The 57,671-nt window shown below is 39.9% G+C and carries 50 protein-coding genes, 4 tRNA genes and 1 pseudogene (1 of these 55 running past the window's edge); 40 read left to right on the top strand and 15 right to left on the bottom strand.

The features are described from left to right. The 6 genes from VB083_RS10915 to VB083_RS10890 all read left to right on the top strand — a co-directional run. On the top strand, positions 1 to 1,037 hold the 3' portion of the coding sequence (locus VB083_RS10915) for an efflux RND transporter periplasmic adaptor subunit (RefSeq protein WP_213691909.1). It extends 271 nt beyond the left edge of the window; only the last 1,037 of its 1,308 coding nucleotides appear in the window; the start codon falls outside the window, past its left edge; its stop codon occupies positions 1,035 to 1,037. An 11-nt stretch (positions 1,038 to 1,048) separates the two neighbouring features. Beyond that, positions 1,049 to 4,081 carry an efflux RND transporter permease subunit gene (locus VB083_RS10910; RefSeq protein WP_307879512.1) on the top strand — a complete coding sequence of 1,011 codons (3,033 nt, stop codon included), beginning with the start codon at positions 1,049 to 1,051 and terminating at the stop codon, positions 4,079 to 4,081. 145 nt (positions 4,082 to 4,226) lie between these two features. Further along, a complete protein-coding gene (locus VB083_RS10905) occupies positions 4,227 to 6,074 on the top strand; it encodes a diguanylate cyclase domain-containing protein (RefSeq protein WP_213691907.1) in 1,848 nt (615 codons plus the stop codon). Between the two features lie 25 nt (positions 6,075 to 6,099). Next, complete coding sequence (gene modA, locus VB083_RS10900; protein WP_213691906.1) at positions 6,100 to 6,888, top strand: molybdate ABC transporter substrate-binding protein; 789 nt, start codon at positions 6,100 to 6,102, stop codon at positions 6,886 to 6,888. Beyond that, positions 6,888 to 7,661 carry an ABC transporter permease gene (locus tag VB083_RS10895; RefSeq protein ID WP_213691905.1) on the top strand — a complete coding sequence of 258 codons (774 nt, stop codon included), beginning with the start codon at positions 6,888 to 6,890 and terminating at the stop codon, positions 7,659 to 7,661. The genes modA and VB083_RS10895 overlap by 1 nt, the downstream gene beginning before the upstream one ends. After that, positions 7,658 to 8,734 carry an ATP-binding cassette domain-containing protein gene (locus VB083_RS10890; protein WP_213691904.1) on the top strand — a complete coding sequence of 359 codons (1,077 nt, stop codon included), beginning with the start codon at positions 7,658 to 7,660 and terminating at the stop codon, positions 8,732 to 8,734. The genes VB083_RS10895 and VB083_RS10890 overlap by 4 nt, the downstream gene beginning before the upstream one ends. On the opposite strand, the gene VB083_RS10885 is transcribed toward VB083_RS10890, so the two are convergent. Further along, positions 8,729 to 9,823 (bottom strand): class I SAM-dependent RNA methyltransferase, encoded by a 1,095-nt coding sequence (locus VB083_RS10885; protein ID WP_213699710.1) that lies wholly within the window; start codon positions 9,821 to 9,823, stop codon positions 8,729 to 8,731. The two genes, VB083_RS10890 and VB083_RS10885, sit on opposite strands and share 6 nt — an antisense overlap. A 236-nt stretch (positions 9,824 to 10,059) precedes the next feature. On the opposite strand from VB083_RS10885, the gene VB083_RS10880 reads away from it, so the two are divergent. Together VB083_RS10880 and VB083_RS10875 are read left to right on the top strand one after the other, a co-directional pair. Further along, positions 10,060 to 11,430, top strand: a complete 1,371-nt coding sequence (locus VB083_RS10880; protein WP_213695818.1) for an HD domain-containing phosphohydrolase — start codon at positions 10,060 to 10,062, stop codon at positions 11,428 to 11,430. 92 nt (positions 11,431 to 11,522) lie between these two features. Continuing rightward, positions 11,523 to 11,990, top strand: coding sequence for a hypothetical protein (locus VB083_RS10875; protein WP_213690335.1), 468 nt, complete (start codon positions 11,523 to 11,525; stop codon positions 11,988 to 11,990). Here VB083_RS10875 and VB083_RS10870 read toward each other — a convergent pair whose 3' ends face one another. Beyond that, positions 11,991 to 14,612 carry an ABC transporter substrate binding protein gene (locus tag VB083_RS10870; RefSeq protein ID WP_213701133.1) on the bottom strand — a complete coding sequence of 874 codons (2,622 nt, stop codon included), beginning with the start codon at positions 14,610 to 14,612 and terminating at the stop codon, positions 11,991 to 11,993. 27 nt (positions 14,613 to 14,639) lie between these two features. Beyond that, the gene (locus tag VB083_RS10865; protein ID WP_213690333.1) at positions 14,640 to 16,796 is read right to left on the bottom strand and encodes a Tex family protein; all 2,157 of its coding nucleotides are present in this window, start codon (positions 16,794 to 16,796) and stop codon (positions 14,640 to 14,642) included. 111 nt (positions 16,797 to 16,907) lie between these two features. Here VB083_RS10865 and VB083_RS10860 point away from each other — a divergent pair, with 111 nt between their 5' ends. The 5 genes from VB083_RS10860 (at position 16,908) to VB083_RS10840 (ending at position 22,050) form a co-directional block, all read left to right on the top strand. Next, positions 16,908 to 17,522, top strand: coding sequence for a metallophosphoesterase (locus VB083_RS10860; RefSeq protein ID WP_213699319.1), 615 nt, complete (start codon positions 16,908 to 16,910; stop codon positions 17,520 to 17,522). Positions 17,523 to 17,693: 171 nt separating this feature from the next. After that, positions 17,694 to 17,954, top strand: a complete 261-nt coding sequence (locus VB083_RS10855) for a stage V sporulation protein S (RefSeq protein ID WP_213690331.1) — start codon at positions 17,694 to 17,696, stop codon at positions 17,952 to 17,954. A 205-nt stretch (positions 17,955 to 18,159) separates the two neighbouring features. Then, the gene (hisS, locus tag VB083_RS10850) at positions 18,160 to 19,422 is read left to right on the top strand and encodes a histidine--tRNA ligase (protein ID WP_213690330.1); all 1,263 of its coding nucleotides are present in this window, start codon (positions 18,160 to 18,162) and stop codon (positions 19,420 to 19,422) included. A 51-nt stretch (positions 19,423 to 19,473) separates the two neighbouring features. After that, the gene (gene aspS / locus VB083_RS10845) at positions 19,474 to 21,282 is read left to right on the top strand and encodes an aspartate--tRNA ligase (RefSeq protein WP_213699320.1); all 1,809 of its coding nucleotides are present in this window, start codon (positions 19,474 to 19,476) and stop codon (positions 21,280 to 21,282) included. 75 nt (positions 21,283 to 21,357) lie between these two features. Further along, positions 21,358 to 22,050 (top strand): metal-dependent hydrolase, encoded by a 693-nt coding sequence (locus VB083_RS10840; protein WP_213701132.1) that lies wholly within the window; start codon positions 21,358 to 21,360, stop codon positions 22,048 to 22,050. A gap of 9 nt (positions 22,051 to 22,059) precedes the next feature. On the opposite strand, the gene VB083_RS10835 is transcribed toward VB083_RS10840, so the two are convergent. The 3 genes from VB083_RS10835 to VB083_RS10825 all read right to left on the bottom strand — a co-directional run bounded on the left by VB083_RS10835 (position 22,060) and on the right by VB083_RS10825 (position 24,346). Then, positions 22,060 to 22,926, bottom strand: coding sequence for a MurR/RpiR family transcriptional regulator (locus VB083_RS10835; RefSeq protein WP_213690327.1), 867 nt, complete (start codon positions 22,924 to 22,926; stop codon positions 22,060 to 22,062). Between the two features lie 94 nt (positions 22,927 to 23,020). Continuing rightward, the gene (locus VB083_RS10830) at positions 23,021 to 23,941 is read right to left on the bottom strand and encodes a radical SAM protein (protein WP_213699322.1); all 921 of its coding nucleotides are present in this window, start codon (positions 23,939 to 23,941) and stop codon (positions 23,021 to 23,023) included. Between the two features lie 36 nt (positions 23,942 to 23,977). Then, a complete protein-coding gene (locus VB083_RS10825) occupies positions 23,978 to 24,346 on the bottom strand; it encodes a helix-turn-helix domain-containing protein (RefSeq protein ID WP_213690325.1) in 369 nt (122 codons plus the stop codon). A gap of 194 nt (positions 24,347 to 24,540) precedes the next feature. Between VB083_RS10825 and VB083_RS10820 the strand changes: the two genes are divergently transcribed. Then, positions 24,541 to 25,425: a LysR substrate-binding domain-containing protein gene (locus VB083_RS10820; RefSeq protein WP_213690324.1), complete on the top strand. Its 885-nt coding sequence runs from the start codon at positions 24,541 to 24,543 to the stop codon at positions 25,423 to 25,425. Between the two features lie 3 nt (positions 25,426 to 25,428). Beyond that, a complete protein-coding gene (locus VB083_RS10815; protein ID WP_213690323.1) occupies positions 25,429 to 25,917 on the top strand; it encodes a YbaK/EbsC family protein in 489 nt (162 codons plus the stop codon). Here VB083_RS10815 and VB083_RS10810 read toward each other — a convergent pair. Next, the gene (locus VB083_RS10810; protein ID WP_213690322.1) at positions 25,912 to 26,337 is read right to left on the bottom strand and encodes a PPC domain-containing DNA-binding protein; all 426 of its coding nucleotides are present in this window, start codon (positions 26,335 to 26,337) and stop codon (positions 25,912 to 25,914) included. The two genes, VB083_RS10815 and VB083_RS10810, sit on opposite strands and share 6 nt — an antisense overlap. Before the next feature lie 100 nt (positions 26,338 to 26,437). Here VB083_RS10810 and VB083_RS10805 point away from each other — a divergent pair, with 100 nt between their 5' ends. Continuing rightward, complete coding sequence (locus VB083_RS10805) at positions 26,438 to 27,193, top strand: sulfite exporter TauE/SafE family protein (RefSeq protein ID WP_213690321.1); 756 nt, start codon at positions 26,438 to 26,440, stop codon at positions 27,191 to 27,193. Positions 27,194 to 27,241: 48 nt separating this feature from the next. On the opposite strand, the gene VB083_RS10800 is transcribed toward VB083_RS10805, so the two are convergent. Both VB083_RS10800 and VB083_RS10795 read right to left on the bottom strand, forming a co-directional pair. Next, on the bottom strand, positions 27,242 to 28,231 hold the full coding sequence (locus VB083_RS10800; RefSeq protein ID WP_213690320.1) for an asparaginase: 990 nt from the start codon (positions 28,229 to 28,231) through the stop codon (positions 27,242 to 27,244). A 63-nt stretch (positions 28,232 to 28,294) separates the two neighbouring features. Beyond that, a complete protein-coding gene (locus VB083_RS10795) occupies positions 28,295 to 28,957 on the bottom strand; it encodes a lactate utilization protein (protein ID WP_213690319.1) in 663 nt (220 codons plus the stop codon). Between the two features lie 161 nt (positions 28,958 to 29,118). Between VB083_RS10795 and ylxM the strand changes: the two genes are divergently transcribed. The 8 genes from ylxM to VB083_RS10755 all read left to right on the top strand — a co-directional run bounded on the left by ylxM (position 29,119) and on the right by VB083_RS10755 (position 33,716). After that, complete coding sequence (gene ylxM, locus VB083_RS10790; protein ID WP_213690318.1) at positions 29,119 to 29,403, top strand: YlxM family DNA-binding protein; 285 nt, start codon at positions 29,119 to 29,121, stop codon at positions 29,401 to 29,403. Positions 29,404 to 29,441: 38 nt separating this feature from the next. Continuing rightward, the gene (gene ffh / locus VB083_RS10785) at positions 29,442 to 30,791 is read left to right on the top strand and encodes a signal recognition particle protein (RefSeq protein ID WP_213690317.1); all 1,350 of its coding nucleotides are present in this window, start codon (positions 29,442 to 29,444) and stop codon (positions 30,789 to 30,791) included. 66 nt (positions 30,792 to 30,857) lie between these two features. Then, complete coding sequence (gene rpsP / locus VB083_RS10780; protein WP_213690316.1) at positions 30,858 to 31,133, top strand: 30S ribosomal protein S16; 276 nt, start codon at positions 30,858 to 30,860, stop codon at positions 31,131 to 31,133. Continuing rightward, entirely contained in the window at positions 31,133 to 31,381 is a 249-nt protein-coding gene (locus VB083_RS10775) for a KH domain-containing protein (protein ID WP_323402049.1), read from the top strand. Before rpsP ends, VB083_RS10775 begins: the two co-directional genes overlap by 1 nt. A 10-nt stretch (positions 31,382 to 31,391) precedes the next feature. Next, positions 31,392 to 31,922, top strand: coding sequence for a ribosome maturation factor RimM (rimM, locus tag VB083_RS10770; RefSeq protein WP_213690315.1), 531 nt, complete (start codon positions 31,392 to 31,394; stop codon positions 31,920 to 31,922). Beyond that, a complete protein-coding gene (trmD, locus tag VB083_RS10765; protein WP_213690314.1) occupies positions 31,922 to 33,181 on the top strand; it encodes a tRNA (guanosine(37)-N1)-methyltransferase TrmD in 1,260 nt (419 codons plus the stop codon). Before rimM ends, trmD begins: the two co-directional genes overlap by 1 nt. Positions 33,182 to 33,214: 33 nt before the next feature. Then, entirely contained in the window at positions 33,215 to 33,568 is a 354-nt protein-coding gene (gene rplS / locus VB083_RS10760) for a 50S ribosomal protein L19 (RefSeq protein ID WP_213690313.1), read from the top strand. 61 nt (positions 33,569 to 33,629) lie between these two features. Then, a tRNA-Leu gene (locus VB083_RS10755) sits at positions 33,630 to 33,716 on the top strand. 67 nt (positions 33,717 to 33,783) lie between these two features. On the opposite strand, the gene VB083_RS10750 is transcribed toward VB083_RS10755, so the two are convergent. Then, the gene (locus VB083_RS10750; protein WP_213690312.1) at positions 33,784 to 34,572 is read right to left on the bottom strand and encodes a hypothetical protein; all 789 of its coding nucleotides are present in this window, start codon (positions 34,570 to 34,572) and stop codon (positions 33,784 to 33,786) included. Between the two features lie 5 nt (positions 34,573 to 34,577). Beyond that, the gene (locus tag VB083_RS10745; RefSeq protein WP_323402048.1) at positions 34,578 to 35,879 is read right to left on the bottom strand and encodes an alkaline phosphatase family protein; all 1,302 of its coding nucleotides are present in this window, start codon (positions 35,877 to 35,879) and stop codon (positions 34,578 to 34,580) included. A gap of 60 nt (positions 35,880 to 35,939) precedes the next feature. On the opposite strand from VB083_RS10745, the gene VB083_RS10740 reads away from it, so the two are divergent. From VB083_RS10740 to VB083_RS10690, 11 genes are all read left to right on the top strand, one after another. Continuing rightward, positions 35,940 to 36,755 (top strand): Mut7-C RNAse domain-containing protein, encoded by an 816-nt coding sequence (locus tag VB083_RS10740; protein WP_307879505.1) that lies wholly within the window; start codon positions 35,940 to 35,942, stop codon positions 36,753 to 36,755. A 24-nt stretch (positions 36,756 to 36,779) separates the two neighbouring features. Beyond that, complete coding sequence (locus VB083_RS10735) at positions 36,780 to 38,684, top strand: tetratricopeptide repeat protein (protein ID WP_213690310.1); 1,905 nt, start codon at positions 36,780 to 36,782, stop codon at positions 38,682 to 38,684. A gap of 151 nt (positions 38,685 to 38,835) precedes the next feature. Further along, the gene (locus VB083_RS10730; protein WP_213690309.1) at positions 38,836 to 39,930 is read left to right on the top strand and encodes a RelA/SpoT domain-containing protein; all 1,095 of its coding nucleotides are present in this window, start codon (positions 38,836 to 38,838) and stop codon (positions 39,928 to 39,930) included. A gap of 88 nt (positions 39,931 to 40,018) precedes the next feature. Then, on the top strand, positions 40,019 to 42,073 hold the full coding sequence (locus tag VB083_RS10725) for an acetate--CoA ligase family protein (protein WP_213701128.1): 2,055 nt from the start codon (positions 40,019 to 40,021) through the stop codon (positions 42,071 to 42,073). Between the two features lie 2 nt (positions 42,074 to 42,075). Next, positions 42,076 to 42,678, top strand: coding sequence for a glycerol-3-phosphate 1-O-acyltransferase PlsY (plsY, locus tag VB083_RS10720; RefSeq protein ID WP_213701127.1), 603 nt, complete (start codon positions 42,076 to 42,078; stop codon positions 42,676 to 42,678). A 92-nt stretch (positions 42,679 to 42,770) separates the two neighbouring features. After that, the gene (locus tag VB083_RS10715; RefSeq protein WP_213690306.1) at positions 42,771 to 43,253 is read left to right on the top strand and encodes a CtsR family transcriptional regulator; all 483 of its coding nucleotides are present in this window, start codon (positions 42,771 to 42,773) and stop codon (positions 43,251 to 43,253) included. A 29-nt stretch (positions 43,254 to 43,282) separates the two neighbouring features. Further along, positions 43,283 to 45,778, top strand: a complete 2,496-nt coding sequence (locus VB083_RS10710) for an ATP-dependent Clp protease ATP-binding subunit (RefSeq protein WP_323402047.1) — start codon at positions 43,283 to 43,285, stop codon at positions 45,776 to 45,778. An 87-nt stretch (positions 45,779 to 45,865) separates the two neighbouring features. Then, positions 45,866 to 46,711, top strand: coding sequence for an SDH family Clp fold serine proteinase (locus VB083_RS10705; protein WP_213690300.1), 846 nt, complete (start codon positions 45,866 to 45,868; stop codon positions 46,709 to 46,711). A gap of 15 nt (positions 46,712 to 46,726) precedes the next feature. Beyond that, positions 46,727 to 47,590, top strand: a complete 864-nt coding sequence (locus VB083_RS10700; RefSeq protein WP_213690299.1) for a peptidylprolyl isomerase — start codon at positions 46,727 to 46,729, stop codon at positions 47,588 to 47,590. 12 nt (positions 47,591 to 47,602) lie between these two features. Further along, positions 47,603 to 48,049, top strand: coding sequence for a hypothetical protein (locus VB083_RS10695; protein WP_213690298.1), 447 nt, complete (start codon positions 47,603 to 47,605; stop codon positions 48,047 to 48,049). 32 nt (positions 48,050 to 48,081) lie between these two features. Next, a complete protein-coding gene (locus VB083_RS10690; protein ID WP_213690297.1) occupies positions 48,082 to 48,951 on the top strand; it encodes a mechanosensitive ion channel family protein in 870 nt (289 codons plus the stop codon). Here the strand turns inward: VB083_RS10690 and VB083_RS10685 are convergent. Then, positions 48,915 to 50,669: a phosphodiester glycosidase family protein gene (locus VB083_RS10685; protein WP_213690296.1), complete on the bottom strand. Its 1,755-nt coding sequence runs from the start codon at positions 50,667 to 50,669 to the stop codon at positions 48,915 to 48,917. The genes VB083_RS10690 and VB083_RS10685 overlap by 37 nt on opposite strands. A gap of 182 nt (positions 50,670 to 50,851) precedes the next feature. Here VB083_RS10685 and VB083_RS10680 point away from each other — a divergent pair. After that, positions 50,852 to 50,927: transfer RNA gene (locus VB083_RS10680), tRNA-Ala, on the top strand. A 71-nt stretch (positions 50,928 to 50,998) separates the two neighbouring features. On the opposite strand, the gene VB083_RS10675 is transcribed toward VB083_RS10680, so the two are convergent. Next, a complete protein-coding gene (locus VB083_RS10675) occupies positions 50,999 to 52,153 on the bottom strand; it encodes a DUF1624 domain-containing protein (RefSeq protein ID WP_323402046.1) in 1,155 nt (384 codons plus the stop codon). Positions 52,154 to 52,377: 224 nt separating this feature from the next. Here VB083_RS10675 and speD point away from each other — a divergent pair, with 224 nt between their 5' ends. After that, positions 52,378 to 52,794: an adenosylmethionine decarboxylase gene (speD, locus tag VB083_RS10670; RefSeq protein ID WP_213690294.1), complete on the top strand. Its 417-nt coding sequence runs from the start codon at positions 52,378 to 52,380 to the stop codon at positions 52,792 to 52,794. Positions 52,795 to 52,872: 78 nt separating this feature from the next. Here the strand turns inward: speD and VB083_RS10665 are convergent. Together VB083_RS10665 and VB083_RS10660 are read right to left on the bottom strand one after the other, a co-directional pair. Then, a tRNA-Glu gene (locus tag VB083_RS10665) sits at positions 52,873 to 52,948 on the bottom strand. Positions 52,949 to 52,956: 8 nt separating this feature from the next. Next, positions 52,957 to 53,030: transfer RNA gene (locus VB083_RS10660), tRNA-Gln, on the bottom strand. Between the two features lie 469 nt (positions 53,031 to 53,499). Here VB083_RS10660 and VB083_RS10655 point away from each other — a divergent pair. From VB083_RS10655 to VB083_RS10645, 3 genes and pseudogenes are all read left to right on the top strand, one after another. Next, entirely contained in the window at positions 53,500 to 54,840 is a 1,341-nt protein-coding gene (locus VB083_RS10655) for a sodium-dependent transporter (protein ID WP_213690293.1), read from the top strand. 259 nt (positions 54,841 to 55,099) lie between these two features. Then, positions 55,100 to 56,046 (top strand): annotated as a pseudogene (locus tag VB083_RS10650) (ABC transporter substrate-binding protein); the annotation flags it as partial. A 221-nt stretch (positions 56,047 to 56,267) separates the two neighbouring features. Then, complete coding sequence (locus VB083_RS10645; RefSeq protein WP_323402044.1) at positions 56,268 to 57,524, top strand: class II fructose-bisphosphate aldolase; 1,257 nt, start codon at positions 56,268 to 56,270, stop codon at positions 57,522 to 57,524. Positions 57,525 to 57,671: the final 147 nt, after the last annotated feature.

The following is a 57,671-nucleotide window of genomic DNA, read 5'->3' as shown; positions in this document are numbered from 1 at the left end:
TGAAAAAAGGGGCATCAATTCAGCAAGGAAGTCTTATTGCTAGAATAGACCCACGTGATTTTAGAATTCAGTTAACTAATGCTCAAAGTGCACTCAGTAATGCTAGCGCGCAGTTGGATGCTATGAAAGCTGGTGCGAGAAAAGAAGAGATTTCAGCCTTATCATCAAAGGTTTCCTCGGCTAAAGCACGACTTTCGGAAGCAGAGACAGATTATCAAAGAATGAATCGACTCTTTGATGAAGGTGTTGTGGCGCAAGTTGACTTAGAAAGAGCTAAAACGACTTATGAAGTGGCAAAAGGTGAATTGAATACTGCAAGTCAGCAGTTACAGGAGGCACGAAGTGGCGCACGTGTTGAGGATATTAAAGCTATGGAGGCTACTATTCAGGGATTGAAAGCTCAAGTAGAAGCGGCTCAAAGTGCACTTAAGGATACGGAACTTAGAGCCCCTTTTAATGGAATTGTCGCAGAACGTTATGTAGATAACTACCAAAGCGTACAAAAAAACCAAACCATTATAAGTTTACAAAATCTTGAAAGGATAGAAATTATCATTTCTGTTCCAGAACAAGATATTATGCGAATTAAAACTTACAGAAGTCCTTCTTTTTTTGCGTCTTTCGAAGCTTCGCCTGGCAAAAAATATCCGTTAGAATTTAAAGAAATTACCACTAAAGCAGATCCTCAGACTCAAACATATGCTGCAACTTTTTCAATGCCTTATCCTGAAGATTTTATAGCTTTACCGGGAATGACAACGCAAATAGAAATAGTAGGTGAAGGGGAAACCAAAGGAACTGGTGATTTTCTTGTTCCTTCCATAGCTGTTGTTCCTGGAGAAGATACGAAACATTTTGTATGGATTGTAGACGAAAAAACAATGACTGTTCATAAGGCTGAAGTTTCTTTGCTTTCTTATAAAGATGATATGGCCATTATACGTGGGGGCGTTAACACTGGAAGCCGAATTGTTATTGCTGGTGTAAATTACTTGGTAGAAGGTGATTCTGTAACATTTTTTAACTCTGAGGAATAGAGAGGCTTATCATGAATATAGCGGAGTACTCCATACGGAAAAAGAATGTTACATGGTTTATTGTTGTGATAGTGGTCATTTTTGGCATTTTTGCCTATGGTAAATTAGGCAAACTTGAAGATCCTGCTTTCACAATCAAAACGGCTGTTGTGACAACTACGTATCCTGGAGCGACGCCACGTGAAGTTGAGGAGGAAGTTACGGAAGTTATAGAGAGAGCTGCTCAACAGATGGGGCAGATCGACAAAGTTCGTTCTCTTTCTCAAGAAGGGGTATCAATAGTATATGTTGACATCAAAGATATCTACACAGCTAAAGATTTGCCTCAAATATGGGATGAATTACGACGCAAGATAAATGATATACAAAGGCAATTGCCTCCGGGTGCTGGTCCTTCTCTTATAAACGATGATTATGGAGATGTGTATGGCGTTTATTTTGCTTTGACTGGGGAAGGATATACATATAAAGAGTTAGAAGATTTTGCTGATTTTTTAAAAAAAGAATTGCTGCTTGTTCCTGGAGTTGCGAGTGTGGAAATTCATGGTACCCAGCAGGAGGCTATTTATGTTGAGATTTCTCGTCCTAAACTGACACAGCTTGGGATTTCTACCCAGGAAATTTTCCAAGCACTTCAAGCTCAGAATATTGTGGTTTCATCTGGAAAAGTTCAAGCGGGATCGGAGTATATTCGTATAACTCCAACAGGAGAGTTCTCTTCCGTCGCTCAAATAGGGGCTCTGATTTTTCCCTCTTCTTCAGGTACATTGATACGTTTGGCGGATGTAGCAACCATTACACGAGAATATGTAGCTCCTCCTCGTGCAATAGTACGATTTAACGGGACTCCAGCTATAGGTATTGGAATATCGAATATTGAAGGCGGCAACGTTATTACTATGGGGGAAGCCATTAAGAAAAAACTGAAAGAGCTTGAGCCCATGACTCCTGTTGGTATGGATTTAGGGTTGATTTATTATCAATCTGATACAGTGCGAGATGCGATTAATAACTTTTTAATGAATCTTTTGGAAGCTTTGATTATTGTTATCGCTATTTTACTGATTTTTATGGGCATTAGAAGTGGAATGCTTATTGGTGGAGTTTTATTGCTTACTATTTTGGCTACATTTATAGCGATGAAAATGGCGAAAATAGACCTTCATAGCATATCTTTAGGTGCTCTTATCGTTGCTCTTGGCATGCTTGTCGATAATGCTATCGTAGTTGCCGACGGTATTTTAGTTCGAATCCAGACGGGGAAAGAAAGAGTATCTTCGGCAATTGAAGTTGTAACCCAAACACAATGGCCATTGTTAGGTGCTACTTTTATAGCTGTTATAGCTTTTGCTCCAATTGGTTTGTCCCCTGATAGTACGGGGGAGTTTTGTAGAAGTCTCTTTCAAGTTGTAGGGATTTCTTTGCTTTTGAGTTGGATATTAGCTGTTACGGTCACACCTGTTGCAGGTGTACATTTTTTAAAAACGTCAGTCACTCAAGAAGGAAAGGATCCCTACGATACGAAATTATATAGAATGTATAGAACTTTCCTTGAAGTATGTCTCAGAAAGAGAAAAAGAACAGTAATTGTTTTAGTACTTTTGTTGGGATGTGCGCTTTTTGGTTTTACTTTTGTTGATCGATCCTTTTTCCCGAACTCTACGAGTCCAATGTTTACAATTGATTTCTGGCGTCCAAAAGGTGCGTATATAGACGAAACGTTAAAAGATGTTAAGAATGTGGAGTCTTTTCTTCTGAAACAACCTGAAACAAAATCTGTGGCAAGCTATGCTGGGCAGGGCGCACTTCGTTTTATTTTGACATATACTCCCAGCGATCCTTCAGATAGTTACGGCCATTTGATTGTTGAAAGTAGGAATTCTAAATCATCATCAATATTAAGCAATAAGGTTACTACCTTTATGACCGCAGAGATGCCAGATGTTGATCCTCGTGTTCGGTCATTTAGTAAAGGAACTGGAAGTGGCGCCAAAATTCAGGCTCGATTTATGGGAGAAGACCCCAAAGTTCTTAGAAATCTTGGGGATCAGGCCCTTTTAATCTTTAGAGGTGACTCAGATTCTATAAACATTAGAAGCGATTGGGGAGAGAAAGTCAAAATTATTCGACCTACTCTTGATGAAGTTCGAACTCGTCAGGCAGGGCTTTCCAGAACAGATATTGCAGCAGCGCTAGAGATGTCTTTTACAGGCTCAAAGGCAGGACTATATAGGGAAAATGACAAGTTACTACCTATCATAGTTGCATTGCCTAAAGCAGACAGAGCGAAACCGGGAACTTTACAAGATGTTCAGATTTGGAGTCCTCTCATGAAAAAATATATAACTTTGGGGCAGATAACAAAAAGTATTGATATTGTTGCAGAGGATCCCATTATTTATAGACGAAACAGAATGAGGACGTTGACTGTTGAATGTGACTCTCGTTCTGGTAATGCTGCCCTCCTTTTTTCTCGAGTCCGGCCTGATATAGAAGCGATAAAGCTTCCTATAGGGTATAAACTTGATTGGGGAGGTGAATATGAGAGTTCTCAAACGGCTCAAGGTGGCCTTATGGGAATGATCCCTATAGCGTTTATTGCTATTATCGTCATACTGGTAATTCTGTTTAACGGATTTAAGCAGCCAATAATTATTATGCTATGCCTTCCTCTTTCTATTATTGGAGTGACTGCGGGGTTGCTTCTTTTCAATAAATCTTTTGATTTTATGGCTTTGCTAGGATTTTTGAGTCTTACTGGAATGCTTATTAAAAACGCCATTGTATTGATTGACCAGATTGATTTGGAAATCAGAGAGGGAAAACATGGATTCGATGCTATTGTCGATTCAGCGGTAAGCCGAGCTCGGCCTGTATCTATGGCAGCTATGACTACCGTTTTAGGCATGATACCTCTTCTTTTCGACGTTCTTTTTTCAGCCTTAGCTGTTACCATTATGTTTGGTCTTGCTTTCGCAACGATTTTGACGCTCGTTGTCGTTCCTGTTTTTTATTCAATGTTTTTTAAAATAGGAGAAAAATAGGCAATGTTGTAACTTCATTTAAGAATGGAGCGAAGCCCCTTTTATGATTGTCGCCACAAAAGGGGCTTTTTATATCTTGATTTTATAATTCCTTTATGTAATATTAAAAATCATAATAGAGCTATTTAATTAGGATGTGGTGTTTATGTTAACTAATACGAATTACCAGATAGCTCTTCTTTCTCTTCTTGCTTCTTTAGGGGTAGAACTTATGAATGTTTCTTGGGACCGATCAGATGATGTTTTGGAGAAAGGTCTATCTCTTTTTGGTCAACTTCTTAATGTAGACCGCAGTTACATTTTTTTGTTTGAGGGGGATATTTCCAGGCAAATTGCAAGCAATACTCATGAATGGTGCGCTGAAGGTGTAACCTCTTTTAAAAATGAATTACAATCTCTTCCTACTAATAAATTTAGATGGTGGAGTCGTAAAATAAAAAATGATGAAATTATAGATTTACCTTCCCTTTCCGATATCCCTGACGATGCTACTCAAGAAAAAATGATTCTTGGTTTTCAAGGAATAATATCATTGTTGGTTGTTCCGATGACTTATAGGGGGCATTCTATAGGTTTTATCGGCTTTGATTCAGTGCGAGAACGTCGTTTTTGGACAGATGAAGAAATCTCTACGTTACGGCTTTTGGCAGGGATTTTTTCAAGTGCCTTAATTCGTTGGCAAAACGAGAAAAATGTTGCAGAACTTACGGAAAAATTAGAAAGTCAATTTCAGCAGACATCAAAAGATCTAAAACTTGTTCTTGAAAGTATTGGTGAAGGGTTTATTGAAATAAACAGTCAAGGTAATTTCCTTCACGTGAATAGTTCGTATTGCCAGATGATAGGGTATAACAGAGAAGACCTTCTTTCTATGACTTTGGCAGATGTGTGTCCTGAATTTCAAAAAAACCGGGCTTTTTTTAATACACTAAAAGAAAAACAAGGAACGCTGTCTTATTTTCATCACACTCATAAAGATGGTCATGTTTTAGAACTTACAGGTAACGGTTGTCATGTCCCTTATGATAATGGCCGTTTTTTTATTTTTGTATGGGACGTAACTCAAAAGCGTCAAATGGAGCGAGATTTGCGTGACGCCTTAGCACGATATGACCGTTTAATTGAAAACGCTGGAGAAATTATTGCTCGTTTTGCCGTCGATAATCTACAAGTTGATATGCTTAATCCGGTAGGAGAAAAATTGTCGGGCTACTCTCTTGAGGATTTTCAAAAAGATCCAGGTCTTACATATCGTTTAATGGATCCTGATTCTATGGAGACTTTTCAAAGAACATTAGAAATTCTCACAAAGAAAAAACAGAAAATAGACTCCATTGTTTTGACGTGGACCGTAAAGGGAGGACGTCGTATTGATCTTGAGCATACCCTTATCCCATTAAAAGATGAGCAAGGTGTAGTCAGATATGTGGAAAGTATTGCACGTAATGTAACAGAACGGCTTCGTATGGAAGAACTTATTCGCTACCAAGCAACACATGACGCCCTTACGGGACTTCCGAACAGATTGCTTTTTATTGATCGCCTGAATCAGGCAATAAAGCACGCCCTTCGCAGTGGGACCCTTGTAGCTGTGGCTTTTATGGATCTTGATAATTTTAAGAATGTCAATGATACCTGGGGGCATACTATGGGTGATAAGTTACTTGTTCAGGTTGCACGAAGACTCGAAACGATTTTACGAGATGTTGATACAGTTGCTCGAACAGGAGGAGATGAATTTCTCTTTGTGTTTACGGATGTTTTTAGTACAGAACAGGTTCTTTCAATTGCAAAGAGAATGCACATGACTCTTTCTTCTCCTTTCCATATAGACGAAATTGAAATTGCTATAACTCCTAGCATAGGAGTGAGCCTTTTCCCTGATCATGGGACTGACATTAATACATTACTGAAAAAAGCTGATTCTGCAATGTATTGTGTAAAACGCCGAGGAAGGAACGGAATAAAAATGTGGAGGGATTCAATCAAATAGATCTTTTATGGAGGTGCTTTTATAGATGACTTTTATTAGAAGATTCTGCTTCTTGGTTATTATTTCTATAGGAGTGGTTTTAAGTTGTTCCTTTCGAGGAGCAGCGGAAGAACCACTCCTTGTTTTTTGCGGAGCGGGTCTCATGAAACCGATGGACGAAATAAAGGTTTCATTTGAAGAAGAGACAGGCCTAACTGTTCGTATTGTTTACGGTGGTTCAGGAGAACTTTTTGGCATGATTTCTACAAGAAAAGAAGGGGATGTCTATATTCCAGGTGCGGAAAAGTATATTGAAGATGCACTACGTGAAAAAATGATTGTGGAAGACGAAATAACTGTTATTTGTTACCATGTTCCCGTTATTCTTGTTCCCAAAGGAAATCCCGCTCAAATACACTCTTTGGCAGATTTAGCTAAACCAGGTTTAAGACTTGCTTTAGCTGATGAAAAGGCAGCTGCTATCGGTAAGACAGGTAAGGCTATCTTAGAAAAGAATGCTCTTTACGAAGATGTGAAAAAAAATGTTGTAGTAAAGCCTGGAACGACGAACCAGCTTTTGATGTATGTTGCAACATCTCAAGTCGATGGAACAATAGCATGGCACGATCAATCCACATGGGCGCAAGCTGATCAAAAGGTCGAAATTGTATCCATTCCCATAACGCAAAATAGTGTTAAAACAATTCCTGCAGCTATTATTTCGTACTCAAAACGCACAGACGATGCCCTTGCTTTTATAAAATACCTTGTTGCAGATTCAGGCAAAGTCGCTTGGAAACGTTGGGGTTTTCCTCTTGAAAAACCGGTAGAGTAATGAAAAATACGCTCTTTAAGCTATTTTTGTGGCTTATTTTCCTATTTTTTACAGGATTACTTTTCGCTGCCATTCTCTCGTTGTTTTTTATGTTGAATTTAGACGATATCCTTATTAATTTACGATCGGAAGAAATGTTTTATAGTTTGAAACTTTCGATCTTTTCGAGTGCTCTCTCTACATTCATTGTTATGGTTGTAGCTGTATCTTCTGGTTATGTGCTTGCTCGGTTTCAATTTCGAGGCCAACATTTATTTCGAACGATTATTGATTTGCCTATGGCTCTACCCGAATTAGTTTTAGGTTTATGTTTACTTTTACTTTTAGGGCAGGGGCCTCTTTCTCTCTGGTCTAAAAATATCGTTTTTTCAAAAGAGGCAATAGTAATTGCTCAAATTTTTACAGCGGCTCCTTATGCTATTCGTATTATGTACGGGACTTTTTGCAGCATAAATCCACGTTATGAGCTTGTTGCGAGAAGTCTAGGGTGTGATCTTGTCAGTTGCTTCTTCAGAGTTTCCCTTCCAATGGCTAAGGGGGGTTTTTTAGCAGCTATTGTAATTGCTTTTGCTCGAAGTGTTGGTTGTTTCGGTACAGTATTAGTTCTCGCAGGAGGGACTCGTATGTATACAGAAACCCTTCCAATTGCTCTTTTTCTTAATATATCTTATGGGAATTTACCAGTCGCTATTACTGCTGGCGTTGTTCTTATTATTATATCTTTGCTTTCTATCCTTATTTTTGAATGTATGAATCGAGATGTTTTTGTATGACCCCCCTTTTAGAAGTAAGCAATCTGTCGGTGGAACTTGGAATCTTTTCTCTTAGAAATGTCTCTTTTCAAGTAGATGAAGGAACATATTGTTGTGTTATAGGTGCTTCTGGGGCTGGAAAAAGTGTTTTGCTTGAAACTATAGCGGGAGGGTTTGTTCCTTCTTCTGGAAAGGTCTTTTTAAATGATGTAGATATAACATCTTGGCCGCCGGAAAAAAGAAAATTAAGCATCGTCTATCAGGATTATATGCTATTCCCTCATCTTTCTGTTTTTGAAAATATAGCTTTTGGCCTTCGAAATCAGAGGATGCCCCATAGTGATATTAGAACTCAAGTCTATTCTATGGCTAAAATGTTGCAAATAGAGCCTCTTTTACAACGGAACGTTACAACACTATCTGGAGGAGAGCAACAACGGATTGCTTTAGCTAGAGCTCTTGTTATACGGCCTCAAATTTTGCTTTTAGATGAAGCTTTTAGTGCCCTTGATATAGTTACAAGAGAGCGAATGCGCAAATGTATCAAGGCGTTAGTTAAAGAGCTTGGAGTTACGGTTTTACACGTTACTCATGATATGGAAGACGTATGGACATTGGCTACTCACGTTGTTGTTATTCAGAACGGCTGTCTTTCTCAAATTGGGAGACCAGATGATATCTTTCAAAAACCTCAATCTTTTCATGTGGCTTGTCTTGTGGGAGCAAAAAATATTTTTGAAGGGGAGGGATGTGACACCTTAGAAGGAGAACCTTATGCCATAGATGTGGATGGAGTATTTATCCGCACAACAGATTATGTAAAACCCAACGAGAGAGTTGCTCTCTCTATCCGTCCAGAAGAAATTATTGTAGCCACAGAGCCATTTTATTCGTCTGCTCGTAATGTTTTAAAGGTAAAAGTTGATGAGGTTTCTTTACGTGGCCCGCTTGTCTGGATTCGTACACAATGGAATTCAACCTTTATCTATACCGTTGTAACGAGAAGTGCCTTTGATGAGTTGCATCTTAGAGAAGGAGGGCATTGCTTTTTGATGTTTAAGGCTCGTTCTGTTCGAGTCCTTTCTCATCTATAGAGAAAGGCAAGCGAGAGTTTCAACGTGGTATGTATTAGGGAAAAAGTCGTAAGGCGTAATATGCTTTACTTCATACCCTTTTTCTTCAAGGTAGAGAAGGTCTCGTGCGAGAGTTCCTGCACTGCAAGAGAGATATGCTATACGCTGTGGACGTGCTTTTATTGCAAGCCATTCGCGAACATCGGGTTCGATTCCTGTTCTGGGGGGATTCACGTAGGCCAGTCTTTTATTTATTGGGATTGATTTAATCCATTCATTGAGTTGCGGCAGGCGTTGACTGCATGTTCCCCGTAAAAGACGCGCACCTGGTGCGTTAATCGCGGCATTTTCAATGGCTTCAGCTGAGGTTTCTACACCTATTGCTGCGGAACCAGCATCCGTCCATTGTCGAAGAGTGGCTCCGCTTCCAGAATAGAGATCGAGAATACCGCTATCTTTTTGAGGGGAAAGAAATTTAATCGTTTCAAGAAGAGAGTGGTTGTATAGTTCAGGAATTAATTGCTGAAAAGCTGTGGGGCCGTATATAAGACCGTGTTCATTGTAAGAACGAGGTTTTCCCCATAGTAGTTTCCAAACTCCACTGCCAAAGAGCCTTCTTCCAGCACTTGGGTGAAGGTGAAGCCAGAGTCCTTCCAATCCAGTTTGGTTAAGGCTGTTTAGTGTGTTTTTTAACCAATCAAGGTTGGGCAACTCTTTTGTTTTTAATATAAGTGTAGCTTGTGCGCCTGCCTGTACATAAATCGAGAGAGGAAACAGTGTAAATGGAGGCATGTTCGAAGAAAGCCACGCAAGCACATTCTTAACAGTTGCGGAATGAATAGGACACTCTTGCAACGAAATGACCTGCTTGCGCACGTTCATTCCAAATATCCAACGATATGAGTTCCATTCAGCTATCAGACTGACTTTATTTCTATATCCCCAACGTCTTTCTGGTAACGGGGAAACAATTGGGTTTAAGGCGTATGTCCAATGAGACAAAACTCCTTTTAGCCATGTTTCTTTTTGAATTTCACTATCTTTTTGACTCATCATGCGATGGGCACAAGCTCGGCATTTTAGGTTGCAGCCAACAGGCAGTTTATTCATAAATCAGACAGTCTCTTTCTTTAGTTTTATGATGTAGCACATATTATAGCGTAAGATTTTTTTGTTTCTTTGTTTTTATAAAAGGTATAGGGGGGTAATTTTCTGAGGCCTTTTTCTTAGGTTAAACATGCCTAACGTTTCAGTTCTTCAGTTTTCATAATGCTATACTTTATATGTATTTTTATTATATCTCTGTTGCTAGACTGTTGTATTAGGAAGGTACATGGAGAAAACATATGATGATGGAAAAGGAAGAATCTCTCGAAAAGATTTATTTTAAAAGTTTATTTAATAACGCTCCAGATTCCGTTGCATTAGTTGATACTGATGGATACATATGCGATGTTAATTCTTATTTTGAAACAGTTTTTAAAGTAAAAAGAGAAAATATTATTGGTCAATCTGTTATAGGAAGTACTATCCCGGTTTACTTTCACGAGAGAGCTATTCGAACTTTCGATTTAATATTGGAAGGAGAGAGAGGCCCTTTCAATGATGTTTTGTGTGTCAAGCATGATCAGACAACTTTTCCCTGTCGTGTTTCCGCGATTCCGATCTTCTCTGATTCGGAAATAATCAATGCGTATATTATTTTTCATGATCTGACTGAAGAGTATGAAAGAGATAGGCAGCTTTTATACGCTTCTGCTGTAGTAAAGGAGAGTCCCGTTGTCCTCTTCAGATGGAAAACGACAGAAGGATGGCCTATTGTTTATGTGTCAGAGAATGTAAGTCGTTGGGGGTATATTCCTGACTATATATTGGCAGGAGAGAAAAGTTATCTTGATCTGATTTACGAATTAGATAGACAAAAGGTTATTAACCAAGTGAAGGCCCATGAGGAAGCTGAAGATGAAGAGTACGAAATGGAGTATCGAGTCGTAACTGGGGATGGCCAAATTATCTGGGTTGACGAACGAACTTCTGTCTTTAGAGACGATTATGGTAAACCTGTATATTATCAAGGCACCGTAGCAGACGTAACTGCCCGCAAAAATGCAGAAATTGCCCTATCAAACAATCTAGAAAACGTAAGACGCGCGTGGAATCAGACCATTGAGGTTATGGCACTTACTTCAGAAATGAAAGATCCCTTTAGTGTAGGGCATCAGAAAAGAGTGGCTTCATTATCTCGGGCAATAGGTGAAGAGCTTGGACTAGAGAAAGAGATTGTTGATAACCTCGAAAAAGCAGCTTTGGTTCATGATATTGGGAAGGTAGAAATTCCCTCTGAGCTTTTAAATAAGCCTGGTCCTCTAACAGATGTTGAATTCAAACTTGTGCAGACTCATTCGGAAGTTGGTTTTATCATTTTGAGTCGTATAGAACTTCCGTGGCCTTTGGCTGAAATAGTATATCAGCATCATGAGCGTATGGATGGCTCAGGCTATCCTCGTGGTTTGAAGGGAGATAAAATTTTATTAGCTTCTCGAATTATCGGTGTAGCTGATGTCGTAGAAGCGATGGCCTCCCATCGTCCTTATCGTCCGAGTCTTGGAATAGATGTAGCACTTGAAGAAATAGAAAAATTAAAAGGTACAGCTTTAGATTTAGACGTTGTGAATGCTTGTATTAAGCTGTTTAAAGAAAAGGGGTTTAGCTTTTAGCATATCGTTATTCCTACGGTTGTTTTTTACTTGATCCTGCTTTATAAAAAACATGGCAATATGATTTAAGATCATAGAAAGGAGGGAACGCTGTGTCTCGAATTGGTAAAATAATTTTTTTGATGAGCATTATTTGTGTAGGGAGCATCCTTCTCATGACTCAACCCCTTTATGCTGAAGCTAGAGATGTTCGAGTAGATCTCGGAGCAGACGAAAATAAATTAAGATGGTATATGGTAAAAGTCGATGAAGTTGAAGGAATGCCGCTAACAACATTACGTGTCTATTATGCAGCAGCTGCTGGAAAGAAAAAAATGGTTCAGGCCTTAGTTTCTGAGGCAAATCTGGATGAAGCGAAGGCTCAAACTCTTTATTTCAGCGAATATGACTATGTATTTCATACCACGGATAATACATATGGCATATCATCTGCCCGTCATTATGATATGGGAGGGCATGAGCTTTTTTCTGCTGACGTGAATTTTCAGGATATGCAGTGGATGGATGTCCTTGAGAACTCCATCCCTTATAAAGCACGTGCAGCCTATAATAAGCTTTAATTATTTGTCTATATAAAAGGTAAATTTTTTCTTCTCAAAAATATCAATACAGTGGTTTACTACTGAGGAGTCGAAGGTTATTCCGGCTCCTCTTTTTATTTCCTCAAGAGCTTCTTCTATTGTATGTGCTGGGCGATACGAACGTGGCGATGCCATTGCCTCTATAACATCGGCAACAGCTAATATACGAGCTTCAAGAAGAATATCTTTACCTTTCAACCCTTCAGGATATCCAGATCCGTCCAATCGTTCATGATGTTGAAGCACTATTTCTGCTACAGGCCACGGGAAGCGAACATTTCGCAAAACTTCATAGCCGAACCGAGGGTGTTGTTTTACAACATCATATTCAAGAGGAGAAAGAGTTGCAGGTTTAGTGAGTATTTCTGAAGGAATATATAGCTTGCCCAAGTCATGTACGAGAGCAGTATTATATACGGCTTCTATTACCGCATCCGGTAAACCCATTTCGCGTGCAATTGCCAGAGATAATTGTGCCACTCTGTTTTGGTGTCCATAGGTGGAATTGTCTTTCATTTCGATAACATTGCCTATAGTAGATATTGTAGAGTTAAAAGTTTCTCTGAGTCTGTCAATTGTTTGGAGCAAAATTTCTTGCTGTTTTTTCCGTTTAAAAGCTTCTCCAAGTGTTTCTGCTAAAATTTTTAGACTTGAAGCATAGCGAATAAAATGCCATGGTTGAGATGTTTTATTTTGCACCAAAAGAAGAACAGTCGCATTGCTTGATCCGTTATCAATGGGGACTATGTTCACATTAAAAAGACATCCTTTAGAGTCTTTTATATCAACTTCAATGGGTTCGTACCTTTTAAAGAGTTCTTGTTGTTCAGGAGTGAGGTCTAGTGTAATTGTCTCTTTTAAGAGATTACTATTTTGAAATACATATGAATTCCAGACGTGAAATAGACGAAAAGATGAACTATCTTCTTGAGGAAAATAAAGCGCGCATGAAAGCAAACCAAGGCGTGTTCCAATTTCTTGAAGAACACTTTTTATTGTTTCATCGAAGGGACCTGAAAGTACCAATCTTGAAGAAACAGTAGAAAGTAACGTTTCGAGATGAAAACGTTGGGCTAGTGCATTTTGTTGGTTTTTTTGATGTGTAATATCTCTAAAAAGCAAAAATGCTTCCTTTTTGTTATTCGATAACAGAACAGGAAAGCCGCTAATTGAAACGGGAAAAGTAATTCCATTATTTTTAGTTCTATACCTATGTACATCTTTGATAGGATAAGAAATAGCTTTTTGAACCAAGGAAAGGTTATCTTTATGACTTGAGCTTGATTGGCTAATAATTTGACCAACTTCTTTCCCTTCGATGTCTTCGTCTGTATAGCCGAACATACGGCGAAACCCATTATTAGCCAGTATGATACATCCTTGCTCATCGATAGCAACAATTCCATCAGGAGCTCCATCCATAAGTCCGCTAAGGTTTTTCTTTTCTTTTATTAGCTTTAAATTAATAAAACGTCGCCGGTATATCTTGAAAAGGAGCAGCAGGATCAATGTTACTAAAGTAGCGATAACGACAAAATTGATAGTTATCAATCGAAAATTATCTTTTATATCTTTAAAAGGGTCTTTTATAATGGTACTTCCTGCCGGAAGTTTCTCTTGGGGAATAGCGTGTTTTTTTAACTCTCTATAGTTAAAAATCCATTGTGCCATTTCACTTTCATTAAAAGGTATCTCTGATGGTTTCTTTCCATGCATAATTTCAAGAGCCATCTTCGCAGCCAATATTCCAAAGCGCTCTCCTGAATGGATTGCTCCGCCAATGATCCCATCCTTTCCTATAGCTTCTGGTAGATTGGAGTAAATAGGAAAATCTCCTGTAAAGCAAAGTTTTTTAATGCTTTCATCAGTACTTAAAAACATCTTTTCTTTACTTGAGGCCAAAGGAGAAGCGAGCAATATGGCTGTATTTTGGGGATTTTGCTCTGATAATATAGAACATACCTTTTCTATAGGATATGACATTAAAAAACTAATATTTATATACTGCTTTTTATCTTGAGCAATATGTAAAAGTATGTTCATGTTTGTTTCGCTGATTAGTGAACTATCGCCTATAACAATTATTTTCTTTAGATTTGGATGAAAACGAATAATCGCATCAATCGTTTTGTTATAAGGTATATGTTTTACTATCCCCGTGAAGCTTTTTCGTAAAGATGATTCTTTTAAAAGAGATATGTCACTTATCCCTGTAAATACTACTGGGGTATTGGGGAAAACCTTGTTTCTGAAACGGACAAGAAAGCGAAAGGCCTCATCCCCCTCGCTAATAATGACGCGGAGATGGAAAGGGAAATACTTCATGAAAAATTGTTCCTGTAACGAACTATTTATTGTTTGATTGAGTAAACGTTGACTATCCATGTACTCTGTAAACGGGTCTATTTGTAAGTCGCTTTTTTGAAAAGTAGACAGAATGCTCTGAGAGAGGCATTCTGTCCATGCGTTTTCTTGATCATAAGAGTGGAGGATGAGAATAGGAAGTTTATCACGACAAAAAACTCCCTTCGGGGCAATAATGAACACCCCTAAAATGAAAAGAAAATAAAGTTTTTGAAGAACCTTTTTCTTTTCCTCCATTTTTTCCTCCAATAACAAGTATTTATATTAGTTTTCTTCTAGATCACTCTTTTTCATAGAAAGGGAAATACGCTTTCTTCCCAAATCTATTCCCGTTACAGCGACCTTTACACGTTGCCCTGGTGAAACGATAGCATGCGGAGAAGCGACATATTTATCAGAAATTGCACTTATGTGCACGAGTCCGTCTTGGTGTACGCCAATGTCTACAAAGGCTCCGAAAGCAGTAACATTCGTTACAATTCCAGGAAGAATCATGCCTTTTTTTAGATGAGAGATTTCTGTTACGCCTTCTGCAAAGGCAAATTCCTCAAAACTGCATCGTGGGTCTCGCCCAGGTTTTTCAAGTTCTTCCATAATATCTTGTAATGTCGGGAGCCCTACTTCTTCTGTAATATATTTGGATATATCGATCTTTTTTCTAATATCTACTTTTTCAATAAGATCCTTCACCGTTACACTTAAATCGGAGGCCATCCTTTTTACCAATGTATAATTTTCTGGATGCACGGCAGTGTTGTCGAGCGGATTTTTCCCTCCTGGTATTCGTAGAAATCCAGCGCATTGTTGGAATGATTTTGGGCCAAGACGTGGAACTTTTTTTAGGTCGTTTCGTGACTCAAAAAGTCCGTTTTCTTCTCTGTATTTTACAATATTGCTGGCTAACTGAGGGCCTATTCCTGAAACGAAGGAGAGAAGTTCATAACTAGCCGTGTTAATATCAACTCCGACTGCGTTAACACAACTGATTACAACATCATCAAGAGCTCTTTTTAAAGCCTTTTGATCAACATCATGCTGGTATTGACCAACTCCCAAAGAACATGGGTCAATCTTTATTAGTTCTGCTAATGGGTCCATAAGTCTTCTGCCTATAGAAACTGCACCTCGTACCGTTACATCATAATCTGGGAATTCTCTTCTGGCTGTTTCTGATGCTGAGTAAATCGAAGCGCCGCTCTCGTTAACCATGGTAATAATGATGTTTGAAGTGATAGGTAGCTCCTTTATAAAAGCTTCAGTCTCTCTTCCTGCAGTTCCATTTCCGATAGCAATAGCCTCTATAGAAAATGTATCTATTAGACTTAAAATTTTAGTTTGAGCTCCATCTTTTTTGTTTATTGGCGGATGTGGATATATGGTTTCATTATGAAGAAGGCTCCCCTGTTTATTCAGACAAACAACCTTACAGCCTGTTCTAAAGCCTGGGTCTATTGCCAAGATATTCTTATGTCCGAGAGGTGGTGTCATAAGAACTTCTCTTATATTTTGAACAAAAACGGAAATAGCTTCTTCATCGGCTTTTTTCTTGAGCGCATTTCGTAGTTCTGTTTCCATAGAAGGTGTAATGAGTCGCTTGTAACTGTCATTAATGGTTTCTTCGAGAAGAGAGGCTTCTTCCCCCTCACTTTTAATAAAAAGTTTCTTTAGCTGAGTAATGCAAAGGGCGTCATCAGGCCGTGCTCGAAGGGAAAGTTTACCCTCTTTTTCACCTCGAAATAAAGCTAAAATACGATGAGATGGTGTGCTGATAGCTCTTTCTTGCCACTCAAAGTAGTCTTTATATTTTTCCATTTCATCGGGTTCTTCCGAAGCCCGAGATGAATAAATAAAACTATGCTTGGCGAATATTTTGCGGCACAGGTTACGAGCCAGCGTGTCTTCACTGATTTTCTCGGCGATAATATCAAGAGCCCCTTGTATGGCTTCATTTTCATTTGCTATTCCCTTGTCTATGTCAATAAATTTTTGAGCTTCTTGGTGGGGAATAGTTCCTTCTTGATTCATAATTTTAAGCGCTAAGGGTTCTAGTCCTTTTTCTATAGCGGCACTTGCCCTTGTTTTACGTTTGGGGCGATAAGGAAGGTACAAATCTTCCAGTGTTGTCAGGTTATTAGCTGCATAAATCTTCTCTTCTAACTCTTCTGTAAGAATGTCGCGTTCTTGCAGTGATTTCAAAATAGAATCTTTTCGTTTAGTTAACTCTAGAAGTTCTTCTCGTCGATCTCGAATTTGTGTAATAGCTACTTCATCAAGACTACCTGTTGCTTCTTTACGATAACGAGCAATGAAAGGAACAGTGCAGCCTTCGTCAAAGAGAGAGAATACTGCTTGTACTTGTGTTGTTGAGATGTTCATCTCTAAAGCAATAGGTTTTTCAAATTTTGTTTTAGATTGGGCCATATAAGGTTGAACCTCCTGCATGAATCTTATTTTTAGTATAGTACCATGTTTTTTTGTTTACGCATTTGCCTAAAAAATGGTAAAATTTAAAATAGTTTAGAGGTGATTGCTGTGGAATCATGGAAAAAGATGATCTACAAGATGTTTGATTTACTTTATATTCCTGAGAGTTTGGAGAAAATAAAAGGACGTGTTGTTTTGCATGTCTCTGATACTCCTTCGTCTTTTTATTCTTGTTTAAATAAATTAGTTACTTTCCTTGATCCTTTGGCAATTATACATACTGGCGATCTTGTTGATGAAATAAAATTAGGATTATTACCAAATCGACTCGCCCTTTATTCTAAAAAGTTACGTTTGTTAGCTCGGATTTTAGAAGGGGAAGAAAAAAGAAAAGTTTGTATTGCTACAGGAAATCACGATAACAAAGATGTTGTAGAGCAGGTTTTTCACACTAGCCAAATAGTAAATTGGAGTGGCTCTTTCGATGTTTGTGGTCTAAAATTAAATGTGAGCCATGATTTCCAGGGACTTCCTTCAATGGAAGGTGATTTAAATCTTTTTGGGCATAACGAATTTGTGCCTCAGAGTGATAGCAATAAAACATACTTGAATGGGTTAATGTCTATACATTGCATTGTTCCAGATAATGGAGATATTTATACATTACCATATCCGAGATTTGTGGATCAAAATAGACTTTTGAAAAGAAAATGTGGATTATAGGGCTAACTTTCTTGGGAAAAAGTCGTATTTGCTGATTTTTATTGCAAAACACTTGTCAAAAGCCGCACAATACGACTATACTTGATTTGTTTCAAATAGTGAAACTCGCTGATCCATTAAATGTTCCTGTTTTTATATTCTTGCGGCGCTACTCAAGGGAGGTCGAATTTCATGGAAGTGCTCAAAGTCTCTGCAAAGTCGCAACCAAAATCCGTCGCTGGTGCTATCGCAGCAGTTCTTCGCGAAAAAGGGGCGGTTGAGGTTCAAGCAGTGGGAGCCGGTGCGGTTAACCAATCAGTGAAATCTATTGCTATCGCCCGGGGTTATGTAGCTCCTAATGGAATTGATCTTGTTTGTATTCCGGCTTTTGCCAAGATTGAAATTGACAACGAAGAAAGAACGGCCATTAAGTTCCAACTCGAGTCACGTTAGAAATTAGTCTTTTATGCCGTAAGGAAGCATGAGACAGGCGTAACGGTGATTAGGCCGTTGCGCTTTTCTATTTTATAGCCTTCCATTTTTTTACTGGAGAATTTTTCAACGAATGATTATACTTACCTGCATAATGTATAAAACAATAGAATGATTATGTGCAAACGTTTTTTATGTTTGTTTTAGTTTATGGGAGGGAGTTTTTATGGTAGATATAAAAGCGCCGCGTGGTGTCAGGGATATACTCCCAGAAGAATCTTGGAAATGGGCTTATGTCTTAAACGTTGCAGCAGAAGTTGCGCGAGATTTCGGATATTCGGAAGTTCATTTACCTATTTTTGAGCACACGGAACTTTTCTCACGCGGAATAGGCGAAACAACTGATGTTGTTGAAAAAGAGATGTATACTTTTGAAGATCGCGGTGGACGAAGCCTTACGTTACGTCCAGAGGCAACGGCTTCAATGATTCGTTGTTATTTAGAGAACAAACTGAATAATGGAGCTCAACCTGTTAAACTGTGGTGTGCTGGTCCGATGTTTCGTTACGAGCGACCACAAAAGGGGCGTTATCGTCAATTTTGGCAGTTGGATTTTGAAAGTATAGGTTCAGAAAATCCTATGATAGACGTGGAAGTTATTGCCTTGTCTCTTGAATTATATAGACGACTTGGTCTCCAGAATTTAGAGGTCGTTATTAATTCAGTAGGGTGTCCTGAGTGTCGCCCAACATATAGAGAAAAATTAAAAGAGTATTTCAAACCACAGCTTGATAAACTTTGTAAAACATGCCAAAGTCGATTTGATCGTAACCCTCTCAGAATTCTTGATTGTAAAAATCCTGATTGCAAAGAGATTACCGAGGGTGCTCCCGATATTTACTCTAGCCTTTGCGATGATTGTCGCAGTCACTTTGATAAAGTACAGGAAAGATTGAATAGTATAGGAGCCCATTTCCATATAGATAAACGGCTTGTTCGTGGCCTTGATTATTATACAAAAACAGCGTATGAAGTTCTTTCAGGAGCTTTGGGAGCGCAAAATGCTGTATGTGGTGGGGGACGTTATGATAACCTTGCAGAAACGATTGGTGGCCCATCTACGCCGAGTGTTGGTTTTGCTGCTGGTCTTGAAAGGATTGTCCTCGTGATGGAAGAACAAAATTGTTCTTTTGGGGCTCGCCCTGATCTCGATGTTTATGCTATCGGACTTGACGAAGTGTCGCGAGAGGAACTATTCAAAATCCTTACGGAACTAAGACAAGCAAATATTGCAGCAGACATGGATTACATGGGACGTGGTATGAAAGCTCAATTTAAATCTGCAGCAGCTTCTGGAGCCCGTTTTGCTTGTATTCTTGGTGGCGATGAATTGGCCAAAGGAGTAGTCAACGTAAAAGACCTTGAAACTGGCGAACAGGAAGAGGTTAAACGAGCCACTATTCTTAATTATATTCAAAGTAAATTATAGAAGTAATAAAGAGTCTATAAAGTAAGTTTGCCGTGTGGTGGAGGTTATAGAATGAGCAGGTCGGAACATTTTGATGCATTCTGGAAGCGCACAGAGATGTGCGGAGCCCTTCGTCTTGAAGATGAAGGACGACAAGTAGTTTTAAACGGTTGGGTACGACGTCGGAGAGACCTTGGAGGACTCATCTTTGTTGAGCTATGGGATAATACTGGAGTTACCCAAGTTGTCTTTAATCCTGAAATTGTGCCAGAAGTTCATGAACGAGCCAAAACATTACGTAGTGAATATGTTATTTCTGTTCGTGGCAAAGTTGGGAAGAGGCCGGAAGGTACAGTAAATAGTTCTATGAAAACGGGAGAAGTAGAGGTTGTTGTCGAAGACTTTTTGTTGCTTTCTCCTGCCGCCCCTCTGCCTTTTGAAATATCGGATGCTACAGACAAAGTCGATGAAAATTTACGGTTGCGTTATCGCTATCTTGATTTACGGCGAGACAAGATGCAAAAAAACTTGAGAATACGAAATAGGATTACTCGATATACAAGAGATTTTCTTGCACAGCATGGCTTTATAGATATTGAAACTCCAATGCTGACCAAATCGACTCCAGAAGGAGCTCGGGATTACTTAGTTCCAAGTCGTGTAAATCCAGGGACTTTCTTTGCATTGCCACAATCGCCTCAGATATTTAAACAAATTTTAATGATAAGCGGCTTTGATCGATATTTTCAGATTGTAAAGTGTTTCAGAGATGAAGATCTTCGTGCAGACAGGCAGCCTGAATTTACACAGATTGATATGGAAATGAGCTTCATAGATGAGGAAGATATATACGCTCTTATTGAGGAGTACATGGCAGGCCTTTTCGAAGAGATAGCTTCTGTGAAAATTCCTACACCATTTAGGCGGATGGAATATTGGGAAGCTATGGATCGTTTCGGAAGTGACAAGCCAGATTTGAGAATACCCTTTGAAATTCATGATCTGGGCGCGGTCTTTAAGGAGAGTGAGTTTGTTCCATTTAAGGAACTTATTGATAAAGGCGGATTTGTACGAGGGTTGCCTTTGCCTGGAGGAGCTTCCCTTTCTAGAAAAGAAGTTTCTCTTGTTGAGGAAAAAGCAAAGAAGCTTGGAGCTAACGGACTTGCATGTTTCCAACTCAAAGAAGGAAAACTTAAAGGACCATTGGCAAAGTTCCTTTCGGATGAGTTGCAACAACGTTTGATAGAGACAGTTTCTTTGAAAGAAGGAGACGCCTGTTTTGTTTTAGCAGATCTTGATCGTTTGACAGTAAGCCAGATTTTAGGTCAGCTTCGTTTAGAACTTGCAAAAGAGCATGGTCTTATTAATAGCGGAAAATGGGAGTTTTTGTGGGTTGTACACTTCCCACTTTTTGAGCGTGACGAGGAAGAAAATAGATGGGTTGCTGTTCACCATCCCTTTACCTCTCCTGTTCTGGAGGATCTTGAATTATTGGAGAGTAACCCTCAAAAAGTCAGATCTCGTGCTTATGACTGCGTATTAAACGGGAACGAGGTTGGTGGAGGTTCTATTCGAATCCACGACCCAGAAGTTCAAGAAAAAGTTTTCGAGTGTTTGGCTTTTAGCAGAGAAGAGGCACGAAAGCGTTTTGGATTTTTGCTAGACGCATTAAGTTCAGGAACACCTCCCCATGGAGGAATTGCTTTTGGTGTTGATCGTCTTGTAATGCTTTTGTGCGGGGCTACATCAATACGCGATGTTATGGCCTTCCCAAAGACGCAAAAAGCGCAATGCTTGATGTCGGGGGCACCTTCTGTTGTAAGTTTAGATCAGCTTCAGGAACTTTATATTGAAAGTGTTGCCCATATTGAAGAGGATTAAAGGAATTCAAAAAAGGCCGGATTTAAATCCGGCCTTTTTTAACATTCTTATATTTTGAGAAAGGAGCTGTTAGATATGATTCGCATCTATTATGTGGGACATTCTGCTTTTCTTATCGAAACAGAAAAGGAGAAATTTCTAATCGATCCTTTTATTACAGGTAACCCTCAAGCTGTAGATACTCTTGATTCTTTCGATAAGATTGATTACATCTTTGTGACCCACGGTCACGGAGATCATTTAGGAGACACAGTAGAAATCTGTCGGCGTACTCAAGCGATCGTAATTTCTAATTTCGAGATTTCACAATATCTGGGAAAAAAGAACATTTCGTGTCATCCAATGCATATTGGCGGTTCTTTTGAATTTCCCTTTGGCAGGGTGAAAATGACTCCAGCTCTTCATGGATCCGACCTTACTGACGAAAATGGAAATGTTGTAGCAGGGGGAAATCCATGTGGTTTTCTCATCGAGATTCACGGTCAAAAGATATACCATGCTGGTGATACCGGTCTCTCAATGGAAATGCACCTTTTGAAAGAAGAGCACGTCAATGTCGCCCTTCTTCCTATTGGTGGCAATTTTGTAATGGATATTTATGATGCTGTAAAGGCTGTAGACTTTATTCAACCATCAATCGTTGTACCGATACATTACAATACATTTGATCTTATTAAGGCGAATCCAAAAGAATTCGCAACCCTTGTAGGTAAAAGAGCAAATGTCAAAATATTAAATCCAGGAGACGAATTGATTCTGAAAGCGTAATTTACACTCCTAATATCGAAGTTCATATGTAGGATAATATATTCGCTCATCATGCAAGCCTTTGGCTTGTCGTTCAAGCGCTTTCTTAGCTTGATCGCCCATGTTTGCTGCTAAAACAGACGTAAGAATGTGAATCAAGAAGATAGGCCCTATTATTGAACTGCCAAAAGTAGGGCTCATATCGCTGACAAAGAAAGAAAGTTTGGCGAACTTACATACAGGGGCAGCTGGACTATCAGTAATCGTAATAATCCGAGCTCCTCGTTCAGCTGCCAACTTTATTGAGTCCGTAACCTCTATTACATAGCTAGGCAATTCGCAAACAATGACAATATCTCCTTTTTCTATCGCTCTTGCTTGCTCGATAAGAGCCAGAGATCCTCGCTTTAAAAGAACTCCTTTCAAACTTAACTCTAGAAGACGAGTATAAAGAGATTCGGCTACCAGAGCAGATATTCCCCAGCCTACGCAAAAAATAGTCTTGCCTTCTTGCAACATAGAACAAAAAGTCGAAACCTGATCTGCCTGAATTTGATTCCACGTGTCGTCAATATTGGCATGTTCGAGACGATATATTTCGTCGGGTATGTCTTTGTGATCTTTCATAATTTTCGAAAGCATGGCAGATGGATTAACTTGTTGTAACACCGTCTTTTTAAGAGCATCTTTCAACGATGCGTACCCATCGTAGCCAAGCATCCTTGCTACTCGAACAAGTTGTGCTTTGGAAACATCCAGCTTATCAGCAACCTCTCCGATAGATAAAAAAGCAGCTTCTCTTGAATTTGCAAGAATGTATTCAACAACCCGTCTTGCTTTGTTAGGCATACCATCCATTTTCTGCCTTAAGAGATCCAAAAAATCCTGATCAGACATAAAAACACCTCCATGTAGCAGAAAACCCTTTTAATAAGGTTCTGTGTACTTGAGTTTATTTCAAGTTATGATTTCCGTCAATAATGAACAAAAGTTAGTGAAGATTATCCCATATAAAAAGGCGATCTTTAGTTGCTTTAGGAGTTAGACCGGTCATTGAAGATAACACAGAAAGTCCCCAATTACCGTGTCCACTGAATAAAGATATATCTTTCTTAAAAACAGTCCAGGGGCCTTGAGGAGCATTCTCTATTAATGCAAGAGCTAGTGCTATACTCTTGGCTAATTCTCCAAAAGCTGGATGGTGAGGTCCAGCTACCACAGATTCTTCTAAAGTTTCCGTTTCTTGAAGTCCCACACGTTGGACAGCGAACCCTAATTTTCGCGCATTATAAAGGAGAGAGCCTACCCAATGGGCAGCTTCTTCCACAGATAGCGGTTCATATCTTTGCATTATTAAAAGTTGTTCCAACGCTGTATTTCTTAGCACAAGACAAGGATAAAAACGAAGAGTCATTTCACAAGGCCCTTTTAGTTCTGCAAGTTTTTGTATGTCACTGAGAGAACTTTCCAAAGTTTGTTCAGGAAGTCCTACCATCATTTGAGCAGCTGCGCAAAAACCATTTTCCTGAATGAGATGAAGAGCGTGTAAAGCCTCCTTTTCAGAATATCCTCTATTGCAGAGAGAGAGAATATGATCATCAAGAGAGGATATCCCCAGCTCAATCATAGAAACGGGAAACTGTTTTAACCATTGCAGCCTCTCTTCGGAAATACACAGAGGATGAGTAGAGAAGCGAACACAACTACCAACAGGCGCTGTTTCTAACGCTTTTAGATATTCCTCCTGCAATGTCAATGGTTGACACGTAAAACTTCCGCCAAAATAACAAAGCTCAACTGGTTCAGAAAGCTCTGCCAGCATATTTTTGACTTCCCAAGGTGATGGTGGTTGATATTCTCCTGTTATGGCCCCCTGATCACAGTATATGCAGCGATGTGGGCAATTTCTCATAGGGAGGAAGACTGCTCTTCGTTTCATCTTTTTTCATTAGCCTTTCTGATCTATATTTTCGTTTTGCCAAAAAGAGACAGTTGCTTCTATAATTTGCTTTATGAAAGAGAGTTCATTTTTAGAAAAACGATAGCTCTTATACCAAATTTCTACGTCTTCTGCATTTTCGAGAACTTCTTCAAGGTGAACTCTTCCTGCTTCGTCTGAAGGAGCTCCTTTTACGAGGTCTGTGATTTCAACATCAAGAGCTTGAGCTAATTTCGCAAGAAGTTTCATTGATGGAAGTCGCCTGTTACTCTCAAGGGCTTGTATATAAATTCGACTCACATCAGTTTTATCTGCAAGGGCTTGTTGTGTTAGTCGTGCGGCTTTTCGTAATGTTTTAATGCGTATTCCTAAACTCATAGAATAGAAACCTCCATTTCAGCTTCGTTATCATATAATGTGTATTATAGAAACTTGATTACATATTGTAAATTACGTTGCAAAAAAAGCTCTCTTGACTGTTTTTACCTGCTGAATGATACTACATGAAAGGTAAAAATAAAGACTAAAAATATTTTGTTATTGACGAAGATAAAAGAAAGGGGAATAAAGACGTGGATTTCAGACAGCTTGAAAGCCTTGTAGAAATTCTTGAAAAAGGGAGTATTTCAGGGGCTGCAGCATCTTTAGGAATCTCCCAACCAGCGGTGAGTAAACATATAGCTCGTCTTGAAAAAGAGATGGGTATTAAAATTTTTGTAAGAGGACAGAAATGTTCTAAGCTTACAGTAGAGGGCGAGATCCTTTACAATTTTGCTAAGAAAGTTGTTTCTTCTTTGAATGATATAAAACGAGAAGTTTCTAACGCTTCAGCAGAAGTAGCAGGAACTGTCACTATAAGTGCCAGTTCAATTCCGGGAGATTTTGTGTTGCCATCGATGCTTGTCGAATTTCGCAAAGAATATCCTTCAATAGATGTTGAAGTTTACATATCTGATTCTAGAGAAGCTATCGAAAAACTCGTTACGAAAGAAGTGGATCTGGCTGTCACTGGATTTAGCCGCAATACTTCAGGACTAGAGTCGTATCCGCTATGTGAAGATGAACTCGTTCTTATTGTTCCACCGAATCATCCCTTAGCTCTACGGAAGTCAATAACAATGAAAGATATAGAGGCTCTTGATATTGTGGGGCGCGTTCCAGGTTCCGCTACTCGTAGATTATGGCAAGATGCTTTCAAAGAATATTACGGAGAAGAAAAAGAGCTTGGGTTAAGCTTTGGTCATGTGTCTGCTGTGGTTAATGCCGTTGAATCAGGTGCGGAGGCGGGGATAGTTTCAAAATTGGCAGTGGAGAAAAATCCTCGATTAGCAAAAATACCTTTTAGCCCGGCATTAAAGCGCTCTTTTTACATCACGTATGGCACAGTTTCTACCCGAGCAATGGAGTTGCTTATAGAGTTTTTGTCTGAAAGAATAAAAAAAACACAGGAGGTGTAACTGGTGTCGACGGACGTAGTTTTTGATCCAGTAGACAACGTTAAGGCTTTCCTTGATGAGAACGGTTACGAAGGAAATATCACCATAAGCAAGGAAACTATTTTTACGGTTGAGGATGCTGCTCATGCAGTAGGAGCACCTGAGGAACATATTTTGAAGACGCTCCTTTTGTTGGCTGATGAGGAACCTCTATTGGCTCTTATGTCGGGGCCGAATAGGGTTGATACAAAGAAAGTAAAAAAAATTCTGAGAGCTAAGAAAATAAAAATGGCATCTCCAGAATTTGTTTACGAATACTCGGGGTACAAAATAGGTGGGGTTTCTCCAGTTGGATATCCGGAAAAGATCCCCACTTTTTTAGATGAGGATCTTTTCCAGTATGAAACTGTATGGGCTGCTGCTGGTACTGATCATGCATTTTTCCCCGTTTCTCCCGAAGAATTATGCCGTCTTACGGAAGGAGAAAAAGCTGATATTAAAAAAGACCTATAGACGTTTTTCTGGAGCTAACGCTTCAAACCATTCGTCGAATTCTCGATTTAAATAAAGAGTTTTGAGGGGAATAATGCATATTTCAATATTGTGAAAAGTGACCGCGTGTAAGATATGACCAGCGAGGCATGTATGGTCGGGGCGACTAAATACTGCGTGTAAATGAGGATATATTCCTGCCTGTTTGTAACTGACGTTTCCACTCAGAGCAGAGAGTTCCATAACTTCGTTATACGTGACTTTTTCGTATTCCTTACCATTAAACCAACCGAAAGTGACGCTTGATACCATGCCTGCCGCCGAGACAATAACCGCAGAGTCAACATCCTGTTCTTTGCACACATAATTGATGGAATTATGGATGTCTTCTCCATCAGTGAGACGTATTACTATCATTTCATCAGTCGCTGCGTATTTCATTTCTACACCTCCCGGTGGGAAATGATCTTTTCAATATTGTATCATGGAACAGGCTACATTTTAAGAATATTAAGTTTCGTCTTACAATGGGGTGGTAGGAGTGTCGTTTTTTAACGTAGCACTTATTTTAATCGTAGGTATAGTCGCAGGTTTCTTAAATGTAGTCGCTGGTGGCGGAAGTATGTTGATGTTGCCTCTTCTCGTTTTTCTTGGAATGGATATGAGCGTAGCAAATGCAACGAATCGTGTGGGGATTTTCATGCAGAATCTTGTTGCGAGCGGGAAGTTCCACAAAGAGGGGGTTTTGCGTCCTAAGGAAGCGCTATTTTTTATTATTCCAGCAGCTTTAGGGGCAGTCGCAGGAACTTTCTTGGCTATAGAGCTCAATGAAATTTTTTTGCGAATTGTTATCTCTATTTTAATTTGTATAATGGCTGTTCTCCTCGTGATTAAGCCAAAAATGTGGGAAGGTACAGGCGTTCGCAGAGGTTCTCCATGGTTGCTTAGAATTATCTTTTTCTTTATAGGTATCTATGGTGGTTTTGTTCAGGCTGGAGTAGGCTTTTTCTTTATTTGGGCTTTTGTTGGTTTGACGGGATATGACTTGTTACATTCTAACGCAATTAAAGTTACAGTTATTCTATGTTACACAGCTATTAGCTTGCTCCTCTTCGCTTCTCGGGGATTAGTGCATTTACAGACAGGGCTTATTATTGCATGTGGCACGATGATAGGTGGCTTTTTAGGCGCTCGATTTAGTATTGCAAAGGGAAACAATTGGTTAAGATGGGTTCTAGCTACAGTAATTTTTGCGAGTGCAGCAAAAATGATTTTTGATGTTGTTCATATGTTGTAAAAGGAAAAAGAAGGCGAAGGAAATAAAATTCCTTCGCCTTCTTTTCTATTAACCATTATAGAGGTATTTTTGAAGATCTGGGCCTTTTAGCCCGGCGCCCAATCCGGCAGCTAGCTTTAAACGAGCCTGAAGTGGGCGTAAATTCCCACCATCATAAGCACCCAATTCAAGAAGTTTATTTAAACTTCCTTCGTAAGCAAAGAATTGACGAGTACGTCCCATGAAACATCGCGAGGTTATAACAACAGGAATATCATCTCGTATAATTTTTCTTAGAAATGGAATCCAAGAGGGCGGAACGGCGCCGTCGCCAAACCCCGCAATGACAAGACCATCCAGATCTTTATCCGTTGTTTCAGAAAGTATCTTGACGAGAATCTCGCCTCCTCCAAGATTTGCATATATTAACTCAACGTTTCTTGCTGGCACCAGATTTCCTTCAAGTATTTTCCCTCGTTTATATACCCTGAGTATATGAATATCTTCCCCTATTATTTCTCCAACGGGGCCTCTGTCTGGAGAAATAAAGGCGTTCCTTCGATGATTAGTTTCTTCTGTTATTTCTGCGGCGGCAAAAAGTTGGTCCTGCAGGCATATCATTACTCCCAGTCCCCAACATTTTTGAGAAGAAGCGGCATTAAGGGCTTGAGTTAAATTAATAACAGCATCTGTTCCGGCAAGGTCGTAAGGTAACGTTGCTGCTGTAAATATGACAGGCTGAGGATAGGCCCACAGAAGATCTGTTAAATAGGCCATCTCTTCTAGCGTGTCAGTACCACTTGAAACAACAATTCCGTCAATGCCATCGACAACGAGTTTATTCAATATTTGAATGAGATCAGTTGTCATACGTATAGAATAATGGCTGCTTGGTTGATGACTCCAATCCACAAGCACCACATTTTCCGTTAGGCTCTCTGGAAGCCATGAAAGCATTGTTTCTCCATTTACGGAAGGCTGTCTTCCCGTCTCTTCATCTCTTTTTAATCCAATTTGCCCTCCAGCGACTACAAGTGCTATTTTCCCTCTCTTGGGCATTTGAGCATCCCTCCTCAGGTCCGTTAAGTTTACACGAGAAATAGGAAGAATGCATCTTTGTGTTTAGTAACCAAGATTCTCTCCTACAACTATAACGTGGGTTTTTCTTCCCATAGTGGGACGTTCCAAAATGAGTACAGCTCTGCAAACACGTGATTGACTATTGCAATTAACACAATGACCTACATGAGTACATGGAGTATCAATATTTAATCGAATAGCATTTGGAGGCGTAGCTTTATCTCGTATCCGTGCAAGGGCACTGTCTATATCTCGTGCTATTTTATTTATTCCTACAACAAAAATTAGAGTATTTGTACCCCATGCCATAGCACTCACTCTATTTCCTGTTCCATCAATATTAACAAGCATGCCATCTTGAGTCAGCGCATTGGAACTTGTTAGAAAATAGTCAGATAGAAACTCTTTTTTAAGAACCTCTTTCTTTTCTTCTGGCGAGAGAGAGGGATCCCAATGCTGAGCAATAGTACATCCTCGTTCTGAGAGTTTTTCAAGAGCGCCGATTTGTCTGATGGTGACGCTTCCAGGAATTCCAACAGTTGAATTTTGAGGGATGAGGTTTAAAACCTCATCGAGGGCTTGTTGACGATTGTCAGCATAGACCGCTTCAAAGCCTTTTGATGACAGGGCTTTTACAACTTCGAGACCTAACTGACGATTACTTGTAGATTGTGCGGCTGCAAATGGATCTTGTGAATGTGTCATATTCGTGCCTCCTTCTATTGCCCATAAGGGCCGAAGATCAACCTCCTTATAATTACAAGAAATGTGAAAAAAGTCCAGCTATGCTGTAAAGGTTTTTCTCTTGACACTCAAAGTGGTGAAGCGTATAATTTCTCTGTTTTAAGAGGAGGTTCGATTTTATTATGAACGAGGAAAATCTTCTTAAAGAACGTCTTTACCTTAACGAGCTTTATGATTTGTATGGCCCTCTTTTGACAGAAAAACAACGGAACGCCTATGAATATCATGAATTCTCAGATCTTTCCATTTCAGAGATAGCTGAGCGTTTAAATACATCAAGGCAAGCTGTTTTTGATCTTATAACAAGAGCGAAAAGCAGACTCGAAGAGTTGGAAGAACTCCTAAAGCTTCATGCTCGGATAACGAACCTTGAAAAGCAAATAGAGAATTTGGAAAAAAGTTTGTAGAGAGTTACTACCCCCTTTTCCTGGGAGGGATCGTATATATGTTTGAAGCATTGAAAGAACGTTTGGAATCTGTATTTGATGCATTAAAAGGGAAGGGTAAATTATCTGAGGAAGATGTAAGTTCGGCCTTAAGAGAAGTACGGCGTGCCCTTCTTGAAGCTGATGTGGATTACAAAGTAGTTAAATCACTTGTTGATTCAATTCGTGAACGCTGCGTTGGGCGTGAGGTTCTTGATTCCATAACTCCTGGCCAGCAGGTTATTGCCATTGTTTATGAGGAATTAGTTAGCCTTATGGGGGCTGATGTGGTTCCTTTTACCATTGCTTCTAAGCCACCAACTCTTTGCATGATGGTTGGTTTGCAGGGAAGTGGTAAGACGACAACAACAGTTAAAATAGCAAAGCGCCTTCAGAATGCGCACAGACCTCTTGTCGTTGCATGTGACCTCAGACGTCCGGCAGCTATAGAGCAGTTAAAAGTTCTTGCGCAACAAAGCAAAGTTGCTTTTTACGGCCCATCCGATAACACTCAAGATGTTCTTAAAGTTGCCAAAGAGGCTCTTGCCTATGCAGAGGCTCATCTCAATGATCTTGTTATTTTTGACACAGCAGGTAGATTACACGTAGATGAAGATTTGATGGATGAGCTTAGCCAATTGAAAGAACTTGTGCAGCCCCACGAAGTATTGTTAGTTGTAGACGCCATGACAGGGCAGGAAGCAGTAAAGGTAGCGTCCAGTTTCCACGAAAAACTGACTTTGACAGGGGCAGTTTTAAGCAAGTTGGATGGAGATGCCCGCGGTGGTGCTGCATTAGCTATTCGGGCAACGACGAATGTTCCTATAAAATTTGCAGGTATAGGCGAAGGCATTGATGCTATAGAGCTTTTTGATGCGCGACGAATGGCCCAGCGTATTATTGGTATGGGCGATGTTATGGGCTTGGCAGAGCGTGTTCAGCAGGTTACATCACAGGAAGATGTCGAAAAAATTACTAAAAGTCTTAAGAAAGACAAGCTTACCATGGAAGATCTTTTGTTGCAGTTTGAACAAATAGAGAAGCTTGGGCCTCTTGATAAGATTATGGATATGCTTCCTGGCATGGGAAAAATGAAAGAGTTGAAAAATGCGGAGCTTGACCCTAAACGATTAAAACAATCCAAAGCTATCATTCAGTCTATGACAATAGAGGAGCGGCGCAATCCTCAAATTATAAAGGGAAGCCGCAGGCGGCGCATAGCTGAAGGTTCTGGTACCAGCGTACAAATGGTAAATCAACTTCTTAAACAATATGATCAAATGAAACAACTTTGGAAATATATGGGGAAGGGCAAAAAGGGACCTCGTCTCCCTAAAGGTCTTTTTGGCGGTAAAGGTTTACCCTTCTAGTATCCATATAGGAGGGCAAAGAAAGAATAGATCTATTTTTTGTAAAAGCAGGAGGTGTCATAGTCAATGGCAGTTCGAATTCGTTTGGCCCGATATGGGCGTAAGAAAAACCCATTTTACCGGCTTGTAGTCGCCGATTCTAGATCACCGCGAGATGGACGTTTCATCGATCTTCTTGGAGTATATAATCCGATGGAAGATCCCGCAGTGATTCAGGTTGACGAAGAAAAGGCTCTTCGTTGGTTGAAAAACGGAGCGTCAGCTTCTGATACCGCTCGTGGCATATTGAAGAAAGCTGGCGTGTGGGAAAAATTTGCCGCAGAGAAAAATTCTGCTGAATAATGATGTCTAACTACCAGAATCTCGTTAAGTATATTGTCGATCACCTTGTTACAGACCCTGATCAAGTACTTATCACTTCAGAAATGAATGATCGCGGCATAGTGATGGTATTGATTAAAGTTGCGCCTGAAGATGTGGGGCGAGTTATAGGGAAACGTGGAGCTACAATTAATGCTATACGTTTAGTAGTCAAGGCTGCGGCAGTGAAAGAAAACGAAAGAGTGGAAGTTGATATCGTAGCAGACTGAGGTGACAGTCATGGAAAACCGTAATCTTGTAACTATAGGGCGTATCATAGGGGTACACGGAATTCGGGGGAGCATAAAAATTATGCCTCTCACTGATTTCCCTCGTCGTTTCCTTATGATGGAGAGCCTTGCAGTTTACGGTGAAGACGACTCTTTAATGACTGTTCTCTCCATTGAAAAGATTAGAATTGCTGAAAACAAGGGAGTTCTCATTGCCGATACGATGGAACTTCAGACAGTTGAAGAGGCAGAGTGCCTCAGGGGTGGTTTGATCAAAATTCCCGAGGAAGAAAGGTATGCTTTGGAAGAAGGGGAATATTGGGTTGATGATCTAATCGGTGTCGATGTGTATGAGAAAACAACTAATTGTTATTTAGGAAAAATAAAGGATGTTTTTTCTGCAGGGGAAATGGATATCTATGCCGTTATTTCAGAAGATGGCAAAGAACACTTTATTCCAGCAGTTTCAGAGTTTATCAAAGAAGTGGATATTGAAAATCAAACCATGAAAATAGAACTTATTGAAGGATTGTGGGAATAATGCACGTTACTATTATTACAGCATTTCCCGAGTTTTTTAACGACTTCCTTTCTACAAGCATTATTGGCCGGGCCGTTGAAAAAAAACTAATAGACGTCGACGTTATCAATCTTCGAGAATTTGGGCTTGGTAACTATCATCAGATAGACGACTATTCTTTTGGTGGGGACGGTATGGTTCTCATGCCAGAGCCTCTCACAAAAGCGTTGGAAAAAGCTCGACAGACTTCTTCTGGAATGTCAACGGTAGTCTATCCTAGTCCTCAGGGGGCAATGCTTACGCAAGAAATGGTTGAATCTCTTGCTAGTCGAGAGCACATCATCATTATCTGTGGGCATTATGAAGGAATAGACGAACGTTTTTCGGAAAAGTATGTTGATGTTGAAGTTTCCATTGGAGATTATGTTTTAACGGGGGGAGAAATTCCCGCTATGGCCATTATCGATTCTATGGCTCGCCTTGTTCCCGATGTGGTAGGGCGAAATGGTGCTGTAGAGGAGGATTCCTTTTTTAGAGGAATGTTAGATTTCCCACATTTCACACGACCGGCAGTATGGGAAGATAAAGAAGTTCCACCTGTACTTCTTTCTGGTAATGATAAGGAAATAGACAGATGGCGAAAGCAGCAGGCTGTTCAACGTACATTATGTAGACGTCCTGATTTGCTCAGTCGGGCGAATATTTCTTCTTATTTGGAGAAAGGTGTATATGTGGCCTTAGTGCACCATCCTGTAATTGATCGTTGTGGGGAAAAAACAACAGCAGCGCTTACAGGGTTGGATCTTTCTGATATTAGTCGTTCTTGCCGTACCTATGGGGTGCGGAAGTTTCTTGTAATAACTCCTTTGAAAAGCCAAAGAGAACTTGCTAAAACCGTGGCTTCACATTGGGTAGAGGGGTATGGTGCTACCTCTTATCCCAGTAGAGCGGAAGCATTTAAGGTTATGAAAACGGTTTCAAATGTTGATAGAGCTATTCAGTGGATAAAAGATAAAGAGCATGACGAACCTTTAGTAATAGCGACAACTGCAAAGTTTCATGATGAAGCTATTCATTGGCTTGAAATGAAGCGCACTCTTCTTGAGTTGCAGAAACCTGTTCTTTTTCTCTTCGGTACGGCTTCCGGCTTACACGAAGATGTTCTGAATAAGTGTTCCGCACTTTTGCAACCGCTTTCTGGGGGAATGGAAGATTATAATCATCTTTCGGTTCGAACCGCTGTGGGCGTTACTCTTGACAGGTTTTTCGGTTGGAGATAAAAGATTTCGTAATGCGAGTAAGGAGGGTTAGCAATGGATGCCATTAAACTGGTAGAAAAGAAATATATGAAGAACGAAGACGAAGTACCAGCCTTTCGGGCAGGAGATACTGTGCGAGTTCACGTTAAAGTAACAGAAGGAGCACGCGAACGTATTCAGGTTTTCGAGGGTGTTGTTATTGCCCGTAAACATGGCGGGGTAAACGAGACGTTTACAGTTAGAAAAATATCGAATGGCATAGGAGTAGAGAGGGTTTTCCCTATCCACTGCCCATCAATCGATAAGATAGAAGTGAAACGTCTTGGTAAAGTACGCAGAGCAAAGCTTTATTATCTGAGAAAACTCAGCGGAAAAGCTGCTCGTATTAAAGAAAGAAGAGAATTTTAGTTTTTTAGCTTATAAACGTATTGACTTAATAGGTAAGCCCTATTATAATAACCGTCGTTCTGCGGGGGTGGCGGAACAGGTAGACGCGCAAGGCTAAGGACCTTGTGGCCTCTGGGCTGTGGGAGTTCGAGTCTCCCCCTCCGCACCATATCTGAGTTGAAAAGGGAAACACATTTTGTGTTTCCCTTTTTTTATGTGCGGTTATACAGAAAACCTTAATTACTAATGTTTTTTCGAATGTAATTTTCTATAAGAGGTATGGCGAAGTCGTTGAGGTATTTTTTTATAGCATCTTCATCATAGGTGACATTTCCATTTTCATCTACATAATTGCCACTTAGAACACATTCTAATTGACGTTTCCCCCGATCCCACGGAACGCCTAGTATTTTTTCTATATCGCTGCTTTGTTTCACATATCTTATAGGCATTTCCAAAGAGAAATCGAATTTTTTATATAAGCTAAGATAGCCTTCAAGGGATACACGTAGCTGATTGATTTTCAACATACCGTTGTGGGATTCTCGCTCTCCGGCTATAACCGCCTTGGCTCCGATGAGAAGAGCTAAGGGAATGCGAATAGCGTGTAAATATAAGTGGCAACCGATACAAGGGGTATAGAATCCAAATTTTTGAATAGATGTGGTGGTGATTGAGCCGCAAAGCTTTTTCCAGAGTGAAGGGGCTCCCATAACAACAGGAGTATAAATATCAACAGAGAGTGTACTCAAATGACCTTTCATGTAATCAAGGTTATCGTATAGGCATTCCCAAAGGCCGTATTCGGTTGCGGTATAAGCTATTGTTGGCAAAATGCCCTTTACAGTGTTATTTTCCATATACTTGAAGAGGGCTGCAAAGCTATCTCTTCCTGCTACTTCTAAAATGACAATATCCTGTGTTTTTAGCATCTTTTCTATTTCTTCAGATGGCAACATCCACGATGGAAAATCAGAAATGAGATCAGGCTTCTCCAATAGAATTTTTTTTATGCGTTCATCCATACTTTTCACTCCTTTAAGGGAATGTAATGGCCCGGATAATACGGTTGATCGATAGGGGAGTCCATGAGACCCGCCAATTTTCCGCGATCAAGCAAATTCAAAATCATATACATGAGCTCGTGTCCTCGCAATAATCCAAGACAGCCTTGGGCGCAGCTTATTTCGTCAAATTTTCTAACGTTATCTTTCCTTGCATAACATCCTGACATGAGAATAGGGACAGTTTCTCCTGAATGAATCATATTTCCTACACTTGCTGTGGAATGATCCGAAGTAACGATAAATAAAACATCGTTATCAGGAATAATGTGTTTCCGAGCGAATTCAAAAGCCTTATCAAGTTGCTCTATAACATCAATTTTCTTTTGGTAATTTCTTTCGTGTGCTGCCTCGTCAGTAGCTTTGGTATGAACATAGATAAAGTCGTAGTCAGTTGCATAGTAGGCCATGCGAAGTCTTTCCTCCAAGTCTTTGCCAGGAAAGATTGAATCTTTGACTCGCTGTATATCCATACCAAGAATAGAACATAAACCATGATAAATTGCTCCAGAAGCGATACATAAGGCCTTAAGTCCCCATTTTTCATGAAAGGGAAGAAGAGGACGATATTGTCCTGCTCTTTGAAGGCCAATAAAGTTTACGGGAGGCTCGTTATTGTTTACTCTCTTTATGTTTATAGGATGGGATGATAAAACCAAATATGACCATTTTACATATTCATTGAGAATCGCTGCCGTATGTTGGGCTTTTTTTAAATCGCAGGCGTCTTTTCTTGGAAGGACCTTCATTATGGGGCGCTCTTCGTAGATAGGATTCGAATCTGTAACTTCCGAAGAAAGTCCCAATCCGCGCATAATAGAAAGTCCAGCAATTCCTTTTGTAGGGATAAATTCTATTTCTATATTGTCTTTTCGATAAAATCTAATGGCTTCGTGAAGAGGCTTCAACAGATCTGGTGCCAAATCCATTTTTTCTACCTTTAGAATATAAAAATTATTTGTTTTGGCAACAGAAAATGTTCTTGAGAGGAGAGCGACTTCATTATCCTGAACGGGGAAACCTTCCGCTTTTGCTTCTATGTACCCCCTTCCAGGAAAGTCAGCAAGATCATAACCGAACATAATAAAATGGGCCATTTCACTGGGCATAGCCTGTCCTTGCAGACAACTGTGATAGAGTCCGCAACTTCCCGTTTTTGCAATATAGTCTAAATTAGGTGTCCGAGCAGCTTGAAGGGGAGTATGCTTCCCTATAGCTGCTATTCCCTTATCGCCTAATCCATCCAGAACTACAAGTATGCATCTCATAAAGCGATTATAATATACAAATAAATGTGCGCCTAGGCATTTTTGAAGGGGGGGTTCAGTATGGGGATGAGGGCACAAATTTCTTTCTCTGATGTCTTTATATATTTTTTAAAAAGACCTGAATCGAAACTTTCGAAACTGAGCTTTAGATTAAAGAGGCGAACCTCAGTGAAAGATGCGATAGAAGCATTGGGTGTTCCTCATACTGAAGTGGGGGGAATAAAGATAAATGGCATGTCAGCAGGTTTTGACTCTATCCTTGATATGGATGACCAAGCTGAAGTGCTTCCCTTTTTACCTCCTGTAGATGTAACACAAGCAACACTTTTACGTCCTGATCCCTACTTGATGCCACGGTTTATAATTGACGTTAATGTGGCAAAATTAGGGGCCCTTCTTCGGCTTATGGGGCTTGATTCTGCGTATAATAGCAAGTGGCATGATGAAAAAATTGCCCAAATTTCTATGGAAGAGCAGCGTATTGTTTTAACTCGTGATCGTTCTCTTTTGAAGAGAAAAATTGTTGTATATGGTCGGCTTATTCGAGAGCAGAATCCATGGGCGCAGCTGGTAGAAGTTCTGACATTTTATGATGTGCATAAATGGCTTCTCCCCTTTAGCAGGTGTAGCTTATGCAATGAAATTCTTTGCCCTGTACCAAAGAAGGAGATCCTAGACTCAATAGAGCCTCTTACTCGGACATTTTATGATGAATTTACACAATGTCCATCATGTGGTCAAATATACTGGGCCGGGTCACATAAACATCGAATAATTAAAAGGATACAGAACATTCTGGAGAAAACCCATCGAATGGGATTGCAGTATGATGTTAATGTTGGTAGACTTTTTAATGAAGATTCAAATTGCAATTGATGTTTTAAGAAAGGAGCTCTTGAGGTGAAAAAAAGTTTAGAAGAATGGCTTCGTGGCGATACCGTTCAACATAAGAATAATGATTTAGGGCTCCCTATAGTAGCTTTACATTCACCTCTTGACCTTCCTGTTGTTGCTCTTGCGAAAACAGAAAGTGACGAAGAGGAAATAGAAGAAAAGAAAGATGTATCAAAATCAGAACTTGAATTAACATTCCCCGAAGTAGAAACAGACGTTGAAGAACGGGGAGATTTGCAAATTGAGATTGAAGAAGAAAGACAAAACGAGAAGAGAGAAAGTATCAACGTAGAAGCTGAGTCGCTGTTTGAGAATGGAGAAAAAAACGAGTCTACAGCAGAAGATGATTTTGAATTAAAACCAGAGAAAGAAATTGAGCCAGAAACAGAACCCAAAATGCTTATATCGGAAAATTTAGAAGATGAAAAAAATAAAGAGGCATTTTGGGGCGGGAAAAAAACGTTAGCTTTAGGTTTGGCCCTTTCTGCTGCTGCTGGTTTGTATATGTATAAAACGTTGACTGCGCCTGAAACGTTGCTTTCTAAAGGTCACGATTTTTATGAATTAAAAGAGTATAATCAAGCATTAAATTATTATCAAAAGGTCTTAAAGAAAAACCCACAAAACACCGAAGCTTTAATAGCAATAGCCAAAACTCTCGAGAACACAGGTAAACGAGGAGAGGCTGTTGATGCTTATTTTAAGGTATTGAGAGTAGATCCAGATAATAGTGAAGCGTATCTTCGTTTGGGAGATTTGCTCTATGCGTTAGGATCTAGAGATAAAGCGCTGCAATCATACAGAGAAGTACTTCGGATAGAGCAAAGTAATATCCCTGCACTTTTAGGTATAGCTCGTTGCTTCTTTGATCAGAAAGATTGGCAGAAGGCTTTAGATTCTTATAGCCAAATTTTATTGCTTGAGCCTGGGAATATGGAATCTCTTACTCAGAAGAGGGTCATAGAGGATATCCTTGCTATGCATGAGGAAGATGAAAAGCGCTTGGAGGAAGAATCACAAATTTTAGCCCAGGCGAACGAGAAGAAAAAAACTGCCCAACGTGCTCTTTCATTGATGGCGTACAGTGAAGCAGAACAGATTTATAGAGAAGTGCTTCTTCTCAATCCTAGAGATTGGGAAGCACAAGAAGAACGGAAGTATTGTCTTGAGAAGATGGCAGGTCTTCATAAAGAATTTAATCTTTATACCCGAATAGACGATATAATATCGAAGAATTTGCCTCATGAAGAGCAGCGTGATGCAAACGGTGAAACAAAAGAGATACAGCCCCAAAAGAAGATATTGAGAAGTGAGCCATTGAAAAAGGTTCGCATTGTGCCTGTTTATTCTCCTCGCCCACTAGCACTTTCTGTTGAAGCTGAAATGAAAAAGAATTCACCAGAAGAGTTAGTACGACGTATGGTTGATTTGAGTAAAACGCAGAATTTCGCAGAATTACTCCGTACAGGGTGGGAATACATCTTTTCTTTGGAAAAAATAGCAACTGAGGAGCTTAATAGTGAAATCAAGATAGAAAAAGTACGCTTCTTCGGAAGTCTTTCTATACCATATAAAACAACGCCCACATGGATAGAACCAATTATAGATAATCATTTTGACTCTTTGCAAACGTTGCGTAGAGCCATTAAACTCAATTTGATAGATCGTAAAGTATATATGATGATGTCTCAAGCTTGGGAAGATTTACACAAGAAAAATAACGTTTCTTTAGCTGAAAAGGCCCAACAAGAAGAAGCTTTCTATTCTTCTCTTTTAGCACATGCTGCCTATCAATCTCGTCTTCCAGAAGAGGCATGGGATGCCATTGAAAGAGCAAAACAGCTCGCGCCAGACAATTTATATATTGCGAGGTTACATTTAATTCTTGCAAATTGCCTTAAAAAGGCCTGAAAACTAAATTGTCCTTTTCAAGTTGCGCGACTTAATATATACTACAGACGGCTTTACGGCCTCTGATTTTCAGAAGCTGGTGGAGGAGCAATACCTCTAACGGGTTTGCAGAAGACGAAATGATCTAACATTAACAGGCGGTGATTAATGTATGGAAGGTCGGAAGGCTGAAGAATGGGGCAGAGCTTACGTAGAGAAGCTCTCTCTTTACGAAGAATTTACAATGCGTGTGAAGAATCTTGTTCAAGATTTAATTGGGCAAGAAGATATAATGGTGTATGGAATTCAAGGCAGCGCGAAAAACCCTGATGAATTTATTTCAGAGTTAGCGAAGAGAGATGAAGGTGAACTTTCTTCGCTTGGAGCATTTCAAGACCTTTCTCAGGTGCGGATATTGCTCCATTTCCCAGAAGATGTACGTAATGTGGAAAAGATATTGCAGCAAGAATTTCTTGTAGATCTTGCCCACTCAGTTACGACGTCAAGTTTGGTGAATGACCCTGAAAGATTTGGGTATCCTTCTATTTCATATGTTGTTTCTCTTTCAAATGAGCGGAGCAGACTTCGGGAGTGGAGTAAATATAGAGATTTAAAGTGTACAGTGCTTGTTCGGACAGTGATCCAAGAAGCATGGGCTACAATTTCTCCCAAAGTGAGTACCACCGCCACTGATACTTTGACACAGAAGAAATTGAAAAGAAAACTTATACGGCTTAGTGCACTTCTTGAAGAAGCTGACGAAGGCTTTTTAGCTTTGTGGGATGCGGCGAAGGATTCTTCTATGCTTGTTGCTCCTTCTCGAACGGAGCCTGTACAAGAAGAGGAAAAGCAATCTCAGGTTCTTTCTCAACAAAATTTAGCAGATTATTTTAAAGAACATAAAGAGATAGCGGAAGAATGGGCAGCAAATGCAGTTAAAGCCGGTTTCCCTGCTTTTTATCCAACTGAAGAATATTTAGCTGAGAGCTTTACATATCTTTATGATATGTTGCAAGCTTCTGAAATAAAAACAATAGAAGATTTAGATCGCTTTATCAAAGATATTCACAAGAACGGCCTCGGTATGGAACAGTTGGAATCCATTGTTAAAGCTTTTGAAAAAGAGAACGCAAATTGGCGTGTTGATGGGTTTTCTGCTTTGTTCTTATTACTTTTAAATATGAAATGGGATGTGCTTCAAGAGAAAGATCTTGTTGCTTTAAATGTCAAAAAAGGTTCGGATCGAATAAAAGGTCTCGTCGATTAATTTTTCTCTTCCCATAGTTGATTATAATAAGGGAGGGCGTCAAGCTCTCCCTTATTTCTATGTGAGCATCAGGAAGGACTGATCTCTAATGTTCAATGCTAATTTGGATAGATTATTTAGTCCTCAGTCAGTTACTTTTATTGGTGAGGGATCTGCGTGGCGAGGTGCGTGTGCTCGGGCAGTAGAAACTTTAAAGCAGTCTGCATTTACAGGGCAAATTTTTGAAGTTCATGATGGCACAGAGCCAGTAAAATCTTCAGATTTGGCTGTTTTAGATGTCCCATTGCCGAGAGTATTACCTTGGATAGATATATGTGCAGAACAAAAAATTCCGTATATTATGCTCCTTTCTTCAGAACAAAGTAGCATTTGGAGTCAGGAAGATATCAATAGAGTAAACAAGCGTTTGGAAGAGGAAAAAGTATGTCTTCTAGGCCCGGATTCTATGGGATTTATGAATTTAAAGCATAATGTTGTTATTTCTCCTTTTCAAGGAAGTTTTAGCTGGGAAGATAAATGTGGAAAAGTTGCTCTCGTATCTCAAAGCGGTGATTTGGGGTTTGCTATCGCATCTGCTGCTAGGATGGCGGGAACAAATTTCCGTTATGTTGTAACAACTGGGGGCACGGCCGATATTGACACAGTGGATATTGGCAGATGGATACTAAAGGATTCCTCTGTAAAATTATTGCTTTTTTGCTTAGAAGGGTTACATGATGGAATTGCATTTTTAAGAATGGCTCGTGACGCGAATATAAAAGGGGTTCGGATAGGCGTTCTTAAAGGCGGGCTTAATGTATCTTCTCGCCAGGCTATTACTAGTCATGTTTCTGTTGTTGCGGGAAATTCTTCAATTTGGAATGCTGCATTTAGACAATTCGGAATACTTCCTCTTCGAGATGTGGATGAAATTGTTGACCTTGCAAGAGTTTATAATTCATTTATACCACCGAATGGCCGAAAAACTGTTATTGTTTCCCCTTCTCAAGGAGCCGGAATTACATTTTCAGATAATTGTTTTGAAGAGGGGCTGAAGGTTCCCTCTATTCCCGAAGATTTACAGAGAGAATTTAAGAAAAGTCTTCCTGATAATGTTTACGTTAAAAATCCTATCGATTTAGCTTCTCTTGGTGCCGAAGGATCAGAGGATATATCGTATCTTCTTCGTCGTCTTATGGATTCTCCAAACCTGGATATAATTACAGCAATACTTACTGAAAGCAAGGGTGAAGAGGTTCGTAATATTTTGGCTGCTTTACTTGATGTAGCTCGCCAGAAAACGCATCCTATAGTTTGTTGTTCCATTGGAGATATTGAGGAAGAGGAAGTTAAAGAAATGTTGAATGAGGAAGGCATTCCATTCTTTACCAGCCCTAGAAGGTGTGCTCGAGCACTTGCCGGTCTAAGTGCTCCAGTTCCATCTCTTGATAAAATGATGCCAGTAAGTTGTGAGGAATGCGTGATAAAAGGAGAGGATCTACTTCCTAAATTGCCACAAAAAATGACAGAATATGATGCAAAGAGATTGCTTGCTTTCCACAATATCGATGTAACGAGAGAGTACTTATGTCAATCTTTGGAAGAAGCACTTGAAGCTGCCGAAATGATTGGATACCCTGTTGCTCTCAAAGTAATGTCTCCTAATATCGTTCATAAAAGTGAAGCTCGTATTATTGCTCTAAACTTGAATAGCGAAGAAGAGTTGAGGAATGCATACGGGCGAACTCTAGAAAAAGCTCGCTTGGCCAATCCAGAGGCTGACATAAGAGGTGTTCTTGTTCAGGAAATGCTTAAAGATGGTATCGAATGTACTGTGGCCATAAAAAGAGATACTATCTTTGGCTCTGTCCTTTCTGTTGGTCTGGGAGGCGTTTATGCGAGTGCCGTTCGAGATAGTGTGTTGCGAATAGCTCCTGTAGATGAAGAAAACGCTATGGCGATGATTCGAGATTTGAAGGGGTACTCCCTCTTAAAGGGTGCCTGGGGCAGGCCTAGTTATGATGTTGCGGCCTTTGCTAAGATGGTTGCTCGTCTCTCTAATTTGGCGTGCATAGAAGATCAGCTTGTTCAGTTAGAAATAAACCCTGTTTTTGTTAAAAAAAAGGGGTCTGTTGTTGTTGATGCTTTTGTTGTGAGGAGGTAAAAATGTCTGGCTGGATATGGGTTCTCGTAGGGTATTTGGCAGGCTCGTTCCCTACTGGGTATGTTATCGTAAAACTTTTGCGTAACGAAGATATTCGAAATTTTGGTTCAGGGAATATTGGTGCGACTAATGTCGGGCGCCGAATGGGTAAAAAGTGGGCTGTAGCCGTAACGTTGATTGACATGATAAAGGGTGGCGTTGTTTTGATTCTTGCAAGAGTAATGAATGTAGAAAGCCCCCCCCTTATTGCAGCAATTGCCTTCGCCAGCGTTTGTGGTCACAATTTCCCCTTATGGCTCGGTTTTAAGGGGGGAAAAGGAGTGGCAACAACTTTTGGAGTTGTCTTTTTTATGATTCCTCCCTATAGCTCATACGCTGCACTCACTGCTGGAATAATCTGGTATGGAGTAATGAAAGTGTCACGATATGTGTCATTGGCATCCCTTATATCGTTGTTTAGCCTCCCTGTTTTTTTCTTAATTTTGAAACTCAAACCTTCCTACGTGTTGGCTGTTCTCTTCATGGCCTTATTAGCATCATTTCGCCATCGAGAAAATATAAAACGAATGCAACACGGAGAAGAGTCGAGAATTGGCGAAAAGTGATCACTTTTGTACAGAGGATGCCTATCTTGACTAATGTTGACCATCCCTCTACAATAAGAATACCCAACGATTTGGTGTAGGAGGTTTCAGCTATGCCTAGCCTAACTGAGATTATTGAAGATTACATTAATAAACTTTTTGAAGATGAAGTAGAGGAAGACGCAGTTTCTCTACGACGTAAGGATCTTGCAGAGATTTTTGGCTGCGTTCCTAGTCAGATTAATTATGTTTTAAGAAGTCGTTTTACTCCAGAAAGAGGTTACATTGTAGAGAGCCAACGTGGTGGACACGGATATATTCGTATTGTACGTATTTGTTACGATATGCCGGAAGAAAAGGTTAATCATATTGATGAAATAGTTGGAAATGCTATCAGTGAGCAAGATGCTAAGAGATTATTAGCAGCTTTACAAGAGAGAGAACTTCTTTCTTCCAGAGAACGTCTTTTAATAGAAATTGCTATGCGTTTTGTTGATGAGCTGGCCACGTCTGATTTTGATGTTTCACCATATAAACGTAACGCTTTGCAAGCAGAGGTGTTGAGAAGAATGCTTCGAGGTCTTGCTCTTGCTTAAAGGAGTACCATTTGAAAGGATGAAAAGCTATGTGGCAATTTTTTACAGAACGAGGTAAAAAAGTAGTTCAGCTTGCTCACAGAGAAGCTCTTCGTATGGGGCATGATGTGATTGGCACAGAACATATACTTCTGGGACTTTTAGTAGAGGGCGAAGGAGTTGCAGCTCAAGTATTGAATTCATTAGGTGTCAATTTTTTAGAAGTGCGCCGTCAGATAGAAGAACTTGTAGGCAAAGGGCAACCTATTTTGAAGCCTATTGATCTTCCCTTGAGTCCTAGGGCTAAAAGGGTGCTTGATCTTGCTATTAAGGAAGCTAGAAATATGGGGGTTAACTATGTAGGAACAGAGCATGTTCTTCTTGGTCTTTTGGCAGAAGGAGAAGGTGTTGCTGCACAGATTCTTTTATCTTTGGGAATCGATACGACGGTAATACAGCGAGAAATAGGACGTTTTATCAGCAATAACGAGGCGGATGGAATGCCCCAAACCGAAATGCTGGGAGACGGTCAGAATCGAATGAACAGCAAAACGCCGACCCTTGATCAGTTAGGCGTTGATTTGTCTGAAAAAAGCAAGAAAGATGAATTAGATCCAGTAATAGGCAGAGATAAAGAAATTCAGAGAGTTATTCAAATTCTTGCGAGACGCACAAAGAACAATCCTATTCTCCTTGGCGATCCAGGAGTAGGAAAAACAGCTATTGTTGAAGGACTCGCGCAAAAGATAAACGATGGTAATATCGCAGAAATTTTGCGAGGGAAAAAAATAGTTCAGCTGAATATGGGCAATCTCGTTGCAGGCACAAAGTATAGAGGCGAATTCGAAGAGCGAATGAGGAAGCTTTTGAAGGAACTTCGAGAGGCTGGAGATATTATCATCTTTATTGACGAGATTCACACAATAATTGGAGCTGGCGGAGCTGAAGGGGCTGTCGATGCGGCTAATATTCTTAAGCCGAGTTTGTCTCGAGGAGAATTTCAGGTTATAGGCGCAACGACTCTTGAAGAGTATAGAAAATATATAGAAAAGGATGCGGCCCTTGAACGCCGTTTCCAGCCTGTTTTTGTTGATGAACCTTCTATCGATGATACGGTGCATATTCTTGAGGGGCTTCGAGATCGATACGAATCTCACCATAGAGTAAATATTGCTGACGATGCACTTGTAGCAGCGGCTCGACTTTCATCCCGCTACATTACGGATCGTTTTCTTCCCGACAAGGCGATTGATCTTATCGATGAAGCAGCGGCTCGTGCCCGGCTTAAAACTATGGAAATTCCTGCAGAGTTGAAAGATATAGAATATCATCTTGAAGAAGTTCGTAAGGAAAAAGAGGCGGCAGTAACATCACAGGAATTTGAAAAGGCAGCACGTTTACGTGATACCGAGCGTCAGATATCTGAAGAACTTGAAATGAATAAGAAAAACTGGCAATCAAGAAGACACCAAGAAAAGCCTCTTGTTGGTTTTGATGATATCGCGACGATTGTAAGCGAATGGACAAATATCCCTGTGGCGCAATTGACGGAGGAAGAATCTCATCGATTACTTCGAATGGAAGAGGAAATTCATCGCCAGCTTATTGGGCAGGATGAGGCTGTTAATGCTGTTTCAAGAGCTATACGACGTGCAAGAAGTGGAATGAAAGATCCTCGACGTCCTGTAGGAAGTTTTCTTTTCCTTGGTCCCACTGGTGTTGGAAAGACGGAGTTAGCCAGAAGATTGGCTGAGTTTCTTTTTGGAAGTGAGGAAGCCATGATTCGCTTGGACATGAGTGAATTTATGGAACGCCATGAGGTTGGTAAACTTATAGGAGCTCCTCCTGGCTATGTGGGCTACGATGAAGGTGGAAAACTAACAGAAGCGATAAGGCGTCGTCCATACTCAGTTGTCCTTTTCGACGAAATAGAAAAAGCTCATGAAGACATTTTTAATACCTTACTTCAGATTCTTGAAGATGGGCGACTTACAGATGGTCAGGGACATACAGTAGATTTCAGAAATGCTGTCATTATTATGACAAGTAATGTTGGAGCTAAGGAACTAGCAAAAGGTACGTCTCTGGGCTTTTCTGTAACTGAAGAGACAGACGGCTATTTTGATTGGAGCAAAACAAAATCATATATTCTAGATGCTGTTCAGAAAACATTTAGACCAGAATTTATAAATCGTATTGATGAAATGGTTGTCTTCAGACCTTTGAACAAAAAAGAAATGTTGTCTATAGTCGATATTATGTTAAATGAGATTAAAAAGAGACTGTTAGTCCACGATATCGATATCAATGTAAGCGAAGAGGCGAAGGGGTTTATTCTTGAAAAGGGTTACAATCCTAAGTTTGGAGCCAGGCCTTTGCGCCGTAAAATACAACAGCTTATTGAGGACCGATTAGCTGATCTTCTTCTTGAAGGAAAAGTTAAACGGGGGAGTCAGGTTTTTATCGGTTTGAGTAACGGAGAGATTACGGTCAAAAGTAGAAAGACTCCCAAAAAACAAAAGAAAGAAAAAAAGGCGGCAGTTTAAAGCCGCCTTTTTTTATGATGACAGAGAGAGTTCTGCCATGTACAATAAAAGGCACTATCCCCCTGAATTTAATGAAGGAGGTGCCTCATGGAAGGATCTAATATATGGTTTCTATTCTTTGTCTTCTTTTTCATCTATCCCCAACTCAAGCAGCAATTGTTACATTGGAGAAGAATTACGGCACTTAGAACGTGCGAAAAACGTCGTAAAAGTAGAATCATTACGCTTATTCATCGACAAGAGAGCATCGGTTTTTTTGGAATGTTTTCTCGGAACTTCATAAACATAGAGGATTCTGAAGAAGTGCTTCGAGCGATTCGTCTTACTTCAGAGGGGACACCCATAGATCTCATTATTCATACTCCGGGAGGTTTATTGCTTGCTGCAGAACAAATAGCTTATGCATTGAACAAACATCCGGCAAAAGTTACAGTTGTTGTTCCTCACTATGCAATGTCTGGGGGAACTCTCATTGCTCTTGCAGCTGATGAAATTCTTATGGATAAACATGCAGTACTCGGCCCGGTGGATCCTCAAATAGGGCAATATCCCGCAGCTTCTATATTAAGAGCTGTTGAAGAGAAGCCAGTCTCTGAAATTGATGATACAACTCTAATACTTGCTGACGTGAGCAGGAAAGCCGTGAAACAAACACGTTCTTTTGTATATAACCTTTTAAAAGATAAAATGGGAGAAGAAAAGGCAATAGAACTGGCTACAGTATTAACTGAAGGTCGATGGACACACGATTACCCTATAACTGCGGAAGAAGCGGTGTCTCTAGGATTGCCGGTGAATACAGATCTTTCTTCTCAAATTTGTAATATTATGAAGCTGTATCCTCAATCAGGGCTAGGACGTCCTTCTGTTCAGTATGTTCCTATTCCTTATCCTTCAGCTCCAGATGGTAATCATTCAGACGCAAGGCGGTAAAGGAGGCACTTTGTAATGCCCACAAGTATTAAAAAAGTTATTATTCCTATTCTTTGTTGCATTGTAACAGCTATAACTTTTCCATCAGTGATTGAAGCCAAAGAGTTTAAAGAACCAGTTCGTGTTGGAATTGAAACAGTTAGCAATGATGACATTCTCTTTCTGATACAAGAGCACACAGGAGTTGACAGAGCTTTAGCTGCATTGATAGTTCAGCGGATGAGCAATGATGAACAAAATGAGCTTCTTGATGGCGTTACGAATATGCTGCTTTTAGCGCGAGGAGCCCAACTTAAAGGGTTACAGTTCAACGCTGATGTCGCAGCTCGTCTAAGATGGACACGTTTAAACGTATTAGCAGATGCATACGTTGAATCTCTTTCTAAAAATTGGGATCTTAGCGAGAAAACGTCCAAACTTTTTTATAAAAACCACTCGGAATTATACACGCAAGAAAAACAATACCATATTCGCCATATACTTGTCGGAAATATGGCTGAAGCTCACTCTGTCTTGCTTCGTCTTTTAACAGGAATTCCCTTCGAAAAACTTGCCACTCAGCTTAGCTTGGATTTTTCTACGGCGCGTGATGGCGGTGATATGGGATGGATTAAAGAAAGCGAACTTCCTGAAGTCTTTAATGTTGTTAAGAGGATGAAAGTAACGGATTTTAGTGAGCCGATAAAAGCGGAGTACGGATTTCACATCATTCAATTGCTTGAGGAAAAAGGCGGAGCTCTTTTGCCATATGAGCAAGTCAAGGAACAAGTTCAAAAAGACCTAGAGGCAGAATATATCAATGAAGAATTGCTTAACCTTAAAAAAGGGGTAGAAATATCAAACGAGAGTGAAGCTCTTGATGAAATACGTATTCCTTAACGGGGGTAAGTTATGAAAACACAAAATTTAGAGTCTTCTTTTGCTCTTCCTAAATGGCTGAGGATTATGGCATCAGCCGTTGGTTTCATAATTTTAGCGCTGGGGCTGGGTAAGCTCTTTTCTCATTCTATTGCTGAGTTGAAGCTGATGTTTCCCTATATTTTAGTGGGAGTTGTATGTTTTTCTATAGGAGGCATTTCTACCTCTATGTCTCTTTCTCCAGAGGGAGTTGTTCATGTTCGATCTGTTTGGGGAAAGAAAAAAGAAGAAACGTTGTCATGGGATGTTATTAATTCTGTAGTTTTACAGCGTAAGAAAAATATGTTTTATGCTCGTTTTTTTAAAGAGAACGGTAAGGGATGGCAGATCCCTTTTAAAATTAGTCAGCTAGAAGCTTTTAATTCATATATGAAGCGATACCATTCAGATATTAACATAGAAGATATAACAGATATGTAAGTTTTATTGTGCAGAGATAAGGAGAGAAAAAAATGGAAGGGATCAGGGCTGCATTTCCTTTTGCTCATCAGCTCATTGTTGCATTAGGTTTACTCATTGCTTGGATTATTGTTAGTAAGATTGTTCTTTTGGCCCTTTCCAGAAGTTTTGATCTTCTTCGAAAACGGATAGAAAAAAGTGAAAATAATGAAAGACGCCCATCTGCTTTACAACGGGTAGAGACATTGAAAGGTATTACATTAAATGTTGTGAAATGGGTTATTGCCATTGTATTTGTGCTGAGCATCATAGGTAGTTTCGGTGTGAATATTACTCCTATACTTACAGGAGTTGGATTAGCAGGTTTAGGAATCTCCATGGCTGCACAGAATATAATTCGTGATTTTTTAAACGGTATCTTTGTCGTATTAGAAGATCATTATGGTGTAGGGGATTGGATAGAAACGTCTATGGGGGGCGGAACAGTAGAAAAGTTAACCCTTCGAACCACTCACCTACGAGATATTGATGGAAATCTTATTATTATTCCCAATGGAAGCATTAATGGCATTACTAACTACACGAAAAACTGGTCTCGTGCGACCATAAAGTTGCGCGTGCCCTTCGATACAGATGTTCGTCAGGCTATGCACATTATGGAAGAGACAGCCAATAGCTTGCAGGAAGAGAACCCTTCTCTTTTTATAGGGCCTCCTACAGTACAGGGAATTCTCGATTTTCTCGATAGTTCTATATTATTGAGAACCCTCTTTGATACGACACCAGGTGACCAGTGGGTTTTATCGCGAGAATACCGCCTACGCGTGAAGGAAGCTTTCGATCGTTCTGGTATACGTATTGCTGTGCCACAATCGGAAGTATGGCTTCATTCCCCCTCTTCCGAACCAAAGAAAATGCCGTAAGGCAAAGGGCGTTCCTTCCCACCAGGAATGGAATTAATGATGTAGTCTTTCCATATAAGCTCTGAAGAGCCTCCTCCGTCAAGATTCAGAAGGGTAGAGATTCCCAGGTTATCTGCAAGTCGAGCTGCTTCCATGAGGGTTACCCCGTTGCTGTGCCATGGATCTCGGCCATCGATAACGACCCACCAAAGTTTCTTACCATTTGACCCTACAAGGGTGCGTGGATGTTTTTGATTACGAAGATTTACAGAAAAACCTTCATTTTTTGATTGTAACTCTCCATCTTTTAAAAGCATTGGTCCCCCTTGTAACGCAAACTTTGATTTTTGCATAACTGGGTCACGCCACTCAACTTCAACAGAGAGTGGATTCCCTTTTTCCAGTAAAGAGCGTACAACTTGTATTCCTGTTCCTCGAGCAGCTAAAAGAAGACTTCCTGAAGGAACTATTCGTTTAGCTTTAGATATTCCATTAAGCTCACTAACATGCCCGTTAGTTAATAAGAAGGCTTGGCTGTCTTGGGGCAGAGGACGAGCAAGAGGACCTGCTTCAGACGAAAAAAGGGCCAAGCTATTTTGTGGAGGCATTGTATTTAAAAGGGGTACTGGCGCGATCCAGTTTTCTTTTCGCAGCACTATTCGAAACTCTCCATTGCCGAAGAAAGCCTCTCCTTTATCTGACCACCCAATGGCAGAACGTGACGTATATGAGGGAGAAACAGGTTCCCCATCGATAAGTAAGGTCCCGATAGGTTTTTTACTAGCGAAAAAACCACCATTAATCCCTCCTTCTGCCTTTGCCTTCTTGGCTATATTACTTAATGAGGCTAGAGATCTTCCTTGAGAAGGTGCAGTTATGATAGATGGATAATATCCATCTATTGAGCATATAGCTGCCCAAAAAAGAGCGTTGCTCCCTTGCTCACTGTAGGGGACTACATTCCCAACAAATTCCGAAGGCATAGCAGAGAGGGTTTCCCATGCTTTTACGTAATTAGAATAAGGACCGACAAATACGGCAAAAGCACATTCAGTATTTGCTATAAAAGCAGGTAATCCCTGAAGAGATATTTTTTCTTGCAATAGAAGAGCTGAATTCTTATCAGGCGCTTCTTTTACAAAAATAGCCCATGAACGAGGAGGTGTCCCTATCTTTTCGCGATGTATGCGTAAAGACGTATATTTCCCGTGAAATATCTCATCCCAGACAATTGATTGACGACATTGCAACAACCAATCAACTAAACTTTTAAGATCGTCATCCGTTAAATTTCCTTTAGGTTCAGTCAAGAACTTTTGAGGAGCACTTGGTACACAAGTCTTGCCAAGAGATAGATATGAAACCATATATTCCGGAATCTCGTTATTTTCTTCAAAATTGAGTTTCCCCATAAGCGAAGCTTCATGAGACCACCCCATAGCCTTAAAAGCGAAATAAAGGGCTTCAATTCGTGTTGCTTCCAAATCAGGGTGAAAACGTTCTCCTGGATATATAATGCCGTATGACCGTGCTGTTTCTATGGCTGAAAAGGCGGGATGATTTTCAGGCACATCAGAGAATCTTTCTTCTCCTGTCCATCTGGGTATCGCTAAAGCATCAACAATAGCTTCCGCCATTATTCCACGAGTTATAGCTTCAGCCGGAATAGATCCCCAGAGATAAAAAAGGGCTAAAGTGGAAAAACAGCAAAGTGTTGTTGCTAATTTTTTTAAAGTCATGGAAAAGTTCTCCTCATGGTTATATTTAGGTATCTTTATATTTTCTCATTGCCAATATATAAGGACAATCATGCTTGAGACCCTTCTTAGACAGTGATTTTAGGTCCCCTTTTAAGAAAATAAAATTTTCAGAGGTTGACAGAACTGCTGTGGCTACTTATAATACTCACGTTCCGCGATGCGGGGCTATAGCTCAGCTGGGAGAGCGCTTGAATGGCATTCAAGAGGTCAGGGGTTCGAATCCCCTTAGCTCCACCATTAGAATGATAGAGCAGCTGATGGAATATTCCATAAGCTGCTTTTTTATGTTTTGTCTTAACTATATGATCTTAGAATAGCCTCCAAATTGAATCCATAGAGGTACTTTTCTTGAATCTAGCACACCATTTGCAGGGAAAATAAAGCAAAATGATTCCTGTCCCCCATGCCCCGTATGCTACAGCATATCCTGATGCAGAGATGATTTTGCCCATAACACTAAAAAGAGCAAGGTGGAGCATGTAATAGAACAAAGGCACTCTCCCAAAAATTACTAAAGGGTTTTTATCACTCATATGAGAAGCAAAATGGTTAAGCATTGCCAACATGAGAAATAAAATGCCGAGAGTTAAGAGGATAAAAGTTATGCTTGGTGGGTACTTAGTGATGGAAAGAAAGCTTATTAGTCCATTTGGTTTCAGTGTATTTATATTGGCTAAAGATCCAGCGAATCTCATTGCGGCAAAGATAAGTAGAAAAGCTCCGCCGACCAAGCCTGTTTTTTTAAAGGCACCATCTCCGTACTTGATAAGAATGCGTCCGAATATTATGCCTAAAAGAGTTATACTTAACCAGGGCATAAGTGGGTAGACCCAAAAAGCTATTGGCCCCACAAAGGTTTTAAATTCCCAAGGTGTAAAGAGAAGAATTTGAGACATAGAAAGTTGCCCAGCTATTTCTTTTATAGGGAGACCTAAGGGAAGAAAGAACGGAGTTACAATAATGCAAATCATCGAAAAGATTACTAACCATAAGGAGCGTAATTTCATTAACAGCGAACTTGCCATCATAGAGATACCCAATGTTGAAATAATAGTGAAAAAGATGAACCATTTGGGACCACCTTGTTTAGTTAAAAATCCCCAATTCCAAAAGAAATTCTCTAAAGTGAGTGATAAAAATAGAAGAATAAATCCTCTGATGAAAAAGTGACGAAGCATAGCATGCGCTTTCCAACCGCGTTTTATCCTTGATTCAACAAAGAGAATCATTCCGGTTCCCATAAGGAAAGTGAAACCAGGAGCACAAGGATGTGTAATCCATCGCGTGAAAAAAGCGAGCAGAGAATTACCATAATCCGGCATGGGCAAAGCCCACATTTCACTAAAGTGAATGTTACCTATAAATGATGAAGAATGGTCAAGAGCCATTAAAATCATGAGGATTCCGCGAGCGGCATCTAGTTCAAGAATCCTTTTACCAGACTTTAAATAACTTGTTTCCATCTTTTTATCCTCCTTACACTTTTAATTTTAATTTTACCCCCGTTTTAAAGCGTTCACAATAATTAGCTAACTATCGTTTTGCTTTATAGTTTTTTGTGCTGGGAACAGTGTGAAAAGTATTCAAGATTTTTTACTTTCTTTTTTGTGCTTTTGTGTTCTTTTGTACTATACTTATTCCACTTGGCCTGAGGGCAATTTTGTTTGTAGAAAGAGGAGGAGGGTAAATGTCACCAAAGGGGTACCACTTTATTGTTGAGGCTTCGGGATGTGGGGACGTTATCGGACAGGTTGAACGGTTGCAAGAGATTTTAGTGGAAGCGGCAAAAAGAGCAAATACGCAGGTTTGGTCCGTGTCCTTTCATCGATTTCCTCCCAATGGAGTGAGCGGCGTTGTGGTCATCAGTGAATCGCATCTTTCTGTCCATACATGGCCAGAAGCTCAGTATATGGCTCTTGATATCTATACCTGTGGGGAACACAGTATGCCAGAGGTAGCTGTAAAATATGTATTGGAGCAGATTGGTGCCGCCCATACCCACATAACAGAAATTACCCGTGGAATTGATGATGGCGACGAACTTTACTACCACTCGTTTATTACTTGGGAAGAGAGATTAAAAGAGGAAGACGAAGGCAAGTAGAGAGTTCTCTTCTTCTCTCGTTGTTATCCAAAAAGCAAAAAAAGAGGCTAGAATTTCTAGCCTCTTTTAAATTTATATTGGTAGCCCCAACGGGATTCGAACCCGTGTCTCCACCTTGAGAGGGTGACGACCTTGACCACTAGTCGATGGGGCCTCTTTTTCTGGCTGGGGAACCTGGATTCGAACCAGGATTACCTGATCCAGAGTCAGGCGTGCTGCCGTTGCACCATTCCCCAACATTCTACGTCTCACACAGCGATGGGTATATTACCATGGTCTTTATGAAACTGCAACCCCTTTTCTTCGCAGAAATGTGTTTAATGGTGAACCTTGAAATATTTAATAAAATAGAATTTGACAAGTCTGAAAATAACATATAGAATAGCGCCACTTTCGAGGATACAAAATACACCAGAGGCAAGGAGGGGAACGTAGTGATTATAAATCGAAATACTTTAGTTAACATAATAATTATACTCCTCGTTATTATTAGCTGCGGGCCCTCTTCCGGAGCGCCTACTGGCATTTGATTTTAGCCAGCAGACTTTTCGGGGTCGGGCCCTTTTTAGGGTTCGGCCCTTTTTTTTATTCAGTCATCAAGATCACATTAAATTCTTAAATAACTAAATTACTAACGCCATAAAGAGCGCTTATGTTATGCGTCTATCTGTTTTGAATATTCAAATATTACAGGGAGGGATTTTTATGAGACAAGAAGAAAAAGAAAGGGAGCAGTGGGGAAGCCGGGTTGGCTTTCTTCTTGCGTCAGCGGGATCAGCAGTTGGTCTTGGAAATATCTGGCGTTTCCCCTATATTACGGGTAAAAATGGTGGAGCTGCATTTCTCGTGATATACATTGCTTTGGCATTTACTATAGGAGCATCAGTAATGTTGGCAGAGTTTGCTATTGGTCGCGCAGCGAAAAAGAATGCTGTGGGAGCTTTCAAAGAGCTAAAAGGAGGCGCCTGGCCTCTCGTTGGTTGGATGGGGCTGGCTGTAGCCTTTATTATTCTTTCTTATTATGCCGTTATCGGAGGTTGGACATTCGCTTATATTTTTAAGTCTTTCACAGGCCTTATGTCTCTTAATGATACGTCGGCTGTACAGAATGCTTTTTTAGGTTTTATTGCTAATCCTACTCAAGTTCTTCTGGCTTTTTTTGCTTTTATGCTTATGGTTGTTATGGTGGTGTATAAAGGTGTTGGTCAAGGTATTGAACGGGCCAGCAAAATTCTAATGCCAGGACTTTTCCTTATCATACTGATACTTGTTGTCAGGGCTTTGACGCTTCCAGGCGCATCAAAAGGTATTGCTTTTTATCTTAAGCCAGATTTTTCAAAAGTTACAGGAAGTACTATTATTGATGCTTTAGGACAAGCTTTTTATTCACTTTCTCTCGGTATGGGAATTCTCATAACTTTTGGCAGCTACATTGGTAAGAATGAAAATATTCCTAAATCAGTTGCTACAGTTACTCTTCTTGATACCCTTGTTGCTTTTCTTGCTGGATTGATCATTTTCCCTACTGTTTTTTCTTTTGGCATCGATGCAGGGGCTGGGGCGGGTCTCACTTTTATAACTTTGCCCGCAGTTTTTTCGAAAATGTGGGGCGGTATGGTCTGGTCAGCGCTCTTTTTTGCACTTCTCTTTATAGCTGCTCTTACCTCGTCAGTATCTCTTTTCGAGGTTGTTGTATCTTACTGTAAAGATGAGTTGAAATGGAGTAGAAGAAAAAGTTGCTTTCTTATGGGAACAGCTATCTTTCTTCTCGGAATTCCATCGGCTCTTTCTCAGGGAGCCTATCCTATTAATCTCTTTGGAAAGAGTTTTCTTGATGCCATGGACTGGGTATGCAATAACATCCTTTTGACTACAGGTGGTCTTTTGATCTCTTTATTTGTTGGATGGGTTGTAACAGATAGAATCAAAGATGATGTTTCCAACAATGGCCGACTTGACTTTGCTCTTATGTCTCCATGGCTTTTGATACTGCGCTTTTTTGCTCCTATAGCTATCATTATGATCATGTGGAATGGTTTACGTTAAAATCTTAGTTTTTTAACTGAACAGAAAAGAAGGATTTTACAAAAGAATTCTTCTTTTCTGTTTGCAATATAGTAGGATTGTTAGTGATAAGTGCCCTTCTTTCTTTGACGCAATAGTTCCAACATGTTAATTTATAGTGAGTGTTGTGCATATGAAGCATATTTTTACTAGAAGAAAATAAATGGCGTGACAAACTACTAAATTGCTGGTGATTTTTTTATTATGTAGTGTTGTGTTTTTTGTTAACTAATTATTGTTAATGGTTTATTCCCCGAAAGAAAATTGTATAGCTATGCTTCATATGTCTTCGCTTAGGAATAAAGGAGGTAGCTATATGAAAAAATATTTTGTTTCGATAATACTTCTCATAAGTGGTTTGTCTCTAATAATTTCCCCTTTCTCCCCAAAAGCATTAGCCAGTCAAAAAGAGATTGTTATGATTGATCTAAGTTATGATTCTGTTCAAATACATAATAGAGTGGCTGGTTTTATTCTGGAACACGGATATGGCAAAAAAATAGACTATGTTTTTGCTGACTCAATGCCAGGTCTTTTGGGGCTTGAGCGAGGAAATTATGATGTAGTATTGGACCTTTGGGTTGATAACGTTCCTGAATGGTGGAAACGTAACAAAGAAGCAGGAAAGGTTCTTAGTCTTGGCAATACTTATCCTGACGCTCCTCAAGGTTGGTATGTCCCTACATACGTTATTAAAGGAGATCCCGAACGAGGGATTGATCCAATATTGCCGAATCTAAAGTCTGTGATGGATCTTCCAAAATATTGGGAATTTTTCAAAGATCCAGAGGAACCAAACAAAGGAAGATTTTATAATGCTCCTTCTGGATGGGTTTGTCATTCCATTAATAAAGATAAATTCGAAGCGTATGGATTAGATGAATATTTCATAGCGTTCGATCCAGGATCAGGAACAGCTTTGACGACAGTTATTATGCGTGCCTATCAAAGAGGAGAGCCGATTCTGGTTTATCATTGGGAACCGACCGCAATAATGGGTACTCTTGATATGACAATGCTTGAAGAACCATTGTTCGATCAGGAAAAATGGGAAGAAAATCATGGATGCGCCTATCCCAAATCAAAAGTTCTTAAACTTATTAATGCTGATTTTGCAAAAAAAATCCTGATATTGTCACTTTCTTGAAAAAGTATCAATCAACGTTAGATAAGTCTAATAGGGCGTTAGCTTATATGCAAAAAAATAAAGCAACTGCAGAAGAAACAGCTCTTTGGTATCTCAAGGAATACAAAGAGGATTGGATGAATTGGCTTGATGATGAGACAATTCGTAAGGTTGAACAAGCCCTATAAAAAGCTTGTGGTATAGTGTATTGTATGTCATTTATGGGTGTCTATATTTGAGATAAAAATATTTTAGGAAAATTATATAAGGAGCGTGACAACGGATGAGAACGAACAGCGCCTCATATAAAGAGATGCTGAAAAAACGCCCTCTGAACGTTCAGGCTTTATGGGGAAATGAAGAAGTTGGATTGGTCAGTGGTCGAGACATTGTTAGAGCCTTCAGAGAAGCAAATGCTATTATTCTTGCAGCTAATGCACGGAACCCTTTGACAATAAAAGGTGTGTTCAGGGCTGCTAAAAAATTGAATGCGGCTGTTTTTATTGAGATAGCGAAGTCAGAAGCGACGTACTGTGCCGGAAATTTCCAAAATCTTCCGGAATATGCAGTAAAAACTTCTTCTGAATTGGGACATGGTGTGATCTTTGGTCTGCATGTCGACCATTATGCTATTAAGTCCGAAGCGGATCTTTTCAAGGCTGTAAGTCATATTCCTTCAATTATTCAAGAAGGATGGACTTCTGTTGCCATTGATGCCTCTCATTTGCCAGATTGGGAAAATCTTTGCAGCACTCGTGATGTAGCAATGCATATTCCTCCCTATCTTGGATTGGAAGTTGAAGTAGGTGAGATAAAAGGGGCAGGGGAATTAACCACAGTAGAGGAAGCAAAATTCTTTATTGGAGGGCTTAATTCGTGGGGAATCTTCCCAGATCTTCTTGCTATTTCTAATGGCAGTTTGCATGGAACTTATGATACAGGCCAGCAGGAAGGCATAGATCTTGAAAGAACCCTTGAAATAGCCAATGCTATTCGCCCTTATGGTGCGTCAATTGCGCAGCACGGTATTTCTGGTACTCCTATTGAAAAGGTGGCTAAATTTGCCCGTTTTGGCATTAATAAGGGAAATGTTGCGACTCTTTTCCAGAACATTATATTTGGAATCAAAATGGATCCAGATACGGGGAACGCCATTACAGAAAACGGTGCGTATGTCAAAGAGCCGAATCGTGGTGTAACTGAGCAAACATGGCAGAAAATTGTAGAGTGGTGTGACGCTCAAGGATACAGTAGAAAAGACGGAAATTATAAAAAAGCTAATTTGCCCATGGGAGATATAATTCAGAGCGAGTCCCCTGAAATTATAGGGCGAATTGTTGATGAAACAGAGGAATGGGCAACGCGTTTTATTAAGGCATTTAATGCAGTGGATTCTGCTGATAGAGTTCTTGAGTTTATTGCAAAACGCTCTGATCATAATGGTACTCCCGAACAAGCAATTTTAGGGAAAAGATCCGATTTTACAGTTGATCGTGTACCAGGACATTCCTTAAAGGACGGTCAAGATTATACAGATTAGAAAAAATCTTGTAAGGGGCCATAGTTTGCTTCCTGATAACGTGATAAAGTGAATGGCGGGAATCCCAGTCCGTATGATTGGCTCCCGCCAATTCAAAGATAAATGGGCTCACCCTGTCCAATAGTAGTGGCGGAATGGAAGTTGCGG

The sequence above is a fragment of the Aminobacterium sp. genome (assembly GCF_034926885.1).
Lineage (GTDB): Bacteria > Synergistota > Synergistia > Synergistales > Aminobacteriaceae > Aminobacterium.
Note: the sequence above shows the minus strand (reverse complement) of the source record. Positions and strands in the feature narration are given on the sequence as shown.

What these genes read in the sequence shown, in the direction of transcription:
- VB083_RS10910 (WP_307879512.1), top strand. Translation starts at nt 1,049, where the DNA reads ATGAATATAGCGGAGTACTCCATACGGAAAAAGAATGTTACATGGTTT.
- VB083_RS10905 (WP_213691907.1), top strand. Translation starts at nt 4,227, where the DNA reads ATGTTAACTAATACGAATTACCAGATAGCTCTTCTTTCTCTTCTTGCT.
- modA (WP_213691906.1), top strand. Translation starts at nt 6,100, where the DNA reads ATGACTTTTATTAGAAGATTCTGCTTCTTGGTTATTATTTCTATAGGA.
- VB083_RS10895 (WP_213691905.1), top strand. Translation starts at nt 6,888, where the DNA reads ATGAAAAATACGCTCTTTAAGCTATTTTTGTGGCTTATTTTCCTATTT.
- VB083_RS10890 (WP_213691904.1), top strand. Translation starts at nt 7,658, where the DNA reads ATGACCCCCCTTTTAGAAGTAAGCAATCTGTCGGTGGAACTTGGAATC.
- VB083_RS10885 (WP_213699710.1), bottom strand. Translation starts at nt 9,823, where the DNA reads ATGAATAAACTGCCTGTTGGCTGCAACCTAAAATGCCGAGCTTGTGCC.
- VB083_RS10880 (WP_213695818.1), top strand. Translation starts at nt 10,060, where the DNA reads ATGATGATGGAAAAGGAAGAATCTCTCGAAAAGATTTATTTTAAAAGT.
- VB083_RS10870 (WP_213701133.1), bottom strand. Translation starts at nt 14,612, where the DNA reads ATGGAGGAAAAGAAAAAGGTTCTTCAAAAACTTTATTTTCTTTTCATT.
- VB083_RS10865 (WP_213690333.1), bottom strand. Translation starts at nt 16,796, where the DNA reads ATGGCCCAATCTAAAACAAAATTTGAAAAACCTATTGCTTTAGAGATG.
- VB083_RS10855 (WP_213690331.1), top strand. Translation starts at nt 17,694, where the DNA reads ATGGAAGTGCTCAAAGTCTCTGCAAAGTCGCAACCAAAATCCGTCGCT.
- hisS (WP_213690330.1), top strand. Translation starts at nt 18,160, where the DNA reads ATGGTAGATATAAAAGCGCCGCGTGGTGTCAGGGATATACTCCCAGAA.
- aspS (WP_213699320.1), top strand. Translation starts at nt 19,474, where the DNA reads ATGAGCAGGTCGGAACATTTTGATGCATTCTGGAAGCGCACAGAGATG.
- VB083_RS10840 (WP_213701132.1), top strand. Translation starts at nt 21,358, where the DNA reads ATGATTCGCATCTATTATGTGGGACATTCTGCTTTTCTTATCGAAACA.
- VB083_RS10835 (WP_213690327.1), bottom strand. Translation starts at nt 22,926, where the DNA reads ATGTCTGATCAGGATTTTTTGGATCTCTTAAGGCAGAAAATGGATGGT.
- VB083_RS10830 (WP_213699322.1), bottom strand. Translation starts at nt 23,941, where the DNA reads ATGAGAAATTGCCCACATCGCTGCATATACTGTGATCAGGGGGCCATA.
- VB083_RS10825 (WP_213690325.1), bottom strand. Translation starts at nt 24,346, where the DNA reads ATGAGTTTAGGAATACGCATTAAAACATTACGAAAAGCCGCACGACTA.
- VB083_RS10810 (WP_213690322.1), bottom strand. Translation starts at nt 26,337, where the DNA reads ATGAAATACGCAGCGACTGATGAAATGATAGTAATACGTCTCACTGAT.
- VB083_RS10800 (WP_213690320.1), bottom strand. Translation starts at nt 28,231, where the DNA reads ATGCCCAAGAGAGGGAAAATAGCACTTGTAGTCGCTGGAGGGCAAATT.
- VB083_RS10795 (WP_213690319.1), bottom strand. Translation starts at nt 28,957, where the DNA reads ATGACACATTCACAAGATCCATTTGCAGCCGCACAATCTACAAGTAAT.
- ylxM (WP_213690318.1), top strand. Translation starts at nt 29,119, where the DNA reads ATGAACGAGGAAAATCTTCTTAAAGAACGTCTTTACCTTAACGAGCTT.
- ffh (WP_213690317.1), top strand. Translation starts at nt 29,442, where the DNA reads ATGTTTGAAGCATTGAAAGAACGTTTGGAATCTGTATTTGATGCATTA.
- rpsP (WP_213690316.1), top strand. Translation starts at nt 30,858, where the DNA reads ATGGCAGTTCGAATTCGTTTGGCCCGATATGGGCGTAAGAAAAACCCA.
- VB083_RS10775 (WP_323402049.1), top strand. Translation starts at nt 31,133, where the DNA reads ATGATGTCTAACTACCAGAATCTCGTTAAGTATATTGTCGATCACCTT.
- rimM (WP_213690315.1), top strand. Translation starts at nt 31,392, where the DNA reads ATGGAAAACCGTAATCTTGTAACTATAGGGCGTATCATAGGGGTACAC.
- trmD (WP_213690314.1), top strand. Translation starts at nt 31,922, where the DNA reads ATGCACGTTACTATTATTACAGCATTTCCCGAGTTTTTTAACGACTTC.
- rplS (WP_213690313.1), top strand. Translation starts at nt 33,215, where the DNA reads ATGGATGCCATTAAACTGGTAGAAAAGAAATATATGAAGAACGAAGAC.
- VB083_RS10750 (WP_213690312.1), bottom strand. Translation starts at nt 34,572, where the DNA reads ATGGATGAACGCATAAAAAAAATTCTATTGGAGAAGCCTGATCTCATT.
- VB083_RS10745 (WP_323402048.1), bottom strand. Translation starts at nt 35,879, where the DNA reads ATGAGATGCATACTTGTAGTTCTGGATGGATTAGGCGATAAGGGAATA.
- VB083_RS10740 (WP_307879505.1), top strand. Translation starts at nt 35,940, where the DNA reads ATGGGGATGAGGGCACAAATTTCTTTCTCTGATGTCTTTATATATTTT.
- VB083_RS10730 (WP_213690309.1), top strand. Translation starts at nt 38,836, where the DNA reads ATGGAAGGTCGGAAGGCTGAAGAATGGGGCAGAGCTTACGTAGAGAAG.
- VB083_RS10725 (WP_213701128.1), top strand. Translation starts at nt 40,019, where the DNA reads ATGTTCAATGCTAATTTGGATAGATTATTTAGTCCTCAGTCAGTTACT.
- plsY (WP_213701127.1), top strand. Translation starts at nt 42,076, where the DNA reads ATGTCTGGCTGGATATGGGTTCTCGTAGGGTATTTGGCAGGCTCGTTC.
- VB083_RS10715 (WP_213690306.1), top strand. Translation starts at nt 42,771, where the DNA reads ATGCCTAGCCTAACTGAGATTATTGAAGATTACATTAATAAACTTTTT.
- VB083_RS10710 (WP_323402047.1), top strand. Translation starts at nt 43,283, where the DNA reads ATGTGGCAATTTTTTACAGAACGAGGTAAAAAAGTAGTTCAGCTTGCT.
- VB083_RS10705 (WP_213690300.1), top strand. Translation starts at nt 45,866, where the DNA reads ATGGAAGGATCTAATATATGGTTTCTATTCTTTGTCTTCTTTTTCATC.
- VB083_RS10700 (WP_213690299.1), top strand. Translation starts at nt 46,727, where the DNA reads ATGCCCACAAGTATTAAAAAAGTTATTATTCCTATTCTTTGTTGCATT.
- VB083_RS10695 (WP_213690298.1), top strand. Translation starts at nt 47,603, where the DNA reads ATGAAAACACAAAATTTAGAGTCTTCTTTTGCTCTTCCTAAATGGCTG.
- VB083_RS10690 (WP_213690297.1), top strand. Translation starts at nt 48,082, where the DNA reads ATGGAAGGGATCAGGGCTGCATTTCCTTTTGCTCATCAGCTCATTGTT.
- VB083_RS10685 (WP_213690296.1), bottom strand. Translation starts at nt 50,669, where the DNA reads ATGACTTTAAAAAAATTAGCAACAACACTTTGCTGTTTTTCCACTTTA.
- VB083_RS10675 (WP_323402046.1), bottom strand. Translation starts at nt 52,153, where the DNA reads ATGGAAACAAGTTATTTAAAGTCTGGTAAAAGGATTCTTGAACTAGAT.
- speD (WP_213690294.1), top strand. Translation starts at nt 52,378, where the DNA reads ATGTCACCAAAGGGGTACCACTTTATTGTTGAGGCTTCGGGATGTGGG.
- VB083_RS10655 (WP_213690293.1), top strand. Translation starts at nt 53,500, where the DNA reads ATGAGACAAGAAGAAAAAGAAAGGGAGCAGTGGGGAAGCCGGGTTGGC.
- VB083_RS10645 (WP_323402044.1), top strand. Translation starts at nt 56,268, where the DNA reads ATGAGAACGAACAGCGCCTCATATAAAGAGATGCTGAAAAAACGCCCT.